Genomic DNA, 55,837 nt, shown 5'->3' with positions numbered 1-55,837 from the left:
GGCCGCATCATCCAGGGCGTCAGCGGCCCCACCGTGCCGTTGTGCCTGATCATGCTCCGCTCCGCCGTCAGCAACCCGCGCAAATACGGGACGCTCATGGGCCTCATCACCGCCGTCAACGGCGGCGTGGCCGGCGTCGACTCCTTTGTGGGCGGCTACTTCGCCGAGCACTTCGGGTTCCGCAGCATCTTCTGGCTCATGGTGGTCCTGGCCCTCGTGGCAACCGCCCTGATCGTCTTCCTCGCCGGCGAAAGCAAGCCGTCCGCCGGCACCTCGATGGATTGGCTGGGCGTGTTCTTCATCGTGGTCGCAGTTGGTGCGCTGCTCACGGCCCTTAACGAGGGCTCCAAGCTGGTGGGCGCCTTCTCGCCGGGCACGCTCCTGCTGGCGATCGGGCTGGTGGTGGTCGCCGCCGTCGCGTTTTACGCGTTCTGGACCGTGGAAAAGCGCGCCAAGCAGCCCATGGTGGAAATCGTCCACCTGCGCCACCGCTCCACCTGGGCGCCGCTGCTGACCACCACGCTGACCATGACCGGTATCTTTGCCGTCATCAACGGAATCGTGCCGGCCTATGTACAGGCGGCGGACCCGGGATTCGGCATCGGTCCCACCGAAATGTCGCTCATCATCCTCACCCCGTATGCCCTGCTTGGCTGGCTGGTGGGTCCCATCAGCGGCAGGCTCGCGCCAGTGCTCGGCTACACCAAGGTCCTGCGCATCGGCATGCTGGGCAGCATCGCCGCCCTGGCCATCATCGCGTTCTTCGGCCTCAGCAGCCTGCCCATGATGATCGCCGGAACGGTCTTGCTGGGCATCATGTACGCCGGTACGGTCAACATCATGCTGAACGGACTCGGAGTTGTCCTCTCGCCCGCCGGAAACCCGGGATTCCTGCCCGGCATGAATGCGGGCGCCTTCAACCTGGGCGCCGGCCTGAGCTTCCTGGTGCTGCCGGCCGTGCTGGTGGCCACTTCGGCCGCCGGCGACGCCAAAGCGTCCTACCTCTCCGTGGTGGTGACGGGCCTGGTCATCACGGTGGCCGCGTTCGCCGCGTCGCTCCTCATTCCCAAGCCCGTCGAGGCTGAGGTAGCCGAATGAGTTCCGCAACAGCCGGCTCCCAAAGCGGGATCGTCGTCGTCGGATCCCTGAACGCGGACCTGACCATCTATTGCGAGCGGCTGCCGCTGCCCGGTGAGACGGTGCACGGCAACGGATTCGCAGTGAACCCCGGTGGCAAGAGCGCCAACCAGGCCGTCGCCGCAAGCCTGCTGGGCGGGAACGTCAGCCTGGTAGGCGCCGTGGGCGCGGACGCCAACGGCGACATGCTCCAGTCCTCCGCTGCCGGCGCCGGGGTGGACATCTCCGGCGTACGCACCTCAGCTACTGAAGTCACCGGCGTCGCCGTCATCGCCGTGGATTCCAACGGCGAGAACAACATCATCATCTCCGCCGGCGCCAACGGCACCCTCTCGCCGGCGGACGTCGCCGTCGAGGCTGAAGCGTTCGACGGCGCCGCGGTGGTCTGCCTCTGCCTGGAGGTCAGCCTTGACACGGTTGTGGCCGCCGCGCGGGCAGGGCACGACGCCGGCGCCACAGTTCTGCTGAACCTCTCGCCTTACGCGGAAATCCCGCAGCAGCTGGCGGACCTGACCGACGTCCTGCTGGTCAACGCCCACGAGGCGTCGCTGTTCCTCGGCTCCGCCGAAATTCCCGGCAGTGACGCGGATGCCGGTGACTGGGAGGCGGTCAGGCTGCGCTTCGCCGAGCGGGGCCTCCAACGCGTCCTGGTCACGCTGGGGGCCCACGGCTCCGTGGTGCTGGATTCGCTGGCTCCTTCCGGGCAGCAGCTGGTCCGGGTGGCACCCATCAAGGTCAAGGCCGTGGACACCACCGGCGCGGGCGACGCCTTCACGGGTGCGGTGGCAGCCCGTCTGGCAGCCGGTGCGCCACTGGCTGACGCCGCCGCCTTCGCTTCGGTTGCCGCCGCACTTGCCACCACCCGCAAGGGAACGCAGGCAGCCTACCCGCGGGTGGCGGACGTTGAACGCGTGCTCGCCTCGGGGGCCGCAGCTCTGTAGCTCCGCCCATAGGAACGCTCTCTCACTCTGAACAGGTCCCGACCAGTTCAGAGTGAGAGAGCGTTCGGCCAAAAGGGGGATTAAGTGAGAGAGCGTCTGGGACGCTAGGGGTTCTCGGGCCGCGGAGTATCCCCGGCGTCGAGTTCGTCCGCATAGGGAGCCCGCGGGCCGGCTTGGTCGGAGGAAAGTTCGTTTGCCGCCATGGCCAGCAGGTCCCGTTGCAGTTCGGGGAGGGAGAGGAGTCCCTGAAGGTAGGCCTCCACTTCATACTCGCCGACAGAGCCGCCGATGCCGAAGTAATAAAGCCACAGATCGCCGATGCTGACGTGTGCTGCTTTTAATGCTGCCTGGAGCCTGCGGCGTTGCTCCGGTTCGCTGCTATCGAAGCCCATCACCACTGCCTCTACGCGGATTGGAAGCGACTCCAGCCAGGACACTAGCGCTGACTTCCTGAAGCGTGTTGCGCGTAGCGCGGGCCTGCCGCATCAGGTGCTGAAGGGCAGCGTCCTCGGTGAGCGTGCGTCGCTCCATGAGTATTCCGCACGCCCGGTTGATCGTGTCCCTGCTGCAGAGGGCTGCTTGGAGGCCCGCACTGATGCGTTCCGGGGTTTCGGCAGTCTGGATATGGGACAGGAGTGTTGCCGTCGGCGCGGCGAAAAGCTCCATGAGAGCCATCGTGGCATCCTCAAAAGCGCCGGGAGAGGCGGCGTAGATCTTCATTGCGCCTATGGCCTGCCCGTCGGCGATCAGGGGTGTGCTGATCACTGAGCGGATGGGCATGCCAACGACGGCGGCGCTCCAGTTTGGCCAGCGGGCTTCAGTTGCGAGGTCATGGATGAGGATGCTCTGTTGGGTGGCCCAGGCTGCCAGGCAAGGTCCCTGGAGCAGTTCATACTGAAGGGCGTCAGCGCGTTCCACCACGCTGTCGGTCGATCCGTAACTGACCGGGCGGGCATGGGGATCAAGGAGTGAGACACCTGCCCCAAGAGCGCCCGGGATGGAATCCCTGACGGCTCGGGCGAGATGCTGGACCGCGTGGTCCACTTTTTCTTCCGTGAGGAGCAGCCCCATAATCCTGCCCAAGGCAGTGGACAGTTCATCCAGGGGATACTTCTTGATCATGGTTTTGCCTCCGGCCATTCTGCGTGACCGGCCTCCGCGGGCCGGATGAGCCTGTTTGTGACCGTTCAGCGCATCAGGTAAAGCCTAACGTGTGCGATGGGTTACGGACCTTGGCGTGCACGATTACCGGCTTTGCGGCTATTCATCGTAAGCGGTGGGAAATACCTGTTCGCCGGCAATTCCGGAAATGATGCCGGCAGCCACCTCCTTTAGCTTCATGTTGCGGTGACTGGACGCCTTAACCAATATCCGGAATGCCGCATCGCGGCTGCACCGGCTCTGCGCCATGATGACCCCGATGGCTGTGTCGATGACGGTGCGCGATTTCAGGGCGGCGGAGAGGTCGTCACGGGCGTCACGCAACTGCGCGATGTTCAGGGCCAGATCGAGCGCCCTGGCGGTGAGGCCCGTCAGCCCAACAGCCGCATCGATTCCGTACTGGGGAAACCCGTGCGCGTTGGGGGAGTAGAGGGTTACCACAGACTGTGAAGGAGCCTGCAGATGCATTGGGACGGCCAGGATGGAGCCGATGCCCGCCGGGCGGGCGGCCTTGTTGAATATCGGCCAACGGAGATCGGCGGCCAAGTCCGGGACGTGGACCATGGTTTCCGTCCGAAAGGCAGCCAGAAGGGGTCCGACACCGATACTGTTTTGCTTTTCGTCCAGGGTCCGGGCGAGGGTATCGCTGCTGGCCACAGCGACCGGCCGCTTCTGCCGGACTACCGTGATCCCGCAGGACAAGAGGTTCCCGGGCTGCGATAGTTGCGTGGCCAAAATCGTGGCCGTGTCCGCCAGGAATTCACGGACGTCGGAGCTTGCAAGGACGAGGTCCTGGAGGTGCAGGACAAAGTCGGGCAGGCTGGCGCAGTCACGTCCAACGCTGCCCAACTTGAGTTCGCGGATATCAAAGTCCTGGGACATGAGTACTTCCCGGTCCGTCCGCCGTGATCTCCTTGATGGCGGTCTGGATAAGATCCATTTGCAGGGGGGCTAATTCCATCGTGTCGCGCAGATAGGCGTCCAGCCCGAACTGGTCGACGTTTCCGCCGATCCCGTAACAGCAGGTCCATAACCCGGGGAGGCTGATGTTTCCGTCCTGGAACTGTGCGGCCGCAAACTTGCGCCGGTCCGCCTTGAAGGCAGGCTGAGGGTGCCCAATCCGCCGTCGTCTGTCATTTCTTCCCGCGTCCTGTGACGACAGGGATGTCCGACGCGTGGCGCAGGATGTCCCCGGCGATGTTATGCAGCCGGAGGTTGCTGCTGCGGGAGGCAAGGTGCAGGAGCTTGACGGCGGTTTCATGGCTGCAGCGGTTCTGCACCATGATCAGGGCTATAGCGGAGTCCACAACGGCCCGGGACCGCAGCGCCGACCTCAAATGCTCCGGGTAGGGATCTGAAGGATGCACCCGGATTGCCAGCCGCAGGATCCGCGAAAGCGATGCCGCGTGCTCCTCTATGGCGGTCACTGTGTCCGGCCCAAACGTATGAAGCTGGGTGGAATAGCAGTTCAGGGCGGAGCGGGAACCGTTGCCGGTGGGGATGGGGACAGCCAGGATTGTCCGGATGCCTTCGTCCGCGACTGCCCCGGCATACCAGGCCCAACCCTTGTCATTCTGAAGATCACGGATCAGGACCGTACGCTGCTCCCGCAACGCCGTCAGGCAGGGACCATCGTCGAAAGCGTACTGGCGTTCGTCCAGGGTCTTGGCCGACACCGTGCTGCTGGCTACCGTCACGGGCCCGGTGTCGCGTTCAACCGTGATGGCACACAGCAGGGGCGTCTCCCCGCCCAACAAGGACGCAGAAATCGCTGCCAGTCCCAAAAGGAATTCCGTGAAGCCCGGACTTTCAAGGAGCAGGTCCTGTAATTGCTCCGCCGTCGGCAGGGCATCATTCTCGGCCATGCGGCCTCAATTCCAAGGATCGCCGGGATCACACGACCCGGCTGGCGGCTGTGCGCTCTATTCGCGCGCGGCCCGTACATTCAACCCCGGACCTATGTGCCACCCCGAAATCTCCTGCTACTGACACTACGCCCTCCCCGGATGGCCGCCGGTGGGCCCGTGAAGTATCCGTAGCCGGGAGCGCCTGCAGAAAGGGGATTCAGGGGCGTGTCCGCCACGGCGTTAGGCAGCTCCTCCCGCGGCAACGACAGCATCGGGGTGATAACGGTGAAGGCCCGGCCCAGTGCGCGTTGATGGAATCCGCGGGCCCAAATTCACCGGTTTCCCGCCCGGCGACTTTGCCGGGAGGCGCCACGCTGTAGGCTCGGCACATGGCTGATCTGCGGCGTCGGGCGTTTGTCTTTCGCGCGCTGGTTGGTGCGGCGGCCGCGGCTGCCGTTGGAACTCTCAGTGCCGCGTGTTCGCCCGGCACTGAGCGGGACGGTACCGCCGCTGGCGGTACCAAGGGGGATGCAGTGAAGCGGCACAAATACCAGTACGGCGAGGACGCCAGCCAATGGGGCGAGCTCTTCCTGCCGGAACTGCCAGCGGGCGGTGAGCACCGCGGGGTGGTGGTGGTGATCCATGGCGGCTATTGGCGCTCGCAGTACGGCGCAGAGCTGGGGGAGCCCATTGCCCGGGACCTGGCCGCCCATGGCATGGCCGCCTGGAACCTGGAATACCGCCGGGCCGGAAAGGGCGGCGGCTGGCCGAACACGTTCATCGACGTGCTGGCCGGAATCGACAAGCTCGGCGACCTCGCGTCCAGCCACACCTTGAACCTTGGCTCGGTGGTGGCGCTGGGTCATTCGGCCGGCGGGCATCTGGCTGCCTGGGCTGCCGGCCGGGGCAAGCTCGCCCAGCTGGGTATGCCGGACGCCGACCGCCAGGTGCCGCGCCGCGTTGATGCGACGGCGGTGCACCTCACCGGCGTCGTCAGCCAGTCCGGCCTGCTCAACCTGGCCGATGCGGAGAAGCTGAACCTCAGCAATGGCGCGGTGAGCAACCTGCTGGGCGGGTCGTCGTCGAAATATCCGCACCGCTACCGATTCGCGGACCCCATGACCGCCCTTCCGCTGGCTGTGCCCGTTGTCGCTGTCCATGGTTCCGAGGACACCACGGTGCCGCTGGGCCAGTCCGAGTCCTATGTCAATGCCGGAACCACCGAACGCATGGAGACCCGGCTGGTCAGGGTTCCCGGGGACCATTACGCTCTTATCGATCCCAAAACACCTGGTTACCGGGCATGCCGCGAGATTGTCCGGTCCCTCTTGGGTTAGATCCGGCGCTCCTGGGTTAGATTTGGGTGCCTCCCGGTTGGAACTGCCAAAAATAAGTTCCCCATTTCTAGATATTGGACGTCCCATCTCCTGTACGCTTGGGATGTAGGACAAGTCGCGACCCCTAAGCGCGGCAAGGAGGAGAATCACGTGGCCATCGCATCGCAAGAAGTATCGCCCGCCCGTTTCAGCGCGCAGCTCCGTTCGCATGCCCTGCAGACGCGGATCATGGACCTTATTCTGGACCGCGGCCTGGACGTCGGCGACGCCCTGCCCACCGAAAGTGAGCTCTCCGCCGAGCTCGGCGTGGGCCGCAACACCGTCCGCGAATCCCTGAAAGTTCTGCAGGCGCTGGGTGTCATCGAGATCCGACACGGCTTTGGTATGTTCGTGGCCCCCAACAACTTCAGCGCCCTGGTGTCCGGCCTGACCTTCCGCGGCCGGCTGTCCCTGCGCCACAAGGGCGAAGAGGCCATGGAGCTCATCGATGTGCGCCAGGCCCTCGAATCCGGGCTGATCGGACCGGCCATTGACCTGCTCACCGACGAGCACGTGGCTGACATGCGGTCCACCATGGAAGCCATGGAGGACGCGGCTAAGAAGGGGGAGCCGCTGTACGAGCACGACGCCGAATTCCACCGCCGCCTGTACGCCCCCCTTAACAATGAGCTGCTTATCAACCTCATGGATGTGTTCTGGCAGGTTTACCGCAAGATCCACCTGGCGATCGGTACCGGCCCGGTCAACCTCGAGCAGCAGACGCAGGACCACTGGGACATCTTTGAGGCCGTGGTCAACAAGGACAAAGCCCTTGCGTCCGAGCGCCTGCAGCGCCACTTTGACGGCATCCGCCTGAAACTCAAGGACGTCGCGGCCGCCTAGCCTGTTTTCCCTTCGCCTTTTTCTTCGCCGCCCGCGATCCGGGCGGATTTAGCCCTGCCCTTTTCGTAGAGAGTGCCCTTTGTCGTGGAAATTTTTGTTGTGCCTACCGCCTCAGCCACCGGTTCAGTAGCCGCCGGTATCCTCGCTGCCGTCATCCGCAGCAAGCCCGACGCCGTCCTGGGTGTGGCTACCGGCGGATCGCCTCTGCCCATCTACGCGGCGCTCGCCAACCACCAGCTCGACATGACCTCCGTCCGCGCCTTCGCCCTGGACGAGTACGTGGGCCTGCCCGCCGGACACCCCGAAAGCTACGCCGAAGTTGTCCGGCGCGAAGTGACTCAACGGCTGCACCTGGATCCTGCCAACGTAGCGGTCCCGGACGGAAGCGCCGCGGACCCCGAGGCAGCCGCCGCCGATTACGATGCCGCCATTGCCGGCGTTGGCGGCATCGACGTGCAGATCCTCGGCATCGGCCACAACGGTCACCTGGCCTTCAACGAGCCTGGCTCCGCCTTGGATTCCCGGACCCGCGTGGAAGTCCTTACGGAACGCACCCGCAAGGCGAATGCACGCTACTTCAGCACACCGGAGGAGGTGCCGCTCCGCTGCATCACGCAGGGGCTGGGCACCATCCTCGAAGCCCGCCATCTCCTGCTGGTGGTCAATGGCGCGGACAAGGCCGGCATCCTGGCTGCCGCCCTCAACGGACCCGTCACGGCCGACTGCCCGGGGTCTGTCCTGCAGCTGCACCCGCACGTAACGGTGGTGGCTGACGAAGCCGCAGCCTCGCTGCTGGCGCAGGGGAGCGGGCAAGTCGCCGTGCGCGTGTCCGGGGCTGCCGCCAGCGTCTAGGCCGCGGCTGACGGGACATGGTGATTGCCGCGGCGTCTGCTTCGCTAGGCTGGCACCGAGCCACGATCCAACCATCAAGAAGGACAGCGATGCCGCGCACAATCACTCTTATTGGTTCGGGTGCACTCGCCGATGCGCAGTACGCGTGCGCCGCAACCGCTCCCAGCAACGCCCGGCTCATCTTCTTGGCTACCGCGACCAGCTCGTCGAGATTGAGGCCATCGCCGCAGTTGTCGACTGATGTGCTATTTGCCGCTCAAGGTCGAAGTCGCCATAGACTCAAGCGTTCACGAGGGGGCCGATGCGACATATGAACACGCCGGGTTCTTGGCTGGGGCCTACGCTGATATCAGCCATGGCGTTCGGTCTGGTTTTCATCAACGGGATCTCCGCCCCCGGAAATGACCTCTATGACACATGCCTTGCCGCTGGCCAGGAACTGGACACGAACTACCGCCTTCAGAATTCCCACGAGGCAAGCCAGTTCTTCCCCCTGCATAACAAGTGCAACGCTCTGTATGACACAGTTCCTGCCTGGATCAACCCTGTACTGGCGTTTCTGGCTCTCCTGACAGCAGGGTTTTTACTCGCCATGGCAAGCACTCTGTTTGTTCGCGTGAAGAGCCGGTTTAGAGACCCTGAGCAAGATACAACGGCGTAAATTGTCCCAATTGGGGTTCCCTAAGCCGGACCGTGGTTCTCAGATGGATCCGGCATTCCGGCTGGCGCTGCATCGAGCTGCGTGCACTGTAGCGCCAACGCTGACAACCAAGCTAAAGAACAGTGCCAGGAACCCGGCAGCGACCGCGACAAAGTAGCTTCCCGGCTCAGGCACTGTGTCGACGCCTCCGCCGACCACCAACGGAGTGTTTCCCCCTTCGATAACACCCGCCAGACGATCGGCTAGGCGGTGGGCGTGCTCGGCCATCGCAGCCTCGTTGCGAACATGGCCAGCCGAACGAGTGGTGTCGTCGTCGACGTACCGACCTGGAAGGACTACCCGGCATCCATCGCCCCCACTTGTGCGAGCCGCATGAATAGACCGGCTTCTCTTAGGGCCTCGGGTGCTTTGGCTGTGCCGGGCACACTGCCGCGTGCTGGAGGCCGAAGGCCGAGGTTACTTGGTGCAGACAGGATTGCAATCACGTTCCTAGCCTGCCAGAGCGACCTCCAGCCCCCGACATCGGCGTCCCGCAAAGGAAGGGATCGGTTCAGTCGAGTCCCGGCTCGCCGCTGGAGCTATTCGGTCCGCCTTGGTAGCTTCAAGGCATGGCCATCAAACTTGAGAACGTCGGTATCGCCGTTCGCGACCTCGAAGCAACAATCGCCTTTTTCACTGACCTCGGTCTCACGGTCGTCGGCCGGGACACGGTCAGCGGCGAGTGGACCGACACCGCTGTCGGACTTGATGGCAACCACGCGAAGATTGCGATGCTCCAGACCCCGGATGGTCAGGGGCAACTGGAACTCTTCGAATACATCCACCCCGAAGCGATCGAAACGAACCCAACCCGTCCCAATGACATCGGCATGCACCGCGTGGCCTTCTCGGTCGACGACATCGACAAAGCCCTTGAGATCGCTGCGAAGCACGGATGCCGTCCGCTGCGCGGCGTGGCGACCTACGGCGACGTCTACAAACTCACGTACCTCCGCGGTCCCAGCGGAATCCTCGTGATGCTCGCCGAGAAACTGAAAAAAGACTGACACTCCCGCGGCCTGCCACCTGCCTCGGTCTCACCGAAAGATCGGCGAATTCGTCTCGGCTGCTGCGAAGAGCCGAATGGCTCGCTGTGCATCGACGGCAGATCCGCCAGCGATCTCGAAGAAGTAATCACACTGCCACTGCTGGGATTTCTTCGCTTGCCGATTTGATGTAGCTGACCATGGCGGATAGACGCGGAATCCTCGCTTGCCTCCGGCGCCGCCCAAAGACACGACGCCATGCTTGACCAGCGCCGCCTTCGGAAACGCGAATGCCCCGAACCGGGAACCCTCCCGCACGCAGACCACCAGCACATCGATGTGGTCCTCCGCAGGCAGAGGTTCGGTCGACCCGCCCGGAGAGCGCCGCCACACCGTCACGAACAACCCCACCTTCGTCGGGGTCAGCTTGCCGACCCGGAACCGAACCGGCCACCGGCCGATTTCCGAGACTGCGGCACCATACTCATGGTTGTCGGCCTCGACTATGGCGGGCGAACAGGCAAGGGCAAGGCCGCCGAGAACCCCCAACACCAGGGCGACATCCGGATGGACCTGAACAGCAGCCATAACACTCCCACGAAACGAATCCCCGACGGCAAGGACGGGCGGTGAACGAAGAGCTCCACCATCACCACCCCGACACTATCCGCACGCCACCGTCTTCCGGAACAAGGAATATGCAGCGGGCGGCGGTCCAGGGACCGGCCTTTGAGGGCAATTGCCACATCAGCCTTTGTGCCGGGTCAGTCCATGGGGGAAACGCGAATGAGGTTTCCGTCAGGATCGGCAATCACGAAGGTGCGTCCGAAGACGTCGTCGTGCGGTCCTTCGACTACGGTGACTCCCTTGGCCGTCCAACTTGTGTAGCAGTCGTCCACCGCCACGGCTGAGCCGGGCAGCATGAGCCCGACCTCGCTGGTACGGGGAGTAGACGCTGTGACAGTGTCACCGCGACCGGACCACAAGGCGAATAGCACTCCCTGGGCGACCTCGAAGGGGACATACCGCGGTGTCACGGCGACGGGCTCCATCTCGAATAGGTCGGTGTAGAAGCGCCTGGCGCGCTCGATGTCCGTGACGTAGATAAGGAAGAGGTTCGGTGTTGTCATGGGAATGCTCCTTCATTGAGGTTTTCTGGCCAGAGCCAGCCTGTCAGCAATACATGACATCTCATGTCCGGTATTGGTCGATAATGAAGAAGTGAAGTCCCGGCGCCTGCTCTCGATGATGTTGCTGCTCCAGACGCGCCACAGAATGACCGCCGCTGACTTGGCTGGCGAGTTGGACGTATCGGTGCGGACGGTTCTTCGGGACGTGACCGCCCTGGCAGATGCCGACGTGCCAGTGTTCGCTGAACGCGGCCGGTATGGCGGCATCGTCCTGCTGCCCGGGTCGCAACTTGATGTGTCCAAACTCAGCCCGACCGAGATCGATGTCTTGAAACTGCTGGGCCTCGATCCCGGGCAGACGCGTCAGCTGGGCATCGAAGCCCCAACGCGCGCCGCCCACCGGAAGCTCGCTTCGCGCCGTTCCGTGGCCGGCGGCTCCCTATTGCCGCTGTCCGAGCTGGTCGTCGTCGATAACCTGCCTTGGTTTACCCTCGAGATTCACGGTGCCGGCGTCGCCGATCTTGGCAAGGATCTGCAGACCGGCCGGCGATTGCGGATACTTTACCGGAGCAGCGTGGAGCAGAGCGCCTCGTGGCGCACGGTTGACCCGTACGGTCTCCTGGCGAAGGCGGGCCGCTGGTACCTCGTGGCAGACATCAACGGGAGCCCGAGGTTGTATTCGCTGGAAAGAGTCCAAGGCTGGGAGGTCTTGCCAGCAGGCCGATCCCTGCGCCAAGGGGAGTCGCTGGCCAGTGTGAGCCGGCATCTCAGCGCATCCGTCGAGAAACGAAACGGCATCACCGTCGTTGCAACGCTTGTAGCCGATAGGCTCGACCTCGCACGCCGCATCCTGGGCTCACGGCTGACCAGCAGCAAACCGCTGGACGCTGACCGGGTCGAGATCACCGTGGTCTACGGCGAAGTGGCGGCCGTGCGTCAGTTGCTGCAATTCGGGGCCCACCTGCGTGTGACAACGCCACCTGAGGCGCAAGCAGTTATGCGGGCCGCTGCTACGGCTACGGCAGCACTTTACGGAGGCTGAGAAATGAGGTTGCCGCCCCAACCGGCGCGACGCGCGCAGGGGCCTGGTCAGGCCGCGGCCTGCGGCAGCACCAGCAGGTAGCCGGCCGGCAGGTCGCTGCTCCAGCGTCGCGGCTCGCGGACCACGAACTGCGTCGCCAGCTGCTCGGGCGTGAGCAGGCTGTTGGGGGCGGGCGACGGACCCCACTGCCCGCTGCCGTGCGGGTAGAGCGGATCCTGGACGCGGACGCCGGTGACGGAGAACTCCGGGAACTGGCCGGGATCGCCGAGCGACTCGAATCCGCTCATCACCCACGCGTGGCGGCCGCTCCACATGACCAGCCCGACAGGGCGGCCCGTTTCGGTGATGGCACGCGCCGCGGTCTGCAGTGCGTCTTCGTAGTCGGCGATGCTGACGAGGGCGTATGGCCCCATCCCCGCTTCAGTCAGCACTTCCGCCCAACCGAACGGGTTGGCGCCGTTGAACGAGTTGGATGACCGTGCCCGCGCCATCTCCCACAGTTCGTTCTGCTGGGCGCGATCGGCCCAAGTGCCGCCCCCGGTGTCGTCGATCAGGTTGTGCGCGATCTGGATGCTCGCCGCGACACACCAGTCAAAGGTGTACTGCGGCACGAAGTCCCCCTCCTGGTAAAGGTTGAGGGCGAACGCCTGGGCAACCGGGGTTGCCGTGGGCACCGGCACCGGCACCGGCACCGGCGCCGGTGCCGAGGTCGGCGTGGGGGCCGGGGTCCGCGGAGGGGCGACGGCGACGTCGCTCGCGGGTGGCTGGGCCGAGGAGGTCGCGAACGATCGATCCGTGGCGGCGTCGTCGAAGTCCACCGCCGAAGTGCAGCCCGCAAGGAGCATCGTCAGAGCGACGAGCCAAGCAGGAAGACGGGCAGGGGCACCGGTCATGATCAAAAGTCTAGCGCGATGCGGCAGGACCGCGTCGGACCGCGGATGGCCTCCACCGGTCCTCGCGACGGCGCTAGGTTTGGGGATTCTGCTAGGTTCTCCGTATGAAGTCCTTCGGCTACATCACTGCCGCCTGCCTGGCCGAGGCTGCAGGAGTTGTGGCGTTCCTGGATGTGCCGCTTTGGGCCAAGGCTGTCGCCCTGGCGTGGATCGGATCCCCGCTGGTGGTTAATGCCTTCCGGCGACGAAGAAAAGGAAAAATCACTGCCGAGCTGGCTTCTCACTCGTCAAATTCTGTGCAGGACAGGAACCTGCACGCCTACCGGGAACCCACCTAATAGGGCAGGCGCAGTTCAGCGCGAATTGCTGGCCGGGCTTCGGGCTAGGCAACTTGAGGACCTGCCGCCGCTCCGGAAACACTCGTGCCGCCGGGAGCCATCGCCGGTGCGCGCCGGCGCTAAATCCCGACGGCGGGGCGGCCCAGTGTGCGGCCGGCGCGCAGGACCAGCACCCGGCGGAAGTCCCGGTCCACCACCACGACGTCGGCCCGCAGGCCCGCGCGGAGGCTTCCGATTTCCTGCTCCTGGCCGATGATGGCCGCCGGAACCGCGGTGGCTGACAAAACAGCGGCGGCCGGCTCCACGCCGGCGCCAATGGTCCGCCGCACAACGTCCAGCATCGTGGCCGTCCCGCCCGCGAGCGTGCCGTTGCTGAGCCGGGCCACCGCTCCACTGACGGAGACGGCGGCTGGGCCCAGCTCGTAGTCGCCGTCAGGCAGTCCGGTGGCGGCCATCGAGTCGGTCACCAGCACCACGTTGTCCGCCCCCACCAGCTCGAAGACCATCCGGACCGTTTCCGGGTCCAGATGCGCGCCGTCGGCGATGAGTTCCACGGCAATCGTGCCGGCCCCGGCCAGCCGGAGGCACGCGCCAACGGGTCCCGGGCTGCGGTGGTGGAGCGGCGGCATGCCGTTAAAGAGGTGTGTGACGGTAGGTCGCGACACGCTCCCCAGGCCGGAGGCCGCCAACAGCTCCGCCGCCTCGGTGAGGGAGGCCGCCGTCGTCCGCGCGTCCGCGTCAGTGTGGCCCAACGACGGCGTGACGCCGTGCTCGGCGAGCGTGCGCACCACGGCATCGGCGCCGGGAAGTTCGGGCGCATAGGTCATGGTCCGCAGGTGGCCGCCCGCCGCGGCCAGCAGCTCGCCCAGGAGGTTGAGGTCCGGCTCGCGCAGGTACCGCGGATCCTGGGCGCCGCAGCGCGCGTGGGACAGGAACGGCCCCTCGGAGTGGATTCCCGCGATGTGTCCTTCGTCGGCGAGCTGCCGGAGGGTTGCCAGGCCACGCATCAGGTCCTCGCGGGACGCCGTGACCATGCTTGCCAGCAGTGTGGTGGTGCCGCTGCGGTGCAGGAAGTCCACGGCGGTCCTGGCAGCCTCGTTGTCGCCGCTGGGGAAATCGCCGCCCACAGCCCCATGGCAGTGCAGGTCCACGAGGCCGGGCAGAATCATGCTTCCCGGTGGCAGTTCGAGTTCTTCAAGGCCGGTGAGCGCCGCCTCAGCCAGGCCAGCGCGGGGGCCAACGTACGCGATGCGGCCGTGCGCGACGGCAACCACAGCGTCATCCTGGACCGAACCGTCGGTCAGGACCGTGCCGGCCAGCAGGTAGCTCCCGGACTTCACCGCGTCCAGCCCGGGAGTCACTTCAGGGCCTCGGCGAACCAGCCGGTGATGGTGGCCGGGTGCGTGATCGCGGTACCGACGACGACGGCGAACGCGCCGGCGTCGAGGCACTGCCGGGCCTGGGCGGGGGAGTGGAGGCGGCCTTCGGCGATGAGCGGGACGCCGAAGCCGGCGGAGGCGATCTGCTCCAGCAGTTCCAGGTCGGGGCCGTGTGTCTTGGGACGTTCGCCGGAGTAACCGGACAGCGTGGTGCCGATCAGGTCGGCTCCGGCCTCGACAGCCGCGGCAGCGTCGTCGAAGGAGCCGCAGTCCGCCATGACCAGCGCGTGGGAATCTTGGTGGATGCCCGCCGTCGTTTGGGCCAGGGTCAGGCCGTCCGGACGTGCCCGGCGCGTGCCGTCGATGGCCACCACGTGGGCGCCCGCGTTGGCCACCGCCAAAGCGTGACGGAGTGTGGGAGTGATAAAGACGCCGTCGTGCCCGTCCTTCCAGAGCCCGATCACCGGAACCTCCACCGCTGTCCGCGTGAACTGCACATCGGCGAGCCCCTGGACACGGATGGCAGCGGCGCCGCCGATCACCGCCGAAGCGGCAAACTGCGCCGTGGTGCGCGGGTCCCGCAGGGGCTCGCCCGGATACGCCTGGCAGGAGACGATGAGTTGCCCGCGCAGGGCTTCGAGGGCTTCGGGGGTCAGGATCACGGTCGGTTCCTCTGGAAGATTGGCGGAGCTGGCTGAAGATCGGGGATGGAGCGAAGTAGTCAGGCGAAGTGCTCTGGACGACGGTGTCAGGACGAAGCGGTGAGCACCAGGCGCGCGGCGCCCACCATTGCTGCTGCGTTGCCGAGTTTAGCGGGCAGGACGGGAAGGTCGAGCAGCGCCGGCAGGAGTTCGGCGCGCAGGGCGCGTTCCATTGGGCTCCACCAGGGGGCGCCGGCGTCGGAGAGCCCGCCGGAAACCACCACCACTTCGGGGTCCAGGATGTTGGCGAGTCCGCCCACGGCCTGGCCGGCCCCGGCGGCGCCCATGCCCACAGCCTTGATGGCGATGGAGTCGCTGGCGCTGGCGAGGGCAAAGACGCCGCGGGCGTCCAGTAGGGGTTGTTTGCCGCCAAGACGCAAGTAAGCCTCGCGGATGGCGGGCCCGGAGGCGATGGCCTCAACGTGCCCGGCGCCGCCGCAGACACAGGGAACAGGCTGGCCCTCGTGGAATGCGTACGGGGAGGCGAAGTGGCCCACGTGTCCGCCCGCGTAACGGTGACCCAGGACAGGGCGCCCGGCCAGCACAAAACTGCCGCCGACGCCGGTGCCGAAGGCCACCAGGAGCGAACTTGCGGTTCCGGCGGCGGAACCCGTCCACGACTCGCCCAGGGCGTGCGCGTGGACGTCGTTCACTGCCTGCACAGCCTCCGGCGCCAGGCCAAGCCGGGCGGCCAAACTTGCGGTCAGCTTGGTCCCGGCCCACCCGAGGATGGCATCGGTAGCGGACACCACCACGCCGTGAGCGGCGTCAATGACCCCGGCCGAGCCAATCCCTACGCCCACCACATCCAGGCCCTCTGCCTGAGCCCGCGACATGAGTGAAGAAACCAGCGCCGCAGTAGCGTCCAGGATCGCGTCGCCGCCATCCCGGTTCAGCGTAGGTATAGTCTCCGAAAACAAGACCTCCCCCGCCTCGGAAACAACCCCGGCAGCAGTCTTAGTACCCCCAAGGTCAACACCGATCGCGTACATCATTCTCTTCCTAACAGGGGATTTCGACAGGCTCAATCACCGGACGGCGCTGGTGAGATAGTCACCCAAGGTGCGGTGGCTGCTTTCCGGGTAGGCGCGCATCGCCGACCAAAGCATCGTGACGGTCGCTCAGCGACCGAGCGGTGCGTCGGGAGGTGTCTAAGCGCCGGCGGAACGCAGCTACCGCAGCGCCCCAGCCGCGAAGACTAGACCAGGCCGTTGCGTTCCAGGATGACGCGGATTGCCTTGGTCTCGTCTTCGTCCAGGGAGAGCATGGGGGCGCTCATGACGTTGGTCTTGATGACGCCCATGAGCTGCAGGGCGGTCTTGAAGGCGCCCAGGCCGGCGGCGTTGCCGGACATGCGGCCGGCCTTGGGGGTGTAGACGATTTCGAAGACGTCGGCCAGGCGGTCCTGCTCGGCAGCAGCGCCGGCCCAGTCGCCGGCAACGGCGGCGTCGTAGAGGCGCTTGTAGCCGGCCGGGTCAACGTTGCCCAGGCCCGGTACAACACCCTGCGCGCCGCCCAGGAGGGCGCCGTCCACAACCACTTCGTGGCCAGTGAAGATGTCGAAGTTGGGGATGTCCTTGGCCGCGATGAGCAGCTGGCGGAAGGAGACGTCGTCGCCGGAGGAGTCCTTCACACCGGCAATGACGCCCTCGCGGCCCAGCTCGACCAGCAGGTCGGTGGGCAGCTTGAAGTGGGTGCGCACCGGTACGTCGTAGGCGAAGACGGGAACGTCGACGGCGGCGGCGATGGAGCGGAAGTGCGTGTTGTTCTCCTGGGCGTTGGAGATGGCGTAGTACAGGCTGGTGGCCACGATCGAGTCGGCGCCCAGTGCGATGACGCGCTTGGCTTCTTCGATGACGCGGTTGGTGGTCTGCTCTACGGCGCCCACGATTACCGGCACCTGGCCGGCGTTCACGCCTGCCACGGTCTGCACAACGAGATCGCGCTCGGTGTTGGTCATATGGGTGACCTCGCCGGAGGAACCCAGCACAAACAGACCGCTGACGCCGCCGTCGAGCAGGTGCTTGGTGACGTTTTCCAGCGACGGCACGTCAATGGCGCCGTCGGCGGTGCGGGGGGTTACGACGGGCGGGATGACGCCCTGGAAGCGGGAAGCGACAGTAGTCACGGTGTTCTCCAAATATTGGTGGGTAGACGAAAACTCATGGGGAAAAGCTAGATGTGGAGCAGGCTCGGGGCAGCGCCCAGGAGCTTCTTGGTGTAGTCGTTGGTGGGGCTGTCGAAGACCTGGGTGGCGGTGCCCTGCTCGACGATCTTGCCGAAGTACATAACGCAGATGCGGTCCGAGACGTACCGGACCGTCTGGATGTCATGCGAGATGAACACCATGCCGAGGTTCAACTGGGTTTTCAGGTCCGAGAGCAGGTTCAGCACCTGGGCGCGGACGGAAACGTCCAGGGCCGACGTCGGCTCGTCCGCCACGATGATGTCCGGGTCCAGTGCCAGTGCGCGGGCGATTGCCACACGCTGGCGCTGGCCGCCGGAAACCTGCGACGGCGTGACCTCGGCCGCGGACTGCGGCAGGCCCACCAGGGCCAGGAGTTCCTTGACCTTTGCCGCGCGCGTTGCTGCGGTGCCGATGCCGTGGATCTGGAGGGGGTCCGTGAGGATGTCCTGGACGGTCATGCGCGGGTTCAGCGCCGTGGCCGGGTCCTGGAAGACCACGGACACGGACCGGCCGAATTCCTTGCGCATGGCGGCGTTCCGCTTGATGGCGGGTTTGCCGTGGAACAGCACCTCGCCCGACGTCGGCGTCTGCAGTCCCACGAGCACGGACGCGAGCGTGGACTTGCCGCAGCCGGACTCACCCACGATGCCCACGGTTTCGCCGCGGCTGATGCTGAAGTCGACGCCGTCGACCGCTTTGACGATGTTCGGGCGGAAGAGCCCGCCGCCACGTGCGTGGTGGTGGACCTTGACGTCCTTGAGCTCGATGACCGGCTTGCCGGTTGAAACGCTCATTTTGCATCCTCCTTCAGGTGGCTCGCCCAGTAGTGGTCAGTGTTGTCGCCCGCGGCGGATCCGCCGTTGGCCGCTCCGACTGACGTCAGGACCAGCTGTTGGTCCGGGTCGGCGTCGGACCGCAGTGAACGCGGGGCGAAGCGGTCGCCCGGGGCGAAGTCGCGCGGGGACGGGACGGTGCCGGGGATCTGGTGCAGGCGCACGGCGTCGGCCTCGATGGAGAGGACAGCGCCAAGCAGGCCGCGGGTGTACTCATGCTTGGGGTTCTGCAGCAGCTCCGAAGCCTGTGCGGATTCCACCACCTGGCCGGCGTACATCACCGTGATGCGGTGTGCCAGGGAGGCCACCAGGGCGAGGTCGTGGCTGACGAAGACCATGGCGAAACCGAGCTGTTCGCGCAGTTCGTTGAGCAGGTCCACTACCTGCTTCTGGACGGTGACGTCCAGGGCGGTGGTGGGCTCATCGGCAACCACGATCTTCGGCGAACGGGACAGGGCCATGGCGATCAGGACGCGCTGGCGCTGGCCGCCGGAGAGCTCGTGCGGGTAGCTGGCGAGCGTCCGGACGGGATCGAGCTTGACCAGTTCCAGCAGCTCGGTGGGGGTCTTCCGGCCGCCGCGCTTGGTCAGCTGCTCCATCTGGTCCTTGATCTTCATGGACGGGTTCAGGGAGCTCAGGGCGTCCTGGTAGACCATGGCGATCTGCTCGCCGCGCAGGCCCTCGTAGGCCTTGATGCTGCTGTGGTTGGTGGCCGGATCCAGCAGTTCCTTGCCGTCGAACTTGATGGAACCGGTGACCTGCGCGCTCTTGGGCAGCAGGCCCATGACCGCGAGGGATGTGATGGACTTGCCGCAGCCGGATTCGCCCACCAGGCCCATGGTTTCGCCTTCGCGGACCGTGAAGGAGACGTTGTCCACAATCGCGGTGTCGCCGAAGCGGCCCGGGAAGCGGATGGACAGGTTCCTGACCTCGAGGACGTTGCGGGCGCCGGCCGGTACCTGGGGAAGGCGGTCGGTGCGCTGGGCCTCGATGGCGGAGAGCAGCTCCAGTTCCTTGTCCAGCAGCAGGTGCGGGTTCGCCGCGGCCAGCTTCGGATCGGTGAGGATGGCTGCCTCGTTGTAGTGCTCCTCCGTGAGGACATCACCGAAAGCGGCGCGGACGCCGTCGAGCTCGTGCGTTTCCACTACCGACGGCTGGGCCACTGACGTGGCGATTTCCGTATCGACGGCGGCACCCACCGCTGCGCCGGCAACAACGGCGGATGCGCCGTCGTCGTCCTTTACTGCAGGTGCCTTGCGCAGCTTCGGGTTCACCATGGCGTCGGTGAGGCCCTCGGCGAGGATGTTCAGCGAGAGAACGGTGAGCAGGATGGTCACACCGGCGAAGGTGGTGGCCCACCAGCCGCCGGACAGTACCAGGTTGCGGCCGTAGGAGATCACGTTGCCCCACGACGGTGCGGGGTCCTGGACGCCGGCGCCTAGGAAGGACAGCGAGGCTTCGAGGATGATGGCGTCGGCCACCATGACCGTGGCGAACACCAGCACGGGGGCGGCGGTGTTGCGGACGATGTGCTTGAGCAGGATGTAGAAGCGGCCTGCGCCGATCACACGCTCGGCACGGACGTAGTCTTCGCCGTACTGGGAGAGCACGTTGGCGCGGACCACGCGGGCCAGCTGCGGGGTGTAGATGATGGCGATCGCGATGATGATGGTGGGAACGGAGTTGCCGAACGCGGCCAGCAGCACTGCGGCCAGGGCGATGCCGGGAAACGCCATGAGGATGTCCATGAGGCGCATGATCAGTTCGTTGACGGCCTTGCTGGACGTCGCGGCGAAGGAGCCCAGCAGGGCGCCCGCCAGGATGGCCAGGATGACGGCGCCGAGGCCGATCATGAGTGAGGACTGTGCGCCGAAGAGCAGGCGGGAGAAGATGTCGCGGCCCAGCCGGTCGGTGCCGAAGAAGTGCTCGGCGCCGGGAGGGGTGGCCGGGATGAAGGTCTCCAGCGGATCGTGCGGCGCGATGACCGGCGCGAACACGGCGGAGAGGACGATCACGATGAGGAAGAGGAGGGCGATGCGGGAGCCCCAAGGCAGTGCCTTGAAACGGAGGCCCGGGGCACTCAGCCGTTCAGCAAGCTTGCTACGCATGAGCTATACCGTCCTGATTCGGGGGTTGATGAGCAGGTAGAGGAGGTCCACCACGATGTTCACCAGAACGAAGGTGACCGAGATGGTGAGCACCACGCCCTGGACCAGGTTGACGTCCAGGTTGGTGATGCCGTTGAGGATCAGCTGGCCCATGCCGGGCAGGGCGAAGATCATTTCAATCACGACGGCGCCGCCGAGCAGGTAGCCCACGCGCAGTCCCAGCACGGTCACCGGAGTCACCAGGGCGTTGCGGAGGACGTTCCTGGACACCACTTCGCGGTAGGGGACACCGTTGCCGATGGCGGTGCGGACGTAGTCGCGGTCCAGCTCCTCCACCATCGAGGTGCGGACCACGCGGATCAGCGAGGCAGAGACCGGGATGCCGAGGGCCAGGGCCGGGAGGGCCATGGAGTTGAGCCAGCCGCCGAAGCCGGATTCCGGCGTCGCGATTCCCCCGGAGGGGAACAGCGGGCTGGCGCCCAGGGCGAACCACTGGATCAGCAGGATGCCGAGCCAGAACGACGGCGTGGCAATCGCGGCGATCGAGAAAACGCGGACCAGCTGGTCCTGCCATTTGTCCCGGTAGAGGGCGCCGAGAATGCCGAAGGTCAGGGACAGGACGATGGCGATCAGCACGCCCAGGAAGGTCAGCTGCAGCGTCAGGGGGAACGCGGAGCCGATCATGGTGGCCACCGACTTCGCCGGCGGGGTGGTGACGCCGAGGTCCAGCTGCAGCAGCTTGCCGAGGAAGCTGAAGTACTGGATGACCAGCGGATCGTTCAGGCCGTTTTCCTGGCGGTACTGCTCTTTCGCTTCTTCGCTGGCGCCGTCGCCGAGGGCGGAGCTAGCCTGGTCGCCGGGAGCGGCCTGCAGGACAAGGAAGACGAGCAGGGTGATGCCCAGGATCATCAATGGCAGTGCTGCGAGTCTGCGGCCTAGCAGACGCAATATCGTGACCAATTTGTTCTCCGGTGTGTTTGGGTGCTGCAGTTCAAAATGGTGCGAGGCCCGCTCTGCGTGCACCCGGGGGATGAGGGGCGCAGAGCAGGCCTCGCAACGCAAGCCCTTGTTAGGAGGTGCGTCCGACGTCGATGAACGACATGCCGGTGGTGGGCAGCGGCTTGAAGCCGTTGAGCTTCTTGTCGTCCCAGGCGGAGGGCAGCTGGCGGTGGAAGATCGGGTAGAGCGGCAATTCCTCGGAGACGAGGTCCACGATTTCGCCGGTGATCTTCTTGGCGTCAGCTGCGGCAGCCTGCGAGCCCTTGTTCATGAGTTCCTGCAGTTTGGCGCGTTCCGGGGCGGTCCAGTAGGCGCGCTTTTCCATCCAAGTGGCGCCCGAGTAGAACCAGCTCAGGAGCAGGTCCGCGTCGTTGCCGAAGACGGAGGGGTCGCCGGGGGCGGCGACCACTGAGTAGTCGCCGGCGCCGACACGGTCCGTGTACAGGGCGCCGGACTGGATGCTCTTGACCGAGACCTTGACGCCCGGGATCTTGTTCCAGGATTCGAGGATCAGCGGGGCAACGTCCTTGACCCAGGCGGTGTCCGTGGTGAGCAGCTCGAATTCGAGGCTCGTGACGCCGGCCTGCTTCAGGAGGTCTTCAGCCTTCTTGGCGTCGTAGCCGTAGACGTTCTTGGCCTTGACGTAGTCCGGGTGGCCTTCCTGGAAGTAGGAGCTGGCGGGCTTGGCGTTGCCGAACAGGGCCTTCTTGATGATGGCTTCCTTGTCCAGGCCGTAGTGGAGGGCCTGGCGGACCAGCTTGTTGTTGAACGGGGCCTTGTTGCAGTTGAACATCAGGAACATCAGGCCGAAGGACTGGACGGATTCAACCTTGACCTTGGACTTCAGGCCGTCGATGTCCAGGTAGGGGACGTCCTCGATGGCCTGGACACGGCCGGACTGGACGGCGGTGACGCGGGCTGCGGCGTCGGAGAGCAGCAGCCAGGTCATGCCCTTGGCCAGTGCCGGCTTGGGGCCGTTGTAGTCTGCGAACCTTTCGAAGACGATCTTGTCGTCCTTCGCGGCGGAGATGAGCTTGTAGGGGCCGGTGCCCACGGGCTTGGCGTCGAAGGCCTTGAGGTCCGTGGCCAAGGCCTTGGGGACAACCTTGACCACGGAGATGCGGGGGCCGAAGCCGGGGAAGGCGTACTTGAGGGTGAACTCAACGGTCTTCGCATCCAGGGGCTTGACGTCCTGGATGAACGGGATGAACTGCGAGAACAGGGATTTGTTCGCCGGGTCCATCACACGGGTGAAGGAGAAGGCCACGTCCTCGGTGGTGACCGGGGTGCCGTCGTGGAACTTGGCGCCTTCGCGGATGGTCACCTGGTAGGTGGTGTCGTTGACCTTCTTGGGGTCCGAGGCTGCCAGCGCGTTGTACGGCACGCGGGTGGCCGGGTGCAGCTCGATGAGGCCTTCGAAGATGTGCAGGTTGGCGGCCATCGGCGTGGCGCCTGAGGAGCTCAGCGGATCGAAGCCGGTGGAGAGGGCGTAGGAGATGCCCGCTTCGATGGTGAGGTCCTTGTTGACGGCCGCGGCGCTTGCCGAGCTGCCGGTGGTGGTCGCTGCCGGGCTGCCGCACGCGGCGACAGAAGCGGTGAATGCTGCGGCGGCGCCCATGGCCCCGGTCAGCTTAAGGAAGTTCCGGCGGCTGGCGTCATTGACCAGCGGCAGGTTCTTGGTGATGTTGTTCATGAGGGCCTCGCCATTCCAGAAGGTTTATCGGATGTAGGACGTCCGAGCTCGTATGTCGACTGTAAGCGTCATCACAGGCTCACGTCAAGCGCCAGTCCTGTAACGCTCTCTCACGTTTGGCGCGTTTTCCCCGGACGCTCTCTCAGATCCTGCGCGTTTTTAGCGGACGCTCTCTCACTCAGGCCCGGTGACGTCGCCGGAGACGGTGTCAAACCTGAAAGCACGACGGCGGAGCCCGGCACTGCCGCCGCGCTCACCGGTCACTGCAAATGCCACCTCGTAGGCCACCTCGGCGTAGCCACGCGCCACATCCGCCTCCGTGACGGTGTACGCCGGGGTGAAGTACAGGGCTTCCTCTCCGGGGTTGAGATCCGCGACCGGGAAGGCTTCCGAGCCGGGGCCGGACAGCCGGACCCCGGCTACCGGCAGGGATCCGTCATTGCGTGACCTGCCCGTGAAGGCCAAAATATCCCCGGCCTTGTACCCGGGAATGATCGGGCCGTAATTCAGGTCCTGCGCCTCCCGCGTGCCGATGACCTGCGCAGCCTCGGCCGAGTAGCCCTGGCCGATTTCCTTCCAGGTGTGCACGCCCCAGTCCTCAACGCCGGACTGCATCACATGGGACTCGCCGGCGTTCTGCCACACCTTCGGGCGGCCGGGGGTGATGGACCGCAGTTCCATGTCGAAGACCAGCCCGGCATCGCGATGGGGCCCCGGCCCGGCGGCGTGGGCGGGCAGTCCGGCGGCGTGGGCGGAGGCTGGATGCGCCTCGCCCTCCGAGGCCAACTGATCAAGAAGCTGCTCCGCGGGCACCGAGGCGAACACGATTTCCCGGTAGCCCTCGCGCTCGTAGAGGACGCCGATGTTGCCGTCGGGGAGCCGGGTTGCCGTCGAATAGGCCGAGCTGCCCGGGCAAAGGACCAGCTTCGCGGGCCAGCTGCGCCCGTTGTCGGTGGACAGGCTGATCACCGTGTTCCGTCGCAATGCCGTGTCCTGGTTGTTGGTGGCCAGCAGCCACGAATCCGAGGCCTCGTCGGCGAAGGAAGTCAGGGACGGCAGGCCGTCGAAGCGGACCAGAGAGCCGTTGTCGCTCGGGTCCGGGAGGTCCTCAACGGGGCGCAGGGTACTCCAGGTGGCCCCGCCGTCGTCCGATATCGCGGCAAGGCGGCGCGGTGTACCGCGGCTGTGCAGCAGGAGCCGGCCGTCCTGGAGCGCGGCAACCTTGTTTTCGTTGGGGGCGTGGCCGTGCGTTCGGGCGCCGACGAGTTCCCCGAGCGTCCAGGTGCTGCCGTGATCGTCGCTGTATGCGGAGGCGGCCATGATCTCGCCGCCGGCCAGGACCACAAACTGCTGGACCAGCCGGCCGCGGTGCGCGCCGCTGTGGATCTGGATGCCCTGCCCCGCTGCGGCGAAGATTCCGGTGATGGCCGGCTCGCCCGTGCTTGGCCCATGCGGATGAACCGGCGGGCGGACCTTGAGCTGGGCGGTGATCCTGCGGTGCTGCCAGGTCAGGCCGTCGTCGTCCGAGTAGCTGAGATCGCAGTGCTGCACATCGTCGTCGGGCTCCAGCCCGGCCACCGCTTCGAAGAATCCGGCGTGCGTTCCGGCGGCGTGGAACATCAAGATCCTGCCCGTCTCCACGTCCACCAGGAGGCTCGGGTCGCCGTAGCCGTTCAGGCCGCCGCCCGTCCTCACTACCTGCTGTTCGCCCCAGGTCCGGCCGTTGTCCGTGCTGCGCCGGAGCAGGAGGTCGATCGGGTTGGGCAGGTCATCGAGGTTGGGGCGGCCGTCGTAGGCGGCCAGCAGGGTGCCCTGCCGCGAGACGGCGAGGGCAGGGATCCTGTATTGCCGGTAGCCGCCGGCGCCCCGGACCGCCAATGCGTGTTCGACGTCGGGCAGTGCAGCCGTCATTGGCTGGGGGACATGGGATGTCATATCTCCATGGTAGGCGATGCGTCACGGGCTGTGTGGACTGGCCGCTTCTCTGGCAGAGTATGACCATGCTCACAGTTATAGGCGAGGGCCTTGTTGACGTTGTCCAGCGCGCCGCCGGAATCGAAGCCCACGTTGGCGGCAGCCCCCTCAACGTTGCGGTGGGCCTGGCCCGCCTGGACCATGCGGTGCAGTTCGTCGGCCGCTACGGCCGCGACGCCTACGGGGATTCGGTGGCGGCGCACCTGCGCTCCAGCTCAGTCATGGTGCCGCTGGGCCCGGATGAGCTGCCTACCAGCGTGGCCACCGCCGTGATTGACGACGACGGCGCCGCCACCTACACGTTCGACCTCGCCTGGGAGCTTCCCGGCCTGGCGGACCGCCTCTCCTTTATGCTGCAGGGAACCACCCTGCTGCACACCGGCTCCATCGCCACGATGCTGGCGCCGGGCGCCGCGGCGGTGCTCGCCGCCGTCGAGCACGCCCACCCCGCAGCCACCATCAGCTTCGATCCCAACTGCCGGCCCAGCATCATCACCGACGTGGATTATGCGCGGACGCAGACGGAGAAGTTTGTCACCCTCGCGGACGTGGTCAAGGCCTCGGATGAGGACCTGGAATGGCTCTACCCGGGCGTGGACGTGCTGGAATCGGCGCGCCGCTGGCTGTCATTGGGCGGAACCGAAGGCCCGGCCATGGTGGTGGTCACACGCGGCGCGGCCGGACCGTGGGGCATTACGGCCGCCGGTGAAACTGCGATCGACGCGCCTCGCGTGGAAGTTGCGGACACTGTGGGCGCCGGTGATTCCTTCATGTCCGCGCTGCTTTCGGGAATCGTGGACCGCGGCCTGGACGGTGCGCAGAACCGCAAGGACCTGCGCGAACTTCCGGCCGAGGGCCTCGCTGAACTGCTGGCGCACGCAGCCCGCGCGGCGGCCATCACTGTTTCCCGCCCGGGCGCCAACCCGCCCACCCGTGCAGAACTGAACGCGGCTCCGGCGGAGTAGCGCGGGGCGCCTCGAAGGCGCCCAGGCCCCTAGGTCCAGGGCTGTCACCCGGTCGAGCTTCGCAGATGCTCCTGGCGGCCCACCGCGTAGGCCTCGCGGAGCCAGGCGGCCAGTTCGCCGTCGACGTCGGATGGCTCGGTCACCCGCACCGTGTAGAGGTGCGTGTACGGAGACAGCGTTTCGACCCGTCGGAATCTGGGCGACTCGAGCCGGCGCGTGAGCCAGAATTCCACATCGAGCCACTTGTTCGCGGGTTTGACGCCGGCGAACCGGACTCTGACCATGAAGGCGACGCGGTCGCGGTAGGGGACCAGCGTTACCGGTCCGATCACCTCCACCGTATGGCGAACCAGCTCGAACAGCCGTTGAATGCTGTCCGGCCTGTCGCGGAACGGCTCGTCGAGGGTGTGCTGTGAGCAGGAATGGTTCATGTTCCGTGTGACAAACTGCCGCCCGCAGGAGGGGCAGGTCCACAAGGCGCGGCCGGTGCGCAGGCCCGGCGGCGGGACGTCCCCGCCCAGCACCTGGGCCAAAATTTGCTCCACCCGGCGCGCACGCGTCGAGGGCGTCCGGGCGTCCTCGAGGAAGCGGGTCAGCTCCCGCCGCTGCGAAACGGGCAGCTGCCCCCAGTTGTCCGACGCTCCCACGGCCGCGTCAAGGGCGGCCGATAAATCTCCGGGCGGGATGACCTCGTTGGTGTGGAGCGCATGGACATCCACTGTGACCGTTTCCCCGACGCGCACGCGCGTTGCCGTCCGGAGGCCCCCGGAAAGGTGCAGGACGTGCCGTCCGGACCTGGCCGGCATCACCGTGGCGTTGAACTCCGTACCTCTGAGCGTGCCGGTCACCCGGATCCGGCCATGCACCGCAAGCGGCAGCAGCTCAGCAACCGCTGTCGTCGGGACGTCCACGAATGGATTGGCCCCGCGCAGCTGAACAGTGGCGGTGAAGCGAACCATACGGTCATTATCGACCCGGCTGGCAGCCTCTGAAAGGAATCCCGATCTCCGGCGGCGTTGTCGTTAGGTGGAATTCTTACAAACTTAAGCATGAAGTCGACATAATGCTGTTAGGCTTGATTTCGCACCTAGAGAGAGTGAGCGATGATGCTTCTCGAAAGAGACCTGATACAGTCCGTCGGATTCCGCAATGTCAATGAAGGCGGGCGGGTAACCGGCTTCCAGTTCCGCGTCCGGATGCCTTCATACCGAGGCATGGCCGCGTCCCTCATCGACGGCATCGCCGTGCGTATCGGCAACATTGTCGATGTCGGCCCTCACGTTCCGCTGTGGACCTTCGGTAGGCAGACCTACACGCTGCAGCAGCTGTGGGACGGCAGCGGCGTCCGGTGGCCTTTGGAGGAAGCGGCGGTGGTTACCGTTCCGCTCGACGGCGGACTGCCGCAGGGCGTGCATGAGCTCTCCATCGAACTGCGCCTGCGGATGTCCTATATTCCGGTGGAGCACCAGCCCACCGTGCACCGCACCAGCCGAACAGTGACGCTCGGGCCCGAAGGCGGCGAAGGCTCCTTCCGCTATGGCGTGTCCCTGTACAGCTTTATGGGTGACTACGGCACGGTCATGGACCTGGAGACGGCGTTGGCCGCCGTCGCCGACGTGGGCGCTACCGGCGTCGAGATCCTCGGCGAGGGGCACATCCCCAACTATCCGGAGCCCCCTTCGGCGTGGATCGACAGCTGGTTTGGCCTGCTGGAGAAGTACTCGCTGGAGCCCACCAACTACGGTTCCTGGATTGACACGCGGCTGCACCCGGGGCGGACCATGACGGTTGCCGAAGGCGCAGAGGCGCTGCAGCGGGACCTGAGGCTGGCGCATCGGCTCGGCTTTGGGTTCGTGCGCCCCAAGATCGGCGTCGTATCCAGCGACCTGGTCCCCGACCCGATCTGGACCGAATCGGTGGAGCGCTCCCTTGACCTGGCGCACGAGACGGGCATCATCATCTGCCCGGAGATTCACTCGCCCACCCCCATCAAGCACCCCGTCGTCGAGGACTACATAGGCCTGATCGAGCGGACCGGCACCAAGAACTTTGGCCTGCTCATCGACACCGGAATCTTCCAGGACCGCCCGATTCCGCTGCGCGAGGGGGAGTCCCGGGAAGCACGGCCGGCGTTCCTTGACGGTATCGGCGTTGATCCGGCCGATTTCGCGGACATCGCCCAGTATGTCGTGTTCATCCAGGCGAAATTCCACGACATCAACGAGCAACTGGAAGACCAACAAATTCCCTGGTTGCCCGTGCTCAAGGCAATCAAGGAGTCCGGCTACACCGGCTATCTCTCCAGCGAATACGAAGGCGAACGCACTCCCTGGCGGGCCCTCGAGCAGGTGCGTCGCCAGCACTCTCTGATCCGTCGGATCACCGGCGAACTTTCCTGACCCATTCCATCCCTAGCAAAGAGAACAACAATGCCAAACGGACTTCTTGACGCTGCAAGCCTGCGTCCCCACACCGAGGGCCTCGCACTGGCCCTGACTCTTCCGTGGTACCGGAGCCTGTGGCTCTCCTCGGTATCCAGCCTGCGGCTCACCGTCGACGGCCAGGAAATCCCTGCCGAGGACCTGTCGCTGGAACTCGGGGGCGTCCGCTATGCGCTCGCTGACCTGCCCGCGCAAAGCGAAACCCTCTGGTACCTCCAGGAACACCCGCTGCTCATTGCCAGGCGACACAACCCCGTCTCCCTGGGTGAAAAGCTCCGGATCCAGCTGGTCGGGGAGCTGCGCCTGCCATACATGCAGATAGCCCCCGGCCAGGACGGCGGTCCCGGCATGTATGTCCCGAATTTCGTGAACCAGACCCTGGAGCTGACCGCCACAGACAGCGCGTTGGTTGCACCGGAACTGACGACGGCGGTCACCCCGCCCCCGCCGAAAGCGGAGGCCGATCCGTTCTCGCTGGGGCTCACCCTCTACTCGGCGAGTGCCGAGTTCCGGGCAGGCTGGTATGACTTCGACGGCCTGCTGAACCGCGTAGCGGAGCTGGGAATAGGTCCCGGGATCGAGATTGTGGCGTCGCAGGTCCTGCCTACCTATCCGGAGGTGACTGACGATTTCGCCCATGCTTGGCACGAGGCTTTCGACAAACACGGGTTCACTGCCAGCTCCTTCGGCGCCAACCTCGACATGGGCCGACGCCGGGACCGCGACATGACTCCGGACGAAGAGTACGAGTTTACGGAGACGCTTTTCCGCGGCGCCAAGAAGCTGGGTTTCCCGTTGGTTCGCATCCAGAGCGCAAAGCCGGAGCTGCTTCGCCGGCTCCTGCCGCTCGCAGAAAATCTGGAGCTCAAGCTTGCGTACGAGATCCATGCGCCGCTGGGGCCGAACTCCCCGGAAATCATGAAGGTTCGGGACGTCTACGCGGAGCTTGATTCACCGCTGCTGGGGTTCGTGGCCGACTTCTCCTCAACCATGCACAGCATGTCTCCGACGCTCCTGCGCGCGGTCCGCCGTGCCGGGCTGGACGACGAAGCCATCCAGAAGCTACAGGCCATCTGGGCCACCGATGCCCCGATGCGGGAGCGGCAGGAGGAGTTCATCGGCTACCTGCGGGGACGGGACTTTGATCCAGCCCGTCTTGGGTCCTTCGCGCACCTGGCCTTCAACATGCACGGACATGTCAGTCCGAAGGAATGGGCTGACATCATGCCTCAGATCATGCATGTGCACGCGAAGTTCTACGACATCGACGAGCAGGGAAACGAGCCCGCCATTGACTATCCGGAGCTGGTACGCGTTTTTGTCGAAGGCGGCTACCGCGGCTACTGGTCCAGCGAGTGGGAAGGCCACGCCTTCGCGGAGCTCGGCGAGGTGGACCCGCTGCTGCTGGTCCGGAAGCAGCACGACCTCATCCGCACGAGCATGCGGACGGCGTTGACGTCTGCCTGACCCTACAAAGCGAATATGCCTCGATGCCCGTCCAGTTATGGGCGGGCATCGAGGCATTAAGTGGGTTCCTTCGCCGCAGCGGCTGCCACGATGTCCCCGGCCTCCTTGAAGAGGCCCCGCATCCATTCGTGCTCGGAGTCCCGGTTGTGCACGGGGTGCCACCAGAGGGCATTAACCAGTGGTGTCGCATCGAAGGGCAGCTGCAGGATCCGCACACCGCCGACGCGCAGCGCGAACGGCGCTAGCGCCGCCTGAATGAGCGCGATCCGGTTGGTTCCCACTACAAAGTGCGGCAGGGACTGGAAACTTTCAACCACCACATCCACGCGAGGTTCGACGCCCAGCTGCATGATCTGGCGTTCCGCCGACGTTGACGCGGAGCGCGTCTGATAGGTCATCACCCAAGGAAGTTCGGCGATGTTCTCCATGGTGATGTACTCGCCTACGGCGTCGTTGGACGAGGAGACCACGGCCACCCATCCGTCCCTCCACAGGTCCAGGTAGGGGAGCCCGGTGAGGAAACCATGGGGAATGACCATCCCGTCCACGGACCGAAGGCGGTTCGCCGCGTCCTCTACCACCACCGGATTGTGGAGCATGAACCGGAACCGCACTCCCGGTGCGCGCTTGGCGGCAAGCTCGGAAGCAACCCGACCGATGGTGGTGAAGCCGTAATCTGAGCCGTAGATTGAGAACTCGCGCTTCGATTCTGTGGGCTCCCAGTTTGCCTGGCTCTCGAAGACGCGCCGCGCGGCTTCAAGGGCAGTGGTGGTGTGCTCTGCCAGCCGCAAGGCGAATGGCGTCAGTTCGTACGCATTTCCGCGGCGGGCCAGGATGGGGTCCCCGAAGTGGGACCGGAGCCGCGCAAGCGAGGCGCTGAGCGCCGGCTGGCTCAGATGAAGCCGCTCTGCCGCCCTCGTGACACTCCGCTCCGTGATGAGGGAATCCAGCGAGATCAGCAGGTTCAGGTCAAGCCGGGACAGCAGAACGTGGTTCGTCACGGCGGGACACTCTTTCGACGGTGAACTCGGTGAACTAAATTACTTCAGTGTATCAGCGCTATCGATACATTGTATGGCGCGCATCATGCTCCTCTATGCAAGGGGTGACTTCCACCCCAGCGAAACTTATGTCTGTCATCGGCAATACTTATGTGCTTTTTCTGCACATCTCCTGCATACTGATGAGTGACCGGGGTCACGGCTCCCGGAACTCTTCGACAATGAAGTCAGAAAGGCTGGACATGACACAGCACCGTTGCTATTCGGCTCTAAAGGTCGGCGCCCTCGCCGTCCCAACCATCGCAGCCCTTGTGCTCACCGGCTGCTCGGCCCCCGCCAGCAGCTCCCCCGCAGGAGGCGCCCAGGAATTTTCCCTGTCGTTCGCCACCTCCAACACCATTGCGAGCCCCTTCCAGGTGCTGGCTGAGAAGTACATGGCGTCGAACTCGAACGTGAAGATCACGTTCAACCCGCAGCCCAATGACTCGTATGACCAGACCTTGCGGACGCAGCTCCAGGCCGGAAACGCGTCCGACGTAGTCGTGACGTCACCGGGTTCCGGCACCGGCCGCAGCATCCTGCCCCTCGTTCAGGCAGGCTTCCTTGAGCCCTTGGATGGCGCCGCCAAGGAACTGGTCCCCGAGGGCAGCGAAGCCCTCTTCGGAACCGACGGAAAAGTCTACGGACAGGCGCCGGAAATCACAGTGGTTGGCCTGGTGGCCAACGAAACGGCCGCCAAAGCAGCCGGAATATCTGCTTTCCCGTCGGACTTCGCCTCCCTTGAGGATCAGTGCAGGTCGCTCGCATCGTCCGGCAAATCGTTCATCGCGCTGGCGGGCTCCGCGGCTCCAAACACCGGTCTGATGGCGATGTCCCTGGCCGCGTCCCGCGTCTATGCGGAGGACCCGAAGTGGAACGAAAAGCGTGCCGCCAAGGAGACCACATTCGCAGGCTCGGACGGCTGGAAAGCATCGCTGGAGGCAGTCACCCAACTCAATGACGCGGGCTGCTTCCAAAAGGGCGCTGCGGGCGCCGGTTTCGACGCCATCACCAAGGGTCTGGCCAGCGGAACCTCGGTTGCCGGCTTTATCCCCGGTCCCAGCTGGAAGCAGCTGAAGACCGCCGCTGCCGACGCGGACTTCAATGTGCGGGCGCTCCCGGCAGAGAAGAGCTCCGAAGGTTTCGTCTACGCCAGCGCGAACTACGCGTTCTCCATCAACGCAGCGTCCAAGAACAAGGACGCCGCCAAGGCGTTCCTTGACTGGGCGGCCGAACCTGAGCAGACCAAGGCCTTCGCGGAAATCGACGGCGCACTGCCTGTCACCGGCCTGGACAGCTACGACTTCAACGCTAGTGCCTACAAGAACGTCGGCGATCTCATCAAGGACGGAAAGTACGGCCCGCTGCCGAACAGCCAGTGGCCCAACTCCGCCGTGTACGACGCCCTCGCTACCGGCGTCCAGGGACTGATCACCGGACAGAAGACTGCCGATCAGGTACTCCAGGCCATGGATACGGCCTGGGGACAGTAAGAGCTTCAGACCACCACAGTTCCAACGACTCAAAGGGACAAGCAAGGATTACCATGACTGCGACGATGCAACCGAAAAGCGAAGCAGCAAAAGCACCCCTGCGGGGCAGGCGTGCTCCGGGGACGGGCGAAAACCCCCGTCCCCGGAGCGCAGGCCTGCAGTTGGGACATTGGTGGTGGGCGCTGCCCGGGATTGTCCTGGTTATCGCCATCCACTACGTGGCAACCGGTATCGGCGGCTTCTTCGCCTTCACCAACTGGACAGGCATCGGCTCGTTCAAGATTGTGGGCTGGCAGAACTTTGAAGCCATCTTCAAGGACCCCACCAAGCTCGGTGCCCTGACGAACACGTTGTTCCTGGCCTTTGGTTCGGTCTTGCTCGGCAACGTCGGCGGGCTCATCATCGCCCTCGGCCTCAACCGGATGCTGAAGACGCGATACATCCTCCGCACCCTCTTCTTTATGCCCGTAGTGCTCAGTCCGCTGGCCACTGCCTACGTCTGGAAGTACATCTTCGACTTCGACGGCCCCATCAACGTCTTCCTCACTTCAATAGGCGCCGGCGACCTCGCCAAGCCATGGCTTGCCGATCCCCAATGGGCCGTCTGGACAGTCCTGGTAGTCCTTGTTTGGGGGTCCACCGGCTTTGCCATGGTGATCTTCATGGCGGGACTTGCCGGTGTCCCGGTGGAAGTCGAGGAGGCGGCCGCCATCGACGGTGCGAACCTGTGGCAGCGCTTCCGGCATGTCACGTTGCCGGCCATCCGCCCCGCCATCGCCATTGCCACCACGCTGGGAATAGTCCAGGGGCTCCGGGTCTTCGATCCCATCATGGCACTGACCAACGGAGGACCCGCCGGCGCAACAGAAACGCTGGCCACCCAGGTCTACAAACAGGCATTTGCGCTCGGAAACTTTGGCGGCGGTGCCGCCCTGGCCCTGGTGCTTGCGGCCATCATCCTGTTCTTCGCCGTAATCCAGCAGCGGCTGACGCGTTCGAACCCCGAGGACTAACCATGTTCCGCTATACAAAACTCACCCTGCTCCGCGAAATTGGCCTTTGGGTCCTGGCCCTGATCTTCCTGGCGCCGTTCTACTTCCTGGTGACCACCGCCCTGAAGCCGGACAGCGAGATGTACACCACCTCGCCCCTGGCCCCGCCGAAGAACCCTGACTTCAGCAACTTCGTCGCTGTCCTGACGGCCACCGGCAACTCCAATGTTGTCCTCGGCCTGGTGAACAGCGTCATCATTACGGCGGGAAGCATCGTGGGACTGATCGCGCTCGGTTCAATCACTGGCTACGTCATTTCCCGCAGCACCCGCCGGTGGAGCAAGGGCGCGTACTACCTCTTCCTGATTGCCATCATCCTCCCCGGCCAGCTCGGCGCCGTGCCCCTCTACATGGGTGCACGGGCCATGGGCCTCACAGGATCCGCGTGGGGCCTGATCGTCCTCTACACCGGCATGCTCCTGCCGCTGTCGATCTTCCTCTACGCCAACTTTTTCCGAGGACTCGGCACAGACTACGAGGAAGCGGCAACCATTGACGGGGCCAGCCGGTCCCAGATTTTTGCCAAGGTGGTGCTGCCCATGATGGCTCCTGCCACCGGAACGGTCACCATCTTCGCCGGACTGATCGTGTGGAACGATTTCTTCACCTCGCTGATCTTCCTGGGCGGCTCGGCCAACCAGACGCTGCCGGTGGCCATGTACTACTACATCGGCTCCCTGGTTTCGGAATGGAATTCGATCTTCGCCATTGTGATCGTGTCCATGATTCCCATCCTGGCGCTGTTCCTGTTCGCGCAGAAGCGCTTCATTCAGGGCTTCTCCGGCGGCCTGAAGGGCTAGTCCCCACAGCCAACCGCGAAGCGTTCGAGCGCTTCGTGAAGATTTTCTACGCCCAAAAACGGGTGCGCAAAGCCTTCCACCCGATGTTTTAACCCCCTTCTACTTTCCAGGAGACACCCATGTTCCAACTTTCACCCAACATCGACCTTCTCTTCGCCGAAGCAGGCGAAAGTGCCGCGGACCGGGTTCGTGCTGCAGCAGCAGCCGGCTTCGACGCAGTGGAAATGTGGGGCCCAACCGGCAAAGACATCCCCGCGCTGAAGGCCGCACTCGAGGAAACCGGGGTCCAGCTCACCTCCCAGATCGCGGAGCCACGCATGCAGTTCATGATCCCGCCACGCAACCACGAGCCCTTCTATGAGGGTCTTGACGCGGGGGTTGCTGTAGCGCAGCAGCTGGGGTGCCCCCGGATTGTGGTGGGCAGCGGCACCGGCTTCGGCGGGCGCAAGCGGCAGGACCAGCTGGATGAACTGATCGAAATCTTCAGTAAGGGCACAGCGCACATCGAGGGTTCCGGCATCACCTTGGTCCTCGAGGCCGTCAACGTCCGGGTGGACCACCCCGGTGCCCTGCTGGACCGGACCTCGGAAGCCGTTTACATTGCCCGCGGTGTGACTTCACCGAACTTCGGCGTTCTCTACGACCTGTACCACTCCACGGTCGAGGGCGAAGACGTGGCCGCCGAGCTCGCCAACGCCGGTGACCTCATCAAGTACGTCCAGATCGCTGACGCCCCGGGACGTGGGGAGCCCGGTTCGGGATCCATCGACTGGCCGGCCCGGTTTGCAGAGCTGCAGAACAGCGGCTACACCGGACCCATTGGCCTCGAGTACTACCCCACCATCGACTCGGCGAAGTCCGTCCGCCGCATCCAGGAGCTGGTGGCGGGTCATGGGCGGTAGCAGGTACCCGGACGCCGTCGACGTCGCCATCGTTGGCAGCGGCCCAACGGCGTCGGCGTACGCGCGGATCCTCAGCGAGACGGCGCCCGGTGCCACCATTGCCATGTTCGAAGTGGGCCCCACGGTCAGTAATCCGCCTGGCGCCCACGTCAAGAATATTGCGGATCCGGAGGTCCGCAGCTTTGCCCAGCGGGCGTCCGAAGGCCCGGGTGCAGGTGCCGAAACCGTCAGCTCCCCCGGTGCGGTCAAGAACGGGGAACGCCGTTCCAGGCCCGGAACTTACCTGTTGCCCGATGGCTACGCGTTCCCCGGAGAAGATGGGATGCCCGTGGCTGCCATGTCCAGCAACGTGGGTGGCATGGCGGCCCACTGGACGGCTGCCTGCCCGCGTCCGGGAGGCAAGGAGCGCATTGCGTTCCTGCCGGATCTGGATCAGCTTCTTGACGACGCCGGCCGCCTGCTGGGCGTCACCACGCACGCTTTTGACGGTGCCCCCTTCTCGGGCCTTGTCCGTGAACGCCTCGCAGCGGTGGTGGACAATGGCCGAAAGCCGGCTTACCGTGTCCAGTCCATGCCGCTTGCCGTGCACCGGCGCGACGATGGTGCCCTGATGTGGTCAGGATCCGACGTCGTGATGGGGGATGCGACCCGGGAGAATCCGCACTTCAGCCTGTTTGACGAGTCCCTGGTAACCCGGGTGCTGGTCGACGGCGGCGTTGCTGCCGGCGTAGAGGTCCAGGACCGGCGCAGTGGCGAAACTCACCAGGTGGCCGCCCGTTACGTCGTGGTGGGCGCGGACGCCCTGCGCACGCCGCAACTACTGTGGGCCTCGGAAATCAGGCCCGCCGCGCTGGGCCGCTACCTCAACGACCAGGCACAGGTGGTGTTCGGCAGCAGGCTGCGCGACGTCTCCGCGGGGGATCCTCCTGCGGACGTGCAGGACGTGCAGGACGTGCAGGACGCGCAGGGCGGGCTCAGTGCGTACAGCGGTGTGGCGTGGGTTCCTTACACGGACGAGGCGCCCTTTCATGGCCAGATCATGCAGCTGGATGCGTCACCGGTTCCGCTGGCCGAGGATGACCCCGTTGTTCCGGGGTCGATCGTGGGGCTGGGCCTGTTCTGCGCGAAGGATCTCCACCGGGAGGACCGGGTGGCGTTCGACGAAGCTGCCCGTGACTCGTACGGGATGCCCGCCATGCGCATCCATTACCGCCTCACGCAGCGGGACCACGACGTGTTGGAGCGCGCCAAGCAGGAGATTGTCCGGCTGGGCAAGGCTGTGGGTGAACCGCTCGACGAGCACCCCTTTGTTCTACCGCCGGGATCCTCACTCCACTACCAGGGCACAACGCGCATGGGCGCAACGGACGACGGCGAGAGTGTCTGTTCTCCGGACAGCCAGGTCTGGGAGGTCCCCGGCCTTTTCGTGGCCGGCAACGGCGTCATCCCCACCGCCACCGCGTGCAACCCCACGCTGACGGCGGTGGCGCTCGCAGTGCGCGGGGCACGCAGGATTGCGGAAAAACTCACCAGCTCTTTGCTTATGTCCGAATCAGACAATAGACTGTCTAAATAATGAAGAAGCGGCAATTGCCCGCCCTTTCACCCAAGCACAGGCATTTGCTCAATCACAGGCAAGGCATGCCGCAGACAAGGAGGTCTCGATGATCGCCGACCGCATAATCGAGCAGGGAACACTTATCACCCAGGACGGCCGCACCGCCGTCGAAGTCCGCATCCCCTGGTACCGGGCCCTGCCGGGCTCGTGCATTGCAGGAGCCGCGCTGACAGTGGACGGCGTTGCCGCCCCGGAGGGCTCACTGCGCTGGACCATGAACAACCGCACATTCAGCTTTGAGGAACTCGTCGACGAGACCGGCGAATGGTGGTTCCCGCTGGACTCAGCAGTCCTTTCGGGCGAACTTCCCGTCCCGGACCGCGATGCCGAGCACGAGGTCCGGGTGGACCTGAAGCTCTACATTCCGTACATCATCACCGACCACGGCGTGCTGCATATCGAAGAGCACGACACCAAGACCATGAAGGTGGCACAGCGATGACCAGCCTCGGCACGCCGATCCAGGGCGTCACCCTTTACAGCTTCACCCGGGTCTCCCACGCCCGGCAGTACGACCTCGATGGCCTGATCCGCAAAGTGGCGGCCGAAGGCTTCGGCCCGGGGCTTGAAGTCATCGGGTTCTCCAGCCTGCGGGGCTTCCCGGACCGGATCGACGACACCTTCGTTGGGCAGTTCCGCGATCTGGTGGCCGAGGTTGACCTGGTTCCCACGTCGCTGGCAGTCAACGTTGACACGGGCATCCGCCGTGACCGGCTCATGAACCATGACGAGCTGGTGGAATACATGCGCAAGCAGATCGAGGTAGCTGCCAGGCTCGGCTTCCCTATCGCCCGCGTGCAGATTTCGCTGACTCCGGACGCCATGGAAAGCCTGCTGCCCGTGGCTGAGAAGTACGGTGTCACCCTGGCCCTGGAAGTCCACGCCGACCAGCACGGCGCGCACGAGCGTGTCCTCGCGCTGCGTGACCGCTACGAGAAACTGGATTCTCCCCTGCTTGGCTTCACCGCCGACTGGGGTGCCACCGTCACCGGCTTCGCACCCTCCCTGCTGGAGGCCTACCGCCGGCGCGGCGCTTCGGAAGAACTGCTCCGCCAGGTGGTTGACCTGTGGAACGGTTTCTACGCCGAAGGACCGCCGAACACGCAAAAGGTCCACGGTGAGCGCTTCGGTGCCTTCATCGGCCTGGCTGCCCGCAACGGCAGGCCGGACCTGGGCATTGACTTCGGCATCAACGGAACCGGGCTTTTCGGCCCTGCTCCCATAGACACCTGGCTGGAGATCATGCCGTGGGTACGCCACGTGCACGGCAAGTTCTTCGGCATCGATGAGAACGGCGAAGAGCCCTCGGTTCCCGTGCGTGGTCTGGTTCGCCAGCTCGTCGAGAACGGCTACTCCGGTGCCATCTCCAGCGAATACGAAGGCTGGCACTGGAACAACTGGCAGGACCCGTTCGACATCATCCGCGGTGAGCAGGCCGTCCAGCGTTCCGCTGCAACCAACGCAGGTTCGGCCATGATCACTGACGCCGCCGAAGCGCGCCGCATCCTCAACAGCCACCTCGCCCAGCCCGTCCGCGGCTGAAACACTAAGGACCAAGACATGTCAGAAGGCATCGCAGGCTCGGGCATCGAGCTCGGCATCACCCTCTATTCGCTCACCTCTGAATTCGCCGCCGGACTCTACACCCCGGAGACCCTCATCAAGGCCGTTGCCGATGAAGGCCTCGGTCCCGGCGTCGAGTTCAACATCGCCCAAATGCTGCGAACCTACCCCGGCGTCGACGACGATTTCATCCGCCTGTGGCGCGACAGCATGGACCGTTACGGACTCACCCCCAGCGCAGTGGGCACCAACCTGGACATGGGCCGCCGCAAGGACCGGGACATGACGCCGGATGAGGAGTACGACTTCTTCGCCGCGCAGCTGCGCACCGCCAACAAGCTCGGTTTCCACCGCGTGGTGATCCGCTCCGCCGGTAAGGAACTGCTCCGCCGGCTGCTTCCCCTGGCCGAGAAGTATGACCAGAAGCTCGGCTACGAGATCCATGCACCGCAGGGCCCGAACGACCCCAAAATCCTGCAGATCCGCGAAATGTACGCGGAACTGGGCAGCGACCGGCTCGGTTTCACGGCAGACTTCAGCTCCACCATGCACAGCCTTTCCCCGACGCTGTTCCGCACGCTGACGCAGATGGGGCTGCCTGAAGAGCACTTCGCCGTTATGCAGGACATCTGGCGCAAGCCGCTGCCGATGCAGGAACGCAACCAGGAATTCGAGGACTACCTCAACGCGAACAACTTCGACCCCGCTCGACTGGGCCCGTTTACCCGGCTGGCCTTCAACATGCACGGGCTGGTTCCGCCGGAGGAATGGCTGGACATCATGCCGCAGATCTTCCATGTCCATGCGAAGTTCTACGACATCGACGAAAACGGCAACGAGCCGGCGATGGACATTCCCCGCATTGTGCGGCAGTTCGTCAAGGGCGGCTACAAGGGCTACCTTTCCAGCGAATGGGAGGGGCACGCCTTCGCCGACCTCGGCGAATCCGATCCGATCGACCTCGTCAAGAAGCAGCACACGCTCATGCGGCGTGCCATCGAAGACGCCGTCGATTCAGAAGCAAACGTTCCCCACCCGACCTTGGTCGAGACTGTTAAGTAAGGAAAAGCCATGGCAACTCACAATTCCTTGTTCCAGGACGCCGACGTCCGCAGGCACCCCGAGGGCATCGCCGTGTCAGTGCAGCTGCCCTGGTACCGCAGCCTCTGGCTGTCCGCTGTTGACGACGTCGTCGCATCCGTCAACGGAGATGAGGTCCCCAAGGAGTCCCTCCGTTTTGAACTGGCGGGAAAGTCCTACTCCATTGCCGATCTTCCCGAGCAGTGGGAAACCCTGTGGTTCGTGGCTGATAAGCCGGAGATCATCATCCCGCTGGACCGCGTCCCCGACGCCGGCGAAGAGATCGACGTCGAGGTCATCCTCACGCTCCGCCTGCTGTACATGCAGATCGCGCCCCAGCGTTACGTGGGCAACCGCGTGGCGGTGGAGCGCAAGGTGGTGCTCGCATGACAACCCTGCGCGTGGCCATGATCGGCCACGGGTTTATGGGTGCCGCCCACTCCCAGGGCTGGCGGACGGCCCCCCGGGTGTTCGACCTGCCGGCCGAGCCGGAAATGGCAGTTGTTGTGGGCCGCAACGCGTCCGCCACTGCAGCGGCGGCGAAGAAGTGGGGCTGGGCGGAGTCAGCCACGGACTGGCGCGAAGTGATCGCCCGGGACGATATCGACGTCGTCGACATCGTCACCCCCGGTGACTCCCACGCCGAGATTGCGATCGCCGCACTTGAGGCCGGGAAGCACGTTTTGTGCGAAAAGCCGCTGGCCAACACTGCGGCGGAGGCCGAAGCGATGGCCGAGGCGGCCGAGCGCGCGGCGGCAAGGGGCATCCGGGCGATGGTGGGTTTCACGTACCGCCGCGTTCCCGCCGTCACGTTCCTCCGCAACCTCATCGCGGAGGGGGCCGTGGGCAGGATCCATCACGTGCGCGCCGCCTACCGGCAGGACTGGCTGGTTGACCCGGAGATGCCGCTGGCCTGGCGGCTGCAGAAGGAGCACGCCGGTTCCGGTGCGCTGGGGGACATCGGTGCCCATGCCATTGACCTGGCCCAGTTCGTGACCGGGCTGAACCTGGAGAAGGTATCCGGCGTCATTGAAACCATCGTGAAGGAGCGGCCGCTGCTCGACTCCGGCATTGGGCTTTCTAATACAGGTCTTTCCGGCTCCGCCGGTATTGGCAAAGGCCAGGTGACGGTGGACGACATCGCCATCTTCACCGGCCGCTTCGAGTCCGGGGCGTTGGCGTCGTTCGAGGCCTCCCGCTTCGCCACCGGCCGGAAGAACGCGCTGGAGATCGAGGTCTCGGGGGACAAGGGCGCGCTGGCCTTCGACCTTGAGGACCTTAACAGCGTCCAGTTCTACGACCGCACGGCACCCGCGGACCGCCAAGGCTTTCGGAAGATCCTAGTCACCGAAGCGGAGCATCCCTACGTTTCGGCGTGGTGGCCCGCCGGCCACATGCTCGGCTACGAACACGGGTTCTCCCACCAGGTCAAAGACCTCGTGGAAGGCATCGTGGCCGGCACTGATCCGCATCCGACCTTCGCTGACGGGCTAAGGGTGCAGCGGGTGCTCGACGCCGTCGAGCGCAGTTCCGAGAATGATTCCGCCTGGACGCGCGTCGCCGTCGACGTTCCTGTGCGGGGCTTGTAGAGAGGGGAAATACGTGGCACGACCAATTACCTTGTTTACCGGCCAATGGGCCGACTTGCCGTTTGAGGAGGTGGCCCGGCTCGCCGGCGAGTGGGGCTACGACGGGCTGGAGATCGCCTGCTGGGGTGACCACCTGGACCCCTGGCGATGGGATGACGACGCCTACGTACAGGGCAAGCTGGACGTCCTTGAACGCCACGGCCTCAAGGTATGGACCATCGCCAACCATCTCAAGGGCCAGGCCGTCTGTGACGACCCTATCGACGAACGGCACCGCGGCATCCTGCCGGACGTCGTGTGGGGCGACGGCGATCCTGAAGGGGTCCGCCGTCGCGCAGCAGAGGAGTTGAAGAACACCGCGCGGCTCGCCGCCAGGCTCGGCGTGAAGACGGTCACCGGATTTACGGGATCGTCCATCTGGAAGTACGTAGCGATGTTTCCGCCGGCCACCGAGAAGATGGTCGACGCCGGCTACCAGGACTTTGCGGACCGGTGGAACCCCATCCTGGACGTCTTTGATGAGGTCGGGGTCCGCTTTGCCCATGAGGTGCATCCGTCCGAGATCGCCTACGACTACTGGACAACGCAGCGCACCCTCGAAGCGATCGGGCACCGTGAGGCCTTTGGGCTGAACTGGGACCCGAGCCACATGGTGTGGCAGGACATCGATCCGGTGGGGTTCCTGTGGGACTTCAAGGACCGCATCTACCACGTGCACTGCAAGGACACGAAGAAGCGCCTCGTCAACGGCCGGAACGGCCGCCTGTCATCCCATCTGCCCTGGGCGGATCCGCGGCGCGGCTGGGACTTCATCTCCACCGGGCATGGCGACGTGCCTTGGGAGGATGCATTCCGCATGCTCAATGCGATCGATTACCGCGGTCCGCTGTCCGTGGAGTGGGAGGACGCGGGCATGGACCGGCTGGACGGCGCGCCCGAGGCGCTTGCCTTCGTGCGCCGGCTCGCCAGCTATGAACCCTCCGCGGTTGCCTTCGACGCCGCTTTCAGCACGAAGTAGTACCGCCCGGAGTAGCAAGTAACAGAAAGGTCGGCCCAGCGGGGCCGACCTTTCTGTTACTTCAGCCGGGGAGTGAGCTTGTCGACGCCCGTTTTCGATGGCCTCACCCACCGACCCCTTGGGCCGCCAGGGCGGACTCCGCCAGCGCCAGATGCCGCCGCGTCATATCGGTGGGGTCGTCCTGCAGCCATTCGTGGCCTCCCCACTCGCTGGTCAGCGTGCCGGTGAAGCCGTTCCTGCCGAGCAGGCTGCCAAGGTCACGCAGAGGCTGGGAAACCCGGCGGCCGTCGTCGTCCAGGTCCCAGAACTTCAGGTGGAAAGCGCCCACCAGGGGGAGGATGCCGTGCAGGTCTGTGGCATCGCTGCGGCCGAAGCGGATGACCAGGTTCATAAAGAGGGTGTGGATGCGCGGCGGAACATTCCGTGCCCGGAGCAGGGCGGTGACGGCGTCATGGGTGGCGGGGTCCCGCCAGTCATTCTCCAGGCGCTCCAGAAGGTCGGCGGAAACGCCTCCCCGCCGCAGTTCTTCTAGGTAGCTGACAGGAAGGGCCGGCATCAGCATGCTGATGTCCACGAGCACGCGCACGTGATCATCTGCAAGCCCTGCTATCGCATCCAGGGCCGGTGTCACGGCAGGGTTGCCCGGATTCTGCTGCCCCTGGATCTCTTCAAACAGCACTAGGTCGAGTTCGTGCAGCAGCGGCTGCAGCAGTTCGAGCAGTTCCGTGCCCGCCTGTCCGATTGGCAAACGGACGCCGCTGGCTCCCACGCGTTGCGCGGCATGGAGTTGGGGGACCAGGAAGTCCAGGCGTTCCTGCAGCGAACGCCGGCCGGTTGGGGACGTGAAGTCGTCGAGGCTTGCGCCCACGATGCTGACTCGTCCGCCTTTGGCTGCCAGCTCGTCGTGCAGGGCGTCCACCTCGGCGTCCTGTGGAGCGGGGAAGGACCGCCATAGCAGCCCCGGTTCCAGCTCGATTGTTTTCGTGACGGAGTCCGCTATGCCGGTGACGATGTCGTGGGCAGTTCGGCGGGCAGAGGTGATCTCTGGAGTCCAGTTGAACGAGCTGGCGCAAAGGGTCCAGCTGTCAGGAATTTCGGGGGCCATTTGGCACCTTCCCAATTATGCGTGTTAATGACAAACTTATGTCACTTTTAGGATAAAGGATGGAAGCCATGTTGGAAACAGCTTTGCGCGAAGATGCGCTGAGGGCCACGCCGTGGGGGTTTGAGCTTCGCGTGGGCCTTCCCTGGATCCGTTCGATGCCCCTGTCCAGCCTGGCTGGCCTGGCAGTTGAGGTGGACGGGGTCCCGCTGGAGCAAGGGGAGTTCGCGGTGGTACTGGGGAACCGCGAGGTGCCGGCAGATTCACTTGGGGAGGAGGCCGGGTGGTGGTTTGTGCAGGACAGGCTCGTCCTGGCGGGCAAGGGCGAGCTGCGCAGTGGTGTGCACACCGTGGCTGTCGACTTCCAGTTGCTGGTGCCCTACCTGCAGGCAGGCCCCGGCTCTCCGCTGGTCCTGCCGTTCCGCCTTGAAGCAAAGTTGGTAGTTGACCGGGCGCCAGTGCCCAGCGTCTCCCGCGACGTGGCCTGATAGATGTGATGCGGTCTGAGCGGGGCGCAGGTAACGCCTGCGCCCGAGGTGAACCCTATGCCGGAACAGTTGCCCGTTCCGGTGACGGACGGCCCTCCGCGAACCAGCGGGGGAAGGTGACGTCGAACAGCTGTTCGCGGGCCAGTTCGGCGCCGCCGCGCAAGGGTTCACGCTCATCGTTAACGGAAAGTGTGATGGTGAGGTCCCGGGTAGCGAGCGGCAGCGACAATTCGTAGACGCGTTGGCGCACCTCGGCCAGGAACACCTCGCCGGCAGAGCCCATGGCGCCGCCAATGACAATGACTCCGGGGTTGAACATGTTCACGAGGGCTGAAATAGTTTCGCCTGCCACGCGGGCCGACTTTTGGACGAGAGTGATGGCCAGGGAGTCCCCGGCCTGGGCTGCGAGGGTGATCTCCTCAAGGGTTAGCGCCCCCTTCTTCGCCAGCGGGGCAAGGGAGGTATTGACCCCTTCCTTGATAGCCTCTTCTGCGTCCCGGACCAGGGCCCAGCCGCCGGCAACCGCTTCCAGGCAGCCAATCTTGCCGCAACGGCACTGTTCTTCCGAGTCGGAGACGCGGACATGGCCGATATCGCCGGCGGCCCCGTTTGCACCCCGGTGGATCCTGCCCTTGGACAGCAGGCCGGCTCCGATGCCCGAGCCGATTTTGCAGTAGATGAGGTCCGCCAGTGAGTCGCGCCGCCGGGCACGTTCCCCGAGGGCAAGGAGGTTGGAATCGTTGTCCACCCATACCGGTGCATTGAAGCGTTCTTCAAAGGGGGTGCGGACATCGTAACCGTTCCACCCCGGCATGATCGGTGGCGCCACGGGCTGCCCCGTAGCGAAGTCCACCGGGCCGGGAAGCCCCACCACTACACCCCACACGGGTACTTTGGAGTCATTCTTCAGCAAATCATCGATCAGGGACATGACCGCGTCGATGGTCTTCTCCGGACCCTGCGCGATATCCCAGGGGCGATGCGTGTGTTCCAGGATGTCGCCGTCGAGCGCAGTTATGCCGACCCTCATGTGAGCCGCTCCGAGGGCACATATCACGATCCGTCCCTGCTCCGCCCGGAAGCGCAGGGTCCGTGGCGCGCGGCCGCCGGACGAGGCGCCGAACTCCCCGTCCCCGAGGAAGCCAATCGCAATGGCCTGATCCACGCGTTGACTGACCACGCCCCTGCCCAAGCCGGTGACCTTGCCGATTTCCGGGCGGGTTGTTGCTTCGCCCGTTCGCACCAGGTTGACGATCCGCAAAAGGCTCGTCACCTCGTCCGTTTGGGCCCCAAAGCGGAGTGTGGAGTCAGTCGTCATGTTCACAATTCTCACACATGGGGGCCGACTAAGGTGCGGCGCGGCGCGACTATAGCCGAAACCTACCTCACTTATGAATAATAGAGACATAAGAGGGAGGGCATCGATGCCTTGGAACGTTGGAATTATTGGAGCCGGGCCAGGCGTTGCGGCTCTTCATCTTCCGGTCTTAGGGCGGCTGGCGGAGCTGTTCAGCGTGGTGCACATTGCCGATGCCGGAAGCGGGCGGGCCCGGGTTCTGGCCGGGCAGCTTGGTGCCCGCTGGTCGGAGGGGGAGGCGGAGCTGCTCGCGGACGCGGACGTGGACGTGGTGGCAATTTGCAGTCCGCCCGCCGAACATTCCCGCCAAATCCTGGCAGCCGTGGCCGCGGGCAAACGCGCCATCTTCTGCGAGAAACCGCTGGCCACCAGCAGGGAAGAGGCCGATCAGGTAATCTCTGCGTGCCGGGCCGCAGGCACCATCCTCCTGGTGGGAACGAACCATCTGTTTGATTCGGCATGGGGGCGCGCAAAACACCACCTTGTGGCCCTCGAAGGCCGAGTGCAGGCGATCTCCGTGACGCTGTCGCTCCCGCCCAACGACGGGTACCACCAGTTGGTCACTGAGGGCGGACCCTTCACAGCTGCCCGGCGGGGACGTCCCGACCTGGACGATCCTGCAGTGGCGGCGGCCGTCCTGAGGCAGTTGCTGACAGGGCTCGCGATCCACGATCTTCCTGCCGTCAGGGACATAGCGCCGGGCATCGACGAAGTGGTTTATGCCCGGGTCGCTCCACCCATCGGCTATGTGGTGGGGTACCGGGCAGGCGGAGTCCTGGTCCAACTGGCGCTCACCATGCTTCCGCAAGGACCGGATGCGCTGTGGCGGATGAGCATCGCGACCTCCCACGATCGAATCGAGGTTAGCTTCCCACCTGCCTTCGTCCATGCCGGAAGTGCCGCCACCCGGGTACGAAGCGTGGACGGGCTCTGGACGGAGTACCCGCGGGATCCGGAAGACGGCTACGTGACGGAATGGCGCCTGTTTGCGTCGCTCCTCGAGGGCGCAGCCCCGGTGGAGTACGGCGAACTGTTGGCGGACTCGCACTATGCAATCGACCTCGCCGACGCTGCGGCCGCGAAAGTTCTTGAAGGAGTGCCGCTATGAGTCAAGGAGATCGAGGGTATGGAGTTTTCACTGCGCTGCCTTCCTACGTGGCTGCTGTTGCCGAGCTGCCTCTCAGTGCCGCACTGACCGAGAACCTCGGCGGCGCGGTGGTGGTGGTGCCTGGGTCCGGTGATTGGTGGCAGGGCATGTTGGCGGCCCGGGCCGGGGGAGCTTTGGCGGTGGTCATCGCGGACCCGTGCGTGCTCCCGCCGGAGGCGCGTGAATCCGACCCGTGGCAAGGTGGCATCCCTGTCATTGTTGACCGCCCCCGCCTCCGCCCCGATGTTGTCGCTGATGCGGTCCGCGCACGGCGGAGCAGTCCGGCCCGGATGGTCACGGTGGAGTGCTCTGCCCCCGCAGAGGCCCTTGATGCCGCCATCTGTGACGGCCTCGGCTGGGCGCGGTCCCTGGTTCAGGGGCCGTTGACGCTTCGGTCCAGCACTGCCACGGCGCACAGCAGGATCGCACTCCTGGACGCGGGGGGCTCTGCCGGCGAGTCAGTTCCCACCACCCTTGCGACGACGACGACGACGCCCGCGGCCGCGGGCCTACGCGCCGGTGGTCTGCTCCAGGTGCTCGCCCTCGGCGAGGTGAGGACGGAAGTAACGGTGGACCAACCTGCCGGACTGATGCGTCTGGAGACATCCACCGAGGACGGGACTTTGAGGGCTCCGGAGCGCTTTGAATCATCGTCCCGCCTCGCGCTGCGCCGGGCGCTCGAGGCCTGTGCCTCGGGAGAGCCTGTTGCTGACCTGGAGGAGCTGCTCGAGGACCTGGCCCTCACTCGGGACCTGTTCAGCGCATAGGCGGCACTGTCGGACGGAACGTCTGATCCAGGCATTCTTTTGTTGCTTTCAGACTAAAGTGAGGTATGATGGGAAGTGGCGCCGGGGTTACTTTCGGACCCGCTCTCCGCCGTGATGGTGCGGCGGAGGCACAACACGTCGCGTCGACGGCCCGATCGTTCGGGTAGATCACTATGCCACTTTCACCTTTGAGACTTCGTCTCCTTGTTATTTCCCTGCTCTCGGTCTCCTTCCTCGGGGCCCTGGACCACACGGTGGTGTCCACATCGCTGGCCACCATCGCCGGTGAGCTGGATGCGCTGACACTGATGAGTTGGGTTGTTGTGGGCTACACCCTGGCCAGCACGGTCCTGTTGCCCGTGCTCGGCAAACTGGGTGACGTGCTGGGAGCGCGCCGCATCTTCCTCAGTTCACTGGTTGTGTTCCTGGCCGCTTCCTTGGCCTGCGGTTTCGCCCAGGACATGGCCTGGCTCATCGCCGCACGCGTCCTGCAGGGGATGAGCTCCGCAGGCCTGCAGTTGATGTCCCAGACCATTGTTGCCCGGGTCACCACCCAGCGGGAACGGCCCGGCTACATGGCCCTTATTGGCGCGGCCTTCCCCATCGCGATCCTCGTTGGCCCCGTACTTGGTGGCGCCATTACAGACTATTGGGGCTGGCAATGGGTCTTCTGGATCAACATCCCGGTGGGCGCAGTAGCCCTGGGCCTCGCGTTGGTTGCTGTTCCCCACCTCGAACCAGGCCCCATGCCTCGTCACTTTGATGTTGCCGGGGCGGCTGTTTTCACCACCGCGCTGGTGGCCCTCGTACTCGCCGTGACGTGGGCTGCTGAACGCAGCGCCGGCCTTGCCACCGCTGCGGCGCTCGCGGTCAGCATCGGGGGCTTTGTTGTCTTCTTTTTTGTCGAGCGCCGCGCTCCCGAGCCCATCGTGCCGCTCCACTTCTTTGCCAACCGCACCATTGCCGCAGGTACCGCGCTGTCGGCGATCATCGGCGTCGGGCTCTTCTCCATCACGGCGTACCTTCCCACGTACTTTCAAATGGCCTACCAAACCTCCGCCACCGTGTCCGGGTTTGTCCCCATCGCCACAGTTTTCGGCATGCTGATCAGCAACCTGCTCACCGGATGGCTTGCCAGCCGGACAGGGCGCTACCGCATCTTCCCGATCCTGGGAACATCGCTGGGAGCGGCAGGGCTATTTGTCATGGCCGTGCTGCCCCTCGGGCTGCCGCTGTGGGTGCCCATGATTGTGATGGGTGTGGTTGGCATGGGCACCGGGGCGTTCATGAGCCTGATCGTCGCAGTGGTCCAGGGCGCTGTCCCGGCGAGCCAGACCGGCACTATTACGGCAACCATCAACCTGGTGCGGCAAGTTGGATCAACAGTGGCGACGGCGATCATCGGCGGGGTCATCGGCTTCGGCGTCGCAGCTCTGTTGCCGTCGGGCATTGACGCCTCCACGCTGACCCCGCAACTGGTCCACGCGGCCGACCCGGCTCTCCAGGCCGGCGTCGCACAGATTTATGGCACGGTCTTTACTCCCATCTTCATCGCCTTGGCAGTTACATATGCCGTGGGAATTGTCGCGGCGGTCCTGCTTCCGCACGGCCGCCTCTCCGACGAACCCGTTCCCGCACCGCAAACAACTTCCGAATCCCTTTCGGCCTGATTTCAAAGGAGACATCATGTCCAACCCCACTATCGCCATCGTCGGCAGCGGCCCCATCGGCTCCGCCTACGCACGGGTGCTCCTCGAACAGGTGCCGAATGCCAGGGTGGTGATGTTCGAAGCCGGTCCGCAGCTGACGGAAGTTCCCGGCGAAAGCGTCCGGAACATTCCCGACGCCGGCGAAAAGGCCCGCGCGCGTGAGATGTCCCAGGGACCGCAGGCTGGCGCCTACCGTGAATCCCTGGGAATCCCTGCTGGGACGGTTACTGAGGGTATGTTCACTGCACGCCAGGGCACGCACCTGCTCGACTTCGGGGGTGCAGGATCCGCCCACGCCTCAACCTTCCCGGCAGCGGCCGCCGCCACCAACGTCGGTGGCCAGGGTGCGCACTGGACGTGCGCGACGCCGTCGCCCGCCTTTAGTGAGAAGCTCCCCTTCATTGCGGACAACGAGTGGGACGGACTCATTGAGTACGCCAAGGAGCTGCTCCACGTCCACAGCGCAGCGTTTGCCGACTCGAAAGTCGGCGAGGCCATCAGGTCGCTCCTCGATGAAGAGTTCGGCGCGGAACTGCCGGACGGCCACGGCGTGGGCACCCTTCCGGTTGCCGGCGACCCGCAGCCTGACGGCTCCGTGCGCTGGGCGGGGGCCGACGTCGTCCTCGGTCCGTTGATCGATCAGGACAGCCCGCTCTCGAAGCAGTTCGAACTTCGTGACCTCACATTGGTCCGCCGCGTGGAACTGGACGGGCGCCGGGTTACCGGGGTCACGGTCGAGGATCTCCGCACGGGGGAGACGTCATTTGAGGCGGCGGACATCGTTGTGGTGGCCGCCGATGCTTTCCGCTCCCCGCAGCTCCTCTGGGCCTCCGGCGTTCGGCCGAAGGCGCTTGGCCACTACCTGACGGAGCATCCCGTCGTCATCTCCACGGTGGCCCTCGATGAGGAGAAAATGGGTCGGTACGCCACTGAAGATGACCTCAAGGCCGAATTGGCCCGGCGTGCACAGAACCCGGCAGACCCCGTCGCCGCAGTGAACCGTATCCCGTTCTCCGAGCCGGAGCACCCTTTCTCCGTCCAGGTGATGTACACCGAGACCACGCCGTTCCCGATGGAGCCGGGAACCCCGTACTCCGAGAACCGCTGGGGGTACGTCAACATGGGCTACGGGATGCGCAAGCACCCGCGCTACGAGGATGCCGTCACCTTTGACGACAACGAGACGGACTACCGGGGATTCCCGAACATGACCATTGAGTACGCGCTGACCGAGAGGGAAGACGCGGAGATCGCCCAGGCCACGGAGCGGCTTCGCCGTGCCGGCAAGTCCCTTGGAGTCTTTGTTGCCGAGCCCCGCCTGATGCCGAACGGCTCCAGCCTGCACTACCAGGGCACCATGCGCCTGGGGGAGGCCGATGATGGCGCCTCGGTGGCGGATCCGTGGTCGCGCGTATGGGGATACGACAACCTTGTGGTGGGCGGAAATGCGCTCATCCCGACGGCGACGGCCATGAATCCCACGCTGATGAGCGTGGCCATTGCGGTCCGAGGCGCCCGGAAAGTTGCGGAGGGACTCGGCTCATGACCTGCCGGGGCCTTCTGCCAGGAGCCGCCCGCCTCAGTCTGCTGCCATCGGTTCTGTGGATACCAGCTATTCCAAATCCATGATTCCCCGATAGTCGAACCGTAGCCACAGTGAGAAGAAGTCACTTTCGGCGCCTGAACCGCGCTGATCCCTCCGTGACCATCACGAGGCTAAGGAATTCAATGGAGAATATTCAGCTCACGGGCAACCACGCCACGAAAGAGGCACCGGGCTCTGCGGGGACACGGCAACCAGGACGGCTGCAGGCAGCCCTCCTGGTTGCCGGCAGCTGCATGCCGGTACTGGGCGCTGTGCTTTTGGCACCCGTTCTGCCCACCCTGAACCAGGCGTTCGCGGACACGCCCGGCGTTGCCATCCTGGTGCCGCTTACGCTCACCCTGCCGGCGCTGTTCGTGGCACTTTTCTCACCGCTGGCGGGCTATGTGGCCGACAGGGTGGGCCGCAAGCAGCTGCTGGTCTTCGCCATGCTGGCGTACGCCGTGTTCGGGACCGCGCCGCTGTGGCTGAACACTCTTGAGTCCATCGCTTTGTCCCGGGTGGGCGTGGGAATAGCGGAAGCGGCCATCATGACCTGCTGCACCACCCTCATCACCGACTACTACGCCGGCGAGCGGCGCAACAAGTATCTGGGCCTTCAGACCATGGTCAGTGCGCTCGCAGCCACCGCGTTCTTTGCGCTCGGCGGTGCTTTGGGCAGCATCAGTTGGCGGACCCCGTTCTGGCTCTATGCGGTCAGCGCGGTGATCGTTATTCCCATGATCTTCAAGCTTTGGGAGCCGGCAAAGAGCCAGCGCACGACGGCGGTCCCAACCCCGGTGCCATGGCGGCAGATCGGTGCCCCCGCCGCGGTGACGCTGTTCGGCGGGATCGTTTTCTATGCGCTCATCGTCCACCTGCCTTACGTCATCACCGGGCTGGGCGTTGGGGACGCAGCCCTTATCGGACTTGCTGCGGCCATCGCGTCCCTCGCCACCGCGGCAGGTGCCATCTCCTTTCGCTTCCTGGCGAAGCTGGGCACGCGGAACCTGCTGGCTTTCGCCTTCGGGCTGGCCGCCGTCGGCCTCTTCCTGGTCTCTGTTGCGGGCAACGTGGCGCTGGCCATCACGGGCGCAGTAATTGCCAGCGCCGGAACCGGTGTGCTGCTGCCCACCCTGCTGACGTGGGCGGTGAACGGCCTTGAATTCCAGCAGCGCGGCCGGGGCACTGGCATCTGGACCGGCACGTTGTTCATCGGCCAGTTCCTTACCCCGATCGTCCTTGGGGCGGCCGCGGCGGGACTGGGCAGCCTCGGCTTGGCCCTGGGTGCACTTGGAACGGCGTGTGCGGTGGCATTTGTCGCCGTCCTGGTCCGCGGTCCACGCATGGTGCCGGTCAGCCATTAGGAGGGCCGATGTCCTGCACGGATAACCTGTGGGTATGAAGAACCTGGACCTCAACCTGCTGCCCCACCTGCAGGTCCTGCTGGAGTTGAAGAATGTCTCCCGGGCGGCGGAGAGGCTCCAGCTCAGCCAGCCGGCTACCAGCGCGGCCATGGCCAGGCTCCGGCGGCATTTCGACGACGAACTCCTGGTCCGGAACGGCCGCACGTATGACCTCACGCCCTTTGCGCAGTCGCTGGTCCCGCTGGTTGATGAAGCCATGCTTCACGTCCAGCGGGCCACGCGCGTCCGGTCCGGTTTTGATGCCGCTACCAGCGAGCGGGAGTTCATCATCGCCGCTTCGGATTACGCAGCTGCCCTGATCGTGGGTCCGCTTCGCGGCATCCTGCGGGACGAGGCCCCCAATGTGTCAGTGGACTTCGTCCCCACCGCCGGGTCTGGGATCCAGGGGCAAATGGCCGACTATTCGAAAATCGACCTGCTCGTGGGTCCGACCGGCTATCAGATGCAGGGCGCCAGCAAGCAGCTGTTCCGCGACAGCTTCGTTGCCGTGGCCGCTTCCGGAAACCCCTTGCTCCAGCACCCCCGGCTTACGGTGGCGGACCTGGCCACCGTTCCCCACGCCGTCGGCTATTTCGGCGAGGGAATCAGCACCCCGGCAGACAAGATCTTCGAGTCGCGGGGCCTGCAGCGGCGCGTGGCGGCGGTGGTAGCTGGCTTCCTGTCGCTGCCGCTGCTGGTAGAGGGAACAGACCTCGTGGCGCTGGTGCCGCGGATGCTGGGCGCACGGGCCCAGCGCGGCGCGGACATTGTGGTGGTGGAGTTCTCGGAAGGCCTCGAAGCGTCCCTGGTGGAGGCGATGTACTGGCACCCGTCCCAGACAGAGGACCCAGCCAGCGTCTGGCTGCGCTCCGTGGTCCAGCGGTCCTGTGCCCGGCTGCACGAACTCTTCCCCGTCACCGCACATCCGGTGACTATCCACGCGGCGGATACCACCTAGAGCCAACGCGAGGTTCCCCGTCAGGACGATCCCTGCGAGAGTCGACGAAACGTACTTCGAAGGGACCTCTCTTATGCCCGTCTCCAGCCAGCGCCTGGCCGGCAAGACCGCCGTCATCACCGGAACGGCCAGTGGCCAGGGGAGGGCGGCGGCGCTCGCTTTCGCTGAGGCAGGGGCCTTCGTGGTGGGCTGTGACATGGACGACGACGGTGCCGCGGCCACAGTGGAGCAGGTCACCGCTGCCGGGGGCCGAATAAGCAGCAGCCGGGTTGATCTCACAGACGAGACTGCCGTGGCGGCATGGGCCTCGGATGTCGCCGCGAAGCAAGGCCAGGTCCACATCCTCTACGCCAACGCCGCGGTCACACGCTTCGCCCCGGTGGAGCAGCTGACGTTTGCCGACTGGAAGTGGAATGTGGAACATGAGATGGACGTGGTGTTCCTGCCGGTCAAATACTTCTGGCCCCAACTGATCCTGGCTCAGAACGCGGCCATCGTGCTGGTGGGGTCCACGGCAGGAGTCGCGGGTTCAATGACCAACGGCCGGCTGGCACACACGGCCACGAAAGGCGCCGTGGTGGCCATGGCCAGGCAGCTCGCGGCCGAAGGGGCTGCCCACGGCCTGCGGGTTAATACTGTTAGCCCCGGAATGATCCGCACTGCCGCCACCGAGGGCAACCTCCTGGCCGCCGACCACCCGATGCGCACCATCGCCGGTAGCATTCCCTTGGGCCGGATCGGGGCGCCGGATGAAGTGGCCAAGTGCGCGTTGTTCCTTGCCTCGGACGAGGCGTCGTATGTGACTGGAGCGAATCTGATGGTCGACGGCGGCTGGTCGGCGGTGCTGCCCGGCTAACGCATCGCGTCGGAGACCGATTTGGCCCCGCTGTGGCCTGACTGGCCCCCGTCCACCGGAATCTCGGCACCCGTCACGAAGGAGGACAGCGGGCTGAGGAGGAACAATACGACGCCGGCCACCTCCTCCACGGTGCCTGTTCGGCCCAGCGGTGTCTCGGCCAGCGTGGCCTGCCGGAACCCGGGCTTGGCGCTCGCCGTCATAGGCGTTTCGATGAAGCCCGGGTGAACGGTGTTTACCCGGATCCCGCGCGGGCCCAGCTCTATGGCCGCCACCTGTGACAACCCGCGCAGCGCCCACTTGCTGGCCGTGTACGCCACCGGATAGTGCGCGGTCAGGCCCGCCACGGAGCCCACATTAACAATGGACGCACCGCTGGCCATTAGGGGAGCGAGGGCCTGGATCCCCAGCAGGCATCCGGCAACGTTTACCTCGTAGATCTTTTGCAGGTCGGCCACGGAGACGTCCAGCAACCGGCTGCGCTGGGTGATTCCCGCATTGTTGATCAACCCGTCCACCTGCCACCCCTGGGACTGGATCCAGTCGACGAGCTCGGCCCAACCAGAGGCATCGGACACGTCCAGCTGCCGGTACACCAGTGTGCCGAGCGCAGACGAAGGCAAAGCAGCCAGCTCGGCTGGCATGTCCACGGCAAGGTCCGTGGCGATGACCCGCGCCCCGGCTTCCGCCAGCAGCCGCGCCTCGGAGGCACCCTGGCCCTGGCCGGCGCCGGTGACCACCACCGTACGGCCCTCGAGCTGAAGAGCGACCACCCTACGTCCCGGACGTAACTACGGAGGCAACCCTGTTGCGGGGACGGACTCGCGCTGGTACGCGGGTTCCGGCTTCACGCCGGGCACCCACAGAGTTCTCGATGCTGCCGATGCCTTCCACCGTCATGCGGACCACGTCGCCGGTCTTCAGGGGCGGGGGAGTCTTGGACCCGTTCCGTCCCCACAGCTCTGCGAGGCAGCCGCTTCCACACGTGCCGGAGCCCAGGACGTCGCCGGGCCGCACCACTGAATCCTGCGAGGCGTAGGCCACCAGCTCGGCGAACGGCCAGCCCATGTTGGACAGCAGGTCCTGGCCGATGGCTTCGCCGTTGACCTCAACAGCCATGGAAATCGGCAGGAACCCCTCGGCGTCGTGCCGGTCCTCGAACTCATCCGCGGTCACAATCCAGGGCCCCAGCGTGTTGGCGAAGTCCTTGCCCTTGCACGGGCCCAGGCTGACCTTCATCTCGCGGCGCTGCAGGTCCCGCGCCGACCAGTCATTGAGGATCGTGTAGCCGAAAATATGGCGGTGTGCCGCTTCCGCCGTCAGGTTGCGGCCGTCGCTGCCCGGAACGCGTCCGACGACGGCGGCCACTTCCGTCTCAAAGTCCAGATCCGTGCAGCCTGCCGGAATCCCGATCACCTCTCCCGTGCCGGTCACCGTGTGCGGGTTGGTGAAGTAGAAGGTTGGTGCCTCATACCATTCAGGCACCACGCCCCCCACGCCGTCGATGCTCTTCCGCACGCCTTCCACGTGTTCCTCGAAGGCCACAAAATCTCGGATAGTGGCAGGCGCCAGCGGGGCGAGCAATTGCACGTCCGCCAGCGGCACGGCTGGGCCAGAGCCGATGGTCTGCCGGGCTTGCTCCAGCGTTTCTTCGAGCCCGGCATCCAGCAGCGTCTGGACCGTTTGGCCTGCGGGCAGGGCGTAGCAGTTGGGCCCGTCGACGAAGCCGGACTGCGTCCCGCCGTCGTGATTCCAGCGTGCAATCTTGACCATGGTGTTCCTTACGCGGTGGGTCGGGCGGTGAGGACTGAAGCAGGCGTGATGCCCAGCGTGCGTGCGTTGCCACCCAAAACCTGGGCCTCGTCGTCGGCAGAGAGTCCGGCAGCCTGGACCTCGTCCACAGGAAGGTCGGAGCCCATGTCGAACGGGTAGTCCGAACCGAGCAGCACCTGCTCCGGCCCCACGGCGGCCACGAGGGCCCGCAGTTCAGCAGCGCTGTGGACCAGCGAATCGAAGTACAGCTTCTTAAGGTAGGATGACGGCGGCTGGGCGCAGCCGTGTGCCTCCGGCCGGACCCGCCAGGCGTGGTCGGAGCGGCCCAGAGTGGTGGGAAGGTAGCCGCCGCCGTGGGCGGCGAGCACCTTGAGACCCGGGTACCGGTCGAGGACCCCGCTGAAGATCAGGTGGGACAGCGCCACCGCGTTTTCGGCCGGCTGGGAGACGGTGTTGGCGAGGTAGAAGCGGTCCAGTCGCTCGTCCAGTGAGCAGCCGAACGGGTGCAGGAACACCAGGGCACCCAGTTCTTCGGCCCGGCTC

Annotated in this window: 54 protein-coding genes (2 of these 54 cut by a window edge); 31 read left to right on the top strand and 23 right to left on the bottom strand. The window is 65.3% G+C overall.

Annotated elements, in window-relative coordinates:
* Window positions 1-1,098 carry the 3' portion of a uridine transporter UriT gene (uriT, locus tag ACZY0Q_RS16420; protein WP_463918452.1) on the top strand. The gene continues 330 nt to the left of window position 1, outside the view, so the window shows 1,098 of its 1,428 coding nt (coding positions 331-1,428); the start codon falls outside the window, past its left edge; it ends in the stop codon at window positions 1,096-1,098.
* Window positions 1,095-2,078, top strand: a complete 984-nt coding sequence (locus ACZY0Q_RS16415) for a ribokinase (protein ID WP_463918450.1) — start codon at window positions 1,095-1,097, stop codon at window positions 2,076-2,078. Before uriT ends, ACZY0Q_RS16415 begins: the two co-directional genes overlap by 4 nt.
* A 104-nt stretch (window positions 2,079-2,182) precedes the next feature.
* On the opposite strand, the gene ACZY0Q_RS16410 is transcribed toward ACZY0Q_RS16415, so the two are convergent.
* The 4 genes from ACZY0Q_RS16410 to ACZY0Q_RS16395 all read right to left on the bottom strand — a co-directional run bounded on the left by ACZY0Q_RS16410 (window position 2,183) and on the right by ACZY0Q_RS16395 (window position 5,104).
* A complete protein-coding gene (locus tag ACZY0Q_RS16410; RefSeq protein WP_463918448.1) occupies window positions 2,183-2,470 on the bottom strand; it encodes a hypothetical protein in 288 nt (95 codons plus the stop codon).
* A complete protein-coding gene (locus ACZY0Q_RS16405; protein ID WP_463918446.1) occupies window positions 2,457-3,200 on the bottom strand; it encodes a GAF and ANTAR domain-containing protein in 744 nt (247 codons plus the stop codon). Before ACZY0Q_RS16405 ends, ACZY0Q_RS16410 begins: the two co-directional genes overlap by 14 nt.
* A gap of 138 nt (window positions 3,201-3,338) precedes the next feature.
* Entirely contained in the window at window positions 3,339-4,121 is a 783-nt protein-coding gene (locus ACZY0Q_RS16400; protein WP_463918444.1) for an ANTAR domain-containing protein, read from the bottom strand.
* A 251-nt stretch (window positions 4,122-4,372) separates the two neighbouring features.
* Entirely contained in the window at window positions 4,373-5,104 is a 732-nt protein-coding gene (locus ACZY0Q_RS16395; RefSeq protein WP_463918442.1) for a GAF and ANTAR domain-containing protein, read from the bottom strand.
* Between the two features lie 515 nt (window positions 5,105-5,619).
* Between ACZY0Q_RS16395 and ACZY0Q_RS16390 the strand changes: the two genes are divergently transcribed.
* The 5 genes from ACZY0Q_RS16390 (at window position 5,620) to ACZY0Q_RS16370 (ending at window position 9,864) form a co-directional block, all read left to right on the top strand.
* Window positions 5,620-6,423, top strand: a complete 804-nt coding sequence (locus tag ACZY0Q_RS16390; protein ID WP_463918681.1) for an alpha/beta hydrolase family protein — start codon at window positions 5,620-5,622, stop codon at window positions 6,421-6,423.
* Between the two features lie 156 nt (window positions 6,424-6,579).
* The gene (locus ACZY0Q_RS16385; RefSeq protein WP_463918680.1) at window positions 6,580-7,305 is read left to right on the top strand and encodes a FadR/GntR family transcriptional regulator; all 726 of its coding nucleotides are present in this window, start codon (window positions 6,580-6,582) and stop codon (window positions 7,303-7,305) included.
* A gap of 84 nt (window positions 7,306-7,389) precedes the next feature.
* A complete protein-coding gene (locus ACZY0Q_RS16380; RefSeq protein ID WP_463918441.1) occupies window positions 7,390-8,157 on the top strand; it encodes a glucosamine-6-phosphate deaminase in 768 nt (255 codons plus the stop codon).
* A 355-nt stretch (window positions 8,158-8,512) separates the two neighbouring features.
* A complete protein-coding gene (locus ACZY0Q_RS16375) occupies window positions 8,513-8,818 on the top strand; it encodes a hypothetical protein (protein ID WP_463918439.1) in 306 nt (101 codons plus the stop codon).
* Window positions 8,819-9,426: 608 nt separating this feature from the next.
* A complete protein-coding gene (locus ACZY0Q_RS16370) occupies window positions 9,427-9,864 on the top strand; it encodes a VOC family protein (protein WP_463918438.1) in 438 nt (145 codons plus the stop codon).
* Window positions 9,865-9,894: 30 nt separating this feature from the next.
* On the opposite strand, the gene ACZY0Q_RS16365 is transcribed toward ACZY0Q_RS16370, so the two are convergent.
* Entirely contained in the window at window positions 9,895-10,431 is a 537-nt protein-coding gene (locus tag ACZY0Q_RS16365) for a MepB family protein (RefSeq protein WP_463918436.1), read from the bottom strand.
* 176 nt (window positions 10,432-10,607) lie between these two features.
* Window positions 10,608-10,973 carry a VOC family protein gene (locus tag ACZY0Q_RS16360; protein ID WP_463918434.1) on the bottom strand — a complete coding sequence of 122 codons (366 nt, stop codon included), beginning with the start codon at window positions 10,971-10,973 and terminating at the stop codon, window positions 10,608-10,610.
* Between the two features lie 91 nt (window positions 10,974-11,064).
* On the opposite strand from ACZY0Q_RS16360, the gene ACZY0Q_RS16355 reads away from it, so the two are divergent.
* On the top strand, window positions 11,065-12,015 hold the full coding sequence (locus ACZY0Q_RS16355) for a helix-turn-helix transcriptional regulator (protein ID WP_463918432.1): 951 nt from the start codon (window positions 11,065-11,067) through the stop codon (window positions 12,013-12,015).
* Between the two features lie 47 nt (window positions 12,016-12,062).
* Here the strand turns inward: ACZY0Q_RS16355 and ACZY0Q_RS16350 are convergent, their stop codons facing one another.
* Entirely contained in the window at window positions 12,063-12,908 is an 846-nt protein-coding gene (locus ACZY0Q_RS16350; RefSeq protein ID WP_463918430.1) for a hypothetical protein, read from the bottom strand.
* Between the two features lie 104 nt (window positions 12,909-13,012).
* Between ACZY0Q_RS16350 and ACZY0Q_RS16345 the strand changes: the two genes are divergently transcribed.
* The gene (locus ACZY0Q_RS16345; RefSeq protein WP_463918429.1) at window positions 13,013-13,246 is read left to right on the top strand and encodes a hypothetical protein; all 234 of its coding nucleotides are present in this window, start codon (window positions 13,013-13,015) and stop codon (window positions 13,244-13,246) included.
* Window positions 13,247-13,365: 119 nt separating this feature from the next.
* Here the strand turns inward: ACZY0Q_RS16345 and nagA are convergent, their stop codons facing one another.
* The 9 genes from nagA to ACZY0Q_RS16300 form a co-directional block, all read right to left on the bottom strand.
* Complete coding sequence (gene nagA / locus ACZY0Q_RS16340; RefSeq protein WP_463918427.1) at window positions 13,366-14,607, bottom strand: N-acetylglucosamine-6-phosphate deacetylase; 1,242 nt, start codon at window positions 14,605-14,607, stop codon at window positions 13,366-13,368.
* The gene (locus ACZY0Q_RS16335) at window positions 14,604-15,287 is read right to left on the bottom strand and encodes an N-acetylmannosamine-6-phosphate 2-epimerase (RefSeq protein WP_463918425.1); all 684 of its coding nucleotides are present in this window, start codon (window positions 15,285-15,287) and stop codon (window positions 14,604-14,606) included. The genes nagA and ACZY0Q_RS16335 overlap by 4 nt, the downstream gene beginning before the upstream one ends.
* An 86-nt stretch (window positions 15,288-15,373) precedes the next feature.
* Window positions 15,374-16,321: an ROK family protein gene (locus tag ACZY0Q_RS16330; RefSeq protein ID WP_463918423.1), complete on the bottom strand. Its 948-nt coding sequence runs from the start codon at window positions 16,319-16,321 to the stop codon at window positions 15,374-15,376.
* A 203-nt stretch (window positions 16,322-16,524) separates the two neighbouring features.
* Window positions 16,525-17,454: a dihydrodipicolinate synthase family protein gene (locus tag ACZY0Q_RS16325; RefSeq protein WP_463918421.1), complete on the bottom strand. Its 930-nt coding sequence runs from the start codon at window positions 17,452-17,454 to the stop codon at window positions 16,525-16,527.
* Between the two features lie 47 nt (window positions 17,455-17,501).
* On the bottom strand, window positions 17,502-18,308 hold the full coding sequence (locus tag ACZY0Q_RS16320) for an ATP-binding cassette domain-containing protein (protein ID WP_463918419.1): 807 nt from the start codon (window positions 18,306-18,308) through the stop codon (window positions 17,502-17,504).
* Window positions 18,305-20,455 (bottom strand): dipeptide/oligopeptide/nickel ABC transporter permease/ATP-binding protein, encoded by a 2,151-nt coding sequence (locus ACZY0Q_RS16315; RefSeq protein ID WP_463918417.1) that lies wholly within the window; start codon window positions 20,453-20,455, stop codon window positions 18,305-18,307. The genes ACZY0Q_RS16320 and ACZY0Q_RS16315 overlap by 4 nt, the downstream gene beginning before the upstream one ends.
* A 3-nt stretch (window positions 20,456-20,458) precedes the next feature.
* On the bottom strand, window positions 20,459-21,415 hold the full coding sequence (locus ACZY0Q_RS16310; RefSeq protein ID WP_463918415.1) for an ABC transporter permease: 957 nt from the start codon (window positions 21,413-21,415) through the stop codon (window positions 20,459-20,461).
* A 109-nt stretch (window positions 21,416-21,524) separates the two neighbouring features.
* Complete coding sequence (locus ACZY0Q_RS16305) at window positions 21,525-23,147, bottom strand: ABC transporter substrate-binding protein (protein WP_463918413.1); 1,623 nt, start codon at window positions 23,145-23,147, stop codon at window positions 21,525-21,527.
* 174 nt (window positions 23,148-23,321) lie between these two features.
* A complete protein-coding gene (locus ACZY0Q_RS16300) occupies window positions 23,322-25,082 on the bottom strand; it encodes a sialidase family protein (RefSeq protein ID WP_463918411.1) in 1,761 nt (586 codons plus the stop codon).
* Window positions 25,083-25,147: 65 nt separating this feature from the next.
* Here ACZY0Q_RS16300 and ACZY0Q_RS16295 point away from each other — a divergent pair, with 65 nt between their 5' ends.
* The gene (locus ACZY0Q_RS16295; RefSeq protein ID WP_463918409.1) at window positions 25,148-26,086 is read left to right on the top strand and encodes a PfkB family carbohydrate kinase; all 939 of its coding nucleotides are present in this window, start codon (window positions 25,148-25,150) and stop codon (window positions 26,084-26,086) included.
* 44 nt (window positions 26,087-26,130) lie between these two features.
* Here ACZY0Q_RS16295 and ACZY0Q_RS16290 read toward each other — a convergent pair whose 3' ends face one another.
* Window positions 26,131-27,045, bottom strand: coding sequence for a DUF1905 domain-containing protein (locus ACZY0Q_RS16290; RefSeq protein ID WP_463918407.1), 915 nt, complete (start codon window positions 27,043-27,045; stop codon window positions 26,131-26,133).
* A gap of 147 nt (window positions 27,046-27,192) precedes the next feature.
* Here ACZY0Q_RS16290 and ACZY0Q_RS16285 point away from each other — a divergent pair, with 147 nt between their 5' ends.
* Window positions 27,193-28,485, top strand: coding sequence for a C-glycoside deglycosidase beta subunit domain-containing protein (locus tag ACZY0Q_RS16285; protein ID WP_463918679.1), 1,293 nt, complete (start codon window positions 27,193-27,195; stop codon window positions 28,483-28,485).
* A gap of 30 nt (window positions 28,486-28,515) precedes the next feature.
* Entirely contained in the window at window positions 28,516-29,994 is a 1,479-nt protein-coding gene (locus ACZY0Q_RS16280) for a C-glycoside deglycosidase beta subunit domain-containing protein (RefSeq protein WP_463918405.1), read from the top strand.
* A gap of 56 nt (window positions 29,995-30,050) precedes the next feature.
* Here the strand turns inward: ACZY0Q_RS16280 and ACZY0Q_RS16275 are convergent, their stop codons facing one another.
* Window positions 30,051-30,995 carry a LysR family transcriptional regulator gene (locus tag ACZY0Q_RS16275; RefSeq protein ID WP_463918403.1) on the bottom strand — a complete coding sequence of 315 codons (945 nt, stop codon included), beginning with the start codon at window positions 30,993-30,995 and terminating at the stop codon, window positions 30,051-30,053.
* A gap of 242 nt (window positions 30,996-31,237) precedes the next feature.
* Here ACZY0Q_RS16275 and ACZY0Q_RS16270 point away from each other — a divergent pair, with 242 nt between their 5' ends.
* The 11 genes from ACZY0Q_RS16270 (at window position 31,238) to ACZY0Q_RS16220 (ending at window position 42,149) form a co-directional block, all read left to right on the top strand.
* Complete coding sequence (locus ACZY0Q_RS16270) at window positions 31,238-32,527, top strand: ABC transporter substrate-binding protein (protein ID WP_463918401.1); 1,290 nt, start codon at window positions 31,238-31,240, stop codon at window positions 32,525-32,527.
* A gap of 53 nt (window positions 32,528-32,580) precedes the next feature.
* Window positions 32,581-33,540 carry a carbohydrate ABC transporter permease gene (locus ACZY0Q_RS16265; protein ID WP_463918399.1) on the top strand — a complete coding sequence of 320 codons (960 nt, stop codon included), beginning with the start codon at window positions 32,581-32,583 and terminating at the stop codon, window positions 33,538-33,540.
* 2 nt (window positions 33,541-33,542) lie between these two features.
* The gene (locus tag ACZY0Q_RS16260) at window positions 33,543-34,379 is read left to right on the top strand and encodes a carbohydrate ABC transporter permease (protein WP_463918397.1); all 837 of its coding nucleotides are present in this window, start codon (window positions 33,543-33,545) and stop codon (window positions 34,377-34,379) included.
* Window positions 34,380-34,498: 119 nt separating this feature from the next.
* A complete protein-coding gene (locus tag ACZY0Q_RS16255) occupies window positions 34,499-35,281 on the top strand; it encodes a TIM barrel protein (RefSeq protein ID WP_463918395.1) in 783 nt (260 codons plus the stop codon).
* Complete coding sequence (locus ACZY0Q_RS16250) at window positions 35,271-36,857, top strand: GMC oxidoreductase (RefSeq protein ID WP_463918393.1); 1,587 nt, start codon at window positions 35,271-35,273, stop codon at window positions 36,855-36,857. The genes ACZY0Q_RS16255 and ACZY0Q_RS16250 overlap by 11 nt, the downstream gene beginning before the upstream one ends.
* A gap of 88 nt (window positions 36,858-36,945) precedes the next feature.
* Window positions 36,946-37,341: a C-glycoside deglycosidase beta subunit domain-containing protein gene (locus ACZY0Q_RS16245; protein WP_463918391.1), complete on the top strand. Its 396-nt coding sequence runs from the start codon at window positions 36,946-36,948 to the stop codon at window positions 37,339-37,341.
* A complete protein-coding gene (locus ACZY0Q_RS16240) occupies window positions 37,338-38,441 on the top strand; it encodes a sugar phosphate isomerase/epimerase family protein (protein WP_463918389.1) in 1,104 nt (367 codons plus the stop codon). Before ACZY0Q_RS16245 ends, ACZY0Q_RS16240 begins: the two co-directional genes overlap by 4 nt.
* An 18-nt stretch (window positions 38,442-38,459) precedes the next feature.
* On the top strand, window positions 38,460-39,524 hold the full coding sequence (locus tag ACZY0Q_RS16235; RefSeq protein WP_463918387.1) for a sugar phosphate isomerase/epimerase family protein: 1,065 nt from the start codon (window positions 38,460-38,462) through the stop codon (window positions 39,522-39,524).
* 9 nt (window positions 39,525-39,533) lie between these two features.
* Window positions 39,534-39,932, top strand: a complete 399-nt coding sequence (locus ACZY0Q_RS16230; RefSeq protein WP_463918385.1) for a C-glycoside deglycosidase beta subunit domain-containing protein — start codon at window positions 39,534-39,536, stop codon at window positions 39,930-39,932.
* Window positions 39,929-41,131 carry a Gfo/Idh/MocA family protein gene (locus ACZY0Q_RS16225; protein WP_463918383.1) on the top strand — a complete coding sequence of 401 codons (1,203 nt, stop codon included), beginning with the start codon at window positions 39,929-39,931 and terminating at the stop codon, window positions 41,129-41,131. The genes ACZY0Q_RS16230 and ACZY0Q_RS16225 overlap by 4 nt, the downstream gene beginning before the upstream one ends.
* 13 nt (window positions 41,132-41,144) lie before the next feature.
* Window positions 41,145-42,149, top strand: a complete 1,005-nt coding sequence (locus ACZY0Q_RS16220) for a sugar phosphate isomerase/epimerase family protein (RefSeq protein WP_463918381.1) — start codon at window positions 41,145-41,147, stop codon at window positions 42,147-42,149.
* A gap of 103 nt (window positions 42,150-42,252) precedes the next feature.
* Here the strand turns inward: ACZY0Q_RS16220 and ACZY0Q_RS16215 are convergent, their stop codons facing one another.
* Window positions 42,253-43,254 carry a restriction endonuclease subunit R gene (locus ACZY0Q_RS16215; protein ID WP_463918379.1) on the bottom strand — a complete coding sequence of 334 codons (1,002 nt, stop codon included), beginning with the start codon at window positions 43,252-43,254 and terminating at the stop codon, window positions 42,253-42,255.
* 68 nt (window positions 43,255-43,322) lie between these two features.
* Here ACZY0Q_RS16215 and ACZY0Q_RS16210 point away from each other — a divergent pair, with 68 nt between their 5' ends.
* Window positions 43,323-43,739 (top strand): C-glycoside deglycosidase beta subunit domain-containing protein, encoded by a 417-nt coding sequence (locus tag ACZY0Q_RS16210; RefSeq protein WP_463918378.1) that lies wholly within the window; start codon window positions 43,323-43,325, stop codon window positions 43,737-43,739.
* A 55-nt stretch (window positions 43,740-43,794) separates the two neighbouring features.
* On the opposite strand, the gene ACZY0Q_RS16205 is transcribed toward ACZY0Q_RS16210, so the two are convergent.
* Window positions 43,795-45,057: an ROK family protein gene (locus ACZY0Q_RS16205; protein ID WP_463918377.1), complete on the bottom strand. Its 1,263-nt coding sequence runs from the start codon at window positions 45,055-45,057 to the stop codon at window positions 43,795-43,797.
* Between the two features lie 106 nt (window positions 45,058-45,163).
* Here ACZY0Q_RS16205 and ACZY0Q_RS16200 point away from each other — a divergent pair, with 106 nt between their 5' ends.
* The 7 genes from ACZY0Q_RS16200 to ACZY0Q_RS16170 all read left to right on the top strand — a co-directional run bounded on the left by ACZY0Q_RS16200 (window position 45,164) and on the right by ACZY0Q_RS16170 (window position 53,521).
* On the top strand, window positions 45,164-46,204 hold the full coding sequence (locus ACZY0Q_RS16200; protein ID WP_463918376.1) for a Gfo/Idh/MocA family protein: 1,041 nt from the start codon (window positions 45,164-45,166) through the stop codon (window positions 46,202-46,204).
* Entirely contained in the window at window positions 46,201-47,010 is an 810-nt protein-coding gene (locus ACZY0Q_RS16195) for a hypothetical protein (RefSeq protein ID WP_463918374.1), read from the top strand. Before ACZY0Q_RS16200 ends, ACZY0Q_RS16195 begins: the two co-directional genes overlap by 4 nt.
* Window positions 47,011-47,198: 188 nt before the next feature.
* A complete protein-coding gene (locus tag ACZY0Q_RS16190) occupies window positions 47,199-48,680 on the top strand; it encodes an MFS transporter (RefSeq protein WP_463918372.1) in 1,482 nt (493 codons plus the stop codon).
* Window positions 48,681-48,696: 16 nt separating this feature from the next.
* The gene (locus tag ACZY0Q_RS16185; RefSeq protein WP_463918370.1) at window positions 48,697-50,265 is read left to right on the top strand and encodes a GMC oxidoreductase; all 1,569 of its coding nucleotides are present in this window, start codon (window positions 48,697-48,699) and stop codon (window positions 50,263-50,265) included.
* Between the two features lie 182 nt (window positions 50,266-50,447).
* On the top strand, window positions 50,448-51,668 hold the full coding sequence (locus ACZY0Q_RS16180; protein WP_463918368.1) for an MFS transporter: 1,221 nt from the start codon (window positions 50,448-50,450) through the stop codon (window positions 51,666-51,668).
* Window positions 51,669-51,702: 34 nt separating this feature from the next.
* A complete protein-coding gene (locus tag ACZY0Q_RS16175; RefSeq protein WP_463918366.1) occupies window positions 51,703-52,665 on the top strand; it encodes a LysR family transcriptional regulator in 963 nt (320 codons plus the stop codon).
* A 73-nt stretch (window positions 52,666-52,738) separates the two neighbouring features.
* Window positions 52,739-53,521 carry an SDR family NAD(P)-dependent oxidoreductase gene (locus tag ACZY0Q_RS16170; protein ID WP_463918364.1) on the top strand — a complete coding sequence of 261 codons (783 nt, stop codon included), beginning with the start codon at window positions 52,739-52,741 and terminating at the stop codon, window positions 53,519-53,521.
* Here ACZY0Q_RS16170 and ACZY0Q_RS16165 read toward each other — a convergent pair.
* The 3 genes in view from ACZY0Q_RS16165 to ACZY0Q_RS16155 are tightly spaced (at most 8 nt apart) and all read right to left on the bottom strand, a layout consistent with a single transcriptional unit that may run on beyond the window.
* Complete coding sequence (locus ACZY0Q_RS16165) at window positions 53,518-54,294, bottom strand: SDR family NAD(P)-dependent oxidoreductase (RefSeq protein ID WP_463918363.1); 777 nt, start codon at window positions 54,292-54,294, stop codon at window positions 53,518-53,520. The genes ACZY0Q_RS16170 and ACZY0Q_RS16165 overlap by 4 nt on opposite strands.
* Window position 54,295: 1 nt before the next feature.
* A complete protein-coding gene (locus ACZY0Q_RS16160; protein ID WP_463918361.1) occupies window positions 54,296-55,294 on the bottom strand; it encodes a fumarylacetoacetate hydrolase family protein in 999 nt (332 codons plus the stop codon).
* 8 nt (window positions 55,295-55,302) lie between these two features.
* Window positions 55,303-55,837, bottom strand: the 3' portion of a protein-coding gene (locus ACZY0Q_RS16155) for an amidohydrolase family protein (protein ID WP_463918359.1). Its footprint extends 545 nt past the window's final position; only the last 535 of its 1,080 coding nucleotides appear in the window; the start codon falls outside the window, past its right edge; the stop codon is at window positions 55,303-55,305.

Source organism: Pseudarthrobacter lactosi (assembly GCF_055412785.1).
The sequence above is the reverse complement of the archived record's forward strand: the minus strand, read 5'-3'. Positions and strand labels throughout refer to the sequence as shown.

What these genes read in the sequence shown, in the direction of transcription:
- ACZY0Q_RS16395 (WP_463918442.1), bottom strand. Translation starts at nt 5,104, where the DNA reads ATGGCCGAGAATGATGCCCTGCCGACGGCGGAGCAATTACAGGACCTG.
- ACZY0Q_RS16350 (WP_463918430.1), bottom strand. Translation starts at nt 12,908, where the DNA reads ATGACCGGTGCCCCTGCCCGTCTTCCTGCTTGGCTCGTCGCTCTGACG.
- ACZY0Q_RS16160 (WP_463918361.1), bottom strand. Translation starts at nt 55,294, where the DNA reads ATGGTCAAGATTGCACGCTGGAATCACGACGGCGGGACGCAGTCCGGC.
- ACZY0Q_RS16300 (WP_463918411.1), bottom strand. Translation starts at nt 25,082, where the DNA reads ATGACATCCCATGTCCCCCAGCCAATGACGGCTGCACTGCCCGACGTC.
- ACZY0Q_RS16260 (WP_463918397.1), top strand. Translation starts at nt 33,543, where the DNA reads ATGTTCCGCTATACAAAACTCACCCTGCTCCGCGAAATTGGCCTTTGG.
- ACZY0Q_RS16315 (WP_463918417.1), bottom strand. Translation starts at nt 20,455, where the DNA reads ATGCGTAGCAAGCTTGCTGAACGGCTGAGTGCCCCGGGCCTCCGTTTC.
- ACZY0Q_RS16405 (WP_463918446.1), bottom strand. Translation starts at nt 3,200, where the DNA reads ATGATCAAGAAGTATCCCCTGGATGAACTGTCCACTGCCTTGGGCAGG.
- ACZY0Q_RS16375 (WP_463918439.1), top strand. Translation starts at nt 8,513, where the DNA reads ATGGCGTTCGGTCTGGTTTTCATCAACGGGATCTCCGCCCCCGGAAAT.
- ACZY0Q_RS16345 (WP_463918429.1), top strand. Translation starts at nt 13,013, where the DNA reads ATGAAGTCCTTCGGCTACATCACTGCCGCCTGCCTGGCCGAGGCTGCA.
- ACZY0Q_RS16170 (WP_463918364.1), top strand. Translation starts at nt 52,739, where the DNA reads ATGCCCGTCTCCAGCCAGCGCCTGGCCGGCAAGACCGCCGTCATCACC.
- ACZY0Q_RS16235 (WP_463918387.1), top strand. Translation starts at nt 38,460, where the DNA reads ATGTCAGAAGGCATCGCAGGCTCGGGCATCGAGCTCGGCATCACCCTC.
- ACZY0Q_RS16205 (WP_463918377.1), bottom strand. Translation starts at nt 45,057, where the DNA reads ATGACGACTGACTCCACACTCCGCTTTGGGGCCCAAACGGACGAGGTG.
- ACZY0Q_RS16210 (WP_463918378.1), top strand. Translation starts at nt 43,323, where the DNA reads ATGTTGGAAACAGCTTTGCGCGAAGATGCGCTGAGGGCCACGCCGTGG.
- ACZY0Q_RS16330 (WP_463918423.1), bottom strand. Translation starts at nt 16,321, where the DNA reads ATGATGTACGCGATCGGTGTTGACCTTGGGGGTACTAAGACTGCTGCC.
- ACZY0Q_RS16365 (WP_463918436.1), bottom strand. Translation starts at nt 10,431, where the DNA reads ATGGCTGCTGTTCAGGTCCATCCGGATGTCGCCCTGGTGTTGGGGGTT.
- ACZY0Q_RS16270 (WP_463918401.1), top strand. Translation starts at nt 31,238, where the DNA reads ATGACACAGCACCGTTGCTATTCGGCTCTAAAGGTCGGCGCCCTCGCC.
- ACZY0Q_RS16305 (WP_463918413.1), bottom strand. Translation starts at nt 23,147, where the DNA reads ATGAACAACATCACCAAGAACCTGCCGCTGGTCAATGACGCCAGCCGC.
- ACZY0Q_RS16265 (WP_463918399.1), top strand. Translation starts at nt 32,581, where the DNA reads ATGACTGCGACGATGCAACCGAAAAGCGAAGCAGCAAAAGCACCCCTG.
- ACZY0Q_RS16250 (WP_463918393.1), top strand. Translation starts at nt 35,271, where the DNA reads ATGGGCGGTAGCAGGTACCCGGACGCCGTCGACGTCGCCATCGTTGGC.
- ACZY0Q_RS16255 (WP_463918395.1), top strand. Translation starts at nt 34,499, where the DNA reads ATGTTCCAACTTTCACCCAACATCGACCTTCTCTTCGCCGAAGCAGGC.
- ACZY0Q_RS16410 (WP_463918448.1), bottom strand. Translation starts at nt 2,470, where the DNA reads ATGGGCTTCGATAGCAGCGAACCGGAGCAACGCCGCAGGCTCCAGGCA.
- ACZY0Q_RS16360 (WP_463918434.1), bottom strand. Translation starts at nt 10,973, where the DNA reads ATGACAACACCGAACCTCTTCCTTATCTACGTCACGGACATCGAGCGC.
- ACZY0Q_RS16175 (WP_463918366.1), top strand. Translation starts at nt 51,703, where the DNA reads ATGAAGAACCTGGACCTCAACCTGCTGCCCCACCTGCAGGTCCTGCTG.
- ACZY0Q_RS16320 (WP_463918419.1), bottom strand. Translation starts at nt 18,308, where the DNA reads ATGAGCGTTTCAACCGGCAAGCCGGTCATCGAGCTCAAGGACGTCAAG.
- ACZY0Q_RS16285 (WP_463918679.1), top strand. Translation starts at nt 27,193, where the DNA reads ATGCTTCTCGAAAGAGACCTGATACAGTCCGTCGGATTCCGCAATGTC.
- ACZY0Q_RS16215 (WP_463918379.1), bottom strand. Translation starts at nt 43,254, where the DNA reads ATGGCCCCCGAAATTCCTGACAGCTGGACCCTTTGCGCCAGCTCGTTC.
- ACZY0Q_RS16245 (WP_463918391.1), top strand. Translation starts at nt 36,946, where the DNA reads ATGATCGCCGACCGCATAATCGAGCAGGGAACACTTATCACCCAGGAC.
- ACZY0Q_RS16295 (WP_463918409.1), top strand. Translation starts at nt 25,148, where the DNA reads ATGCTCACAGTTATAGGCGAGGGCCTTGTTGACGTTGTCCAGCGCGCC.
- ACZY0Q_RS16195 (WP_463918374.1), top strand. Translation starts at nt 46,201, where the DNA reads ATGAGTCAAGGAGATCGAGGGTATGGAGTTTTCACTGCGCTGCCTTCC.
- ACZY0Q_RS16370 (WP_463918438.1), top strand. Translation starts at nt 9,427, where the DNA reads ATGGCCATCAAACTTGAGAACGTCGGTATCGCCGTTCGCGACCTCGAA.
- ACZY0Q_RS16240 (WP_463918389.1), top strand. Translation starts at nt 37,338, where the DNA reads ATGACCAGCCTCGGCACGCCGATCCAGGGCGTCACCCTTTACAGCTTC.
- ACZY0Q_RS16280 (WP_463918405.1), top strand. Translation starts at nt 28,516, where the DNA reads ATGCCAAACGGACTTCTTGACGCTGCAAGCCTGCGTCCCCACACCGAG.
- ACZY0Q_RS16415 (WP_463918450.1), top strand. Translation starts at nt 1,095, where the DNA reads ATGAGTTCCGCAACAGCCGGCTCCCAAAGCGGGATCGTCGTCGTCGGA.
- ACZY0Q_RS16225 (WP_463918383.1), top strand. Translation starts at nt 39,929, where the DNA reads ATGACAACCCTGCGCGTGGCCATGATCGGCCACGGGTTTATGGGTGCC.
- ACZY0Q_RS16290 (WP_463918407.1), bottom strand. Translation starts at nt 27,045, where the DNA reads ATGGTTCGCTTCACCGCCACTGTTCAGCTGCGCGGGGCCAATCCATTC.
- ACZY0Q_RS16180 (WP_463918368.1), top strand. Translation starts at nt 50,448, where the DNA reads ATGGAGAATATTCAGCTCACGGGCAACCACGCCACGAAAGAGGCACCG.
- ACZY0Q_RS16200 (WP_463918376.1), top strand. Translation starts at nt 45,164, where the DNA reads ATGCCTTGGAACGTTGGAATTATTGGAGCCGGGCCAGGCGTTGCGGCT.
- ACZY0Q_RS16400 (WP_463918444.1), bottom strand. Translation starts at nt 4,121, where the DNA reads ATGTCCCAGGACTTTGATATCCGCGAACTCAAGTTGGGCAGCGTTGGA.
- ACZY0Q_RS16185 (WP_463918370.1), top strand. Translation starts at nt 48,697, where the DNA reads ATGTCCAACCCCACTATCGCCATCGTCGGCAGCGGCCCCATCGGCTCC.
- ACZY0Q_RS16230 (WP_463918385.1), top strand. Translation starts at nt 39,534, where the DNA reads ATGGCAACTCACAATTCCTTGTTCCAGGACGCCGACGTCCGCAGGCAC.